The following is a 49,634-nucleotide window of genomic DNA, read 5'->3' as shown; positions in this document are numbered from 1 at the left end:
CCGAATCAGGTGGCCGATCTGTTCCGCACCGGATCGCTCGATATCGGCGGCATCTATTCCCCGGCCTTTTTCCCCGACCAGATCCGCAAGCCCGAGTACAAGATGGGCGTGACCTACGGCATGAAGGAAGGCTTCGCCACGCAACTGATGTTCACGGTGATCCCGAAGTCGCACCCCGCCGACAGCGATCTGATCCACGCGTTCATCAACCATTCGCTCGACGCCGGCGTGCAAGGCCGCATGGCTGCCGACGTGCTGAACGGCCCGGTCAATTCGAAGGCGGTGATCCCGGCTGAGAGCCGTGCGTTCGTGCCAAGCCCGAAGCAGATCGCCGAGAAAGCGATCCTGCATGACGACAAGGCGCTCGCCGTCGTGCAGCCGGCGTGGATCAAGCGCTACACCGAGATCTTCGCGGCATGAACGCGATGTTCGCGCGCTTTTCGCGGCGTGCCTCGTCTACGTCAGGCGCGGCGTCGGACGCTACGTCGGGTGATGCGTCGGGCGCGGCTTCCGGTTCGCCCGGTACCGCGTCCGGCGCACCGGACGAGCAGGCGTCCACGGCGCTCGCGAAAGCGCGCCCCTGGCTTCTGCTCACGCCCATCCTGCTATTTCTCGCCATACTCTGCGCGGCAGCGCTCGTCGTGCTGCGCATGAGCTTCGGCACCCAGGGCAACGAATGGCACGGCTTCACGCTGCAGAACTACGCCGATCTTCTCGACGGCTATTTCCTGAAGTCCTTGTGGCTCACGTTGAAGCTGGCGTTCCAAAGCATGATCTGCGCAGTGCTACTGGCCATTCCCGTCGCGTTGGCGATGGCGCGCACCAAGTCGCGGCTCGCGCGGCGGCTGTTGCTGGCAGGCGTGCTGCTGCCCTTGCTCGTCAATCTGCTGCTGCAAGGTTATGGCTGGTTGATCATTCTCGGTCCGGCCGGACTGCTCAATCATGCGTTGCTCGGCAGCGGCCTCGTCGACCGCCCGGTGATGTGGCTGTATCGCGAACACGGCGTGTTGCTCGGTTTGATTCAGACGGCGTTTCCTCTGGCCGTGCTGCCGTTGTCGAGCGCGATGCGCGCGGTCTCCAGCTCGTATGAAGAAGCCGCGGCCACGCTCGGCGCAACGCGTTGGCAAACGCTGCGTCATGTGTTGCTGCCGCTCGCCATGCCGGGTCTCGTGTCCGGCGCCCTGCTCGTGTTCGCGTACAACGCCAGCGCCTTCGCGGTGCCGTTGCTGCTCGGCGGACGCCGCGTGCCGATGCTCGCCGTGCTGGTCCACGACCAGGTCGCGCCCTTGTTGAACTGGCCCGCCGCTTCCGCATCGGGCGTCGTGTTGATGATCGCGACGCTCACCGTGATGGCGCTGTCGCAGCGCCTCGTGCGCCGTACACAACGTCTCGCCGAGGAGCCTCACGCATGAGCACGCCGATCCAAACCCCACGTCTGCCGGGTTCGCCCCGTCTGCCCCGTCTGCCCCGTTTGCCGATGACCATGCCGGGCCAGCTCGGCAAGGCTACCGCGCTGCTCGCCGCCGTCGTGCTGTTTCTCGCCGCGCTGCCGATCCTGACGATGATCACGATGTCGTTCAGCGCGGCCGACACGCTTGAATTCCCGCCGCACGCCTACGGCCTGCATTGGTACCGCGCGGCGTGGCACAGCTTCGTCTCGCCGGATGCAAGCGACTCGCTCTCAATGGGCGCCGCGCTCAGCACGAGCCTGATCGTCGCGCTCTCGACGATGGTCATCGCCACGCTCGTCTCGGTGCCCGCCGCCTACGCACTGAGCCGCTACCGCTTTCGCGGCAAACCCGCGGTCGAACAACTGGTGGCGTTGCCGCTCGTCTATCCGCTGGTGATGCTCGGCCTGTCGCTGCTGCTGGTGTTCAACGTGCTGCCGATCGAACTTGGCGTGTTCCGCCTGATCATCGCGCATGTGATTCTGGCGCTGCCGTTCACCGTGAAAAATTGCGCGGCGTCGGTGGCCTCAATCGGCCCCGAGTTCGAGGAAGCCGCCTGCGTGATGGGCGCGAGCCCGACCCGCGCGCTGATCGACGTGATCCTGCCGCTGATGCGCCCCGGCATTCTCGCCGGCATGCTGTTCGCGTTCATCGTCTCGTTCAACGAATTCACGGTGACGTTCTTTCTGTACGGCATCGACACGATGACGCTGCCGGTGTGGCTCTACAGCCGCACGGTGTCGTCGCTCGATCCGACCGTGTTCTGTTTCGCCGTATTCATCGTCGCGATCGACTTCGCGCTGATCTGGCTGCTCGAAAAGCTGATCGGCGACGAAGGGGTGGCGCTTTGATCACCCTTTCGATTCACGCTGCCTTGACGCCTTCTTGCTGGAGCATTCGATGACCCATCTGACCTTGCAGGCCGTGACCAAACGCTTCAACGCGGCCTATGCCGTCGACAGCGTCGACCTGAGCGTGCCCGACGGCAAGCTGGTGTGCTTTCTCGGGCCGTCCGGCTGCGGCAAGACCACGCTGCTGCGGATGATCGCGGGGCTGGAAACGCCGAGCTCGGGCAGCATCAACTTTGCCGGCCGTAACATCACGCACCTGCCCGCCAACCAGCGCGACTTCGGCATGGTGTTTCAGTCGCTCGCGCTGTTTCCGCATATGACGGTCGCGCAGAACGTCGCGTACCCGCTCAAGCTACGCAAGACCGCGAAGGACGCGCAAGCACGCCGCGTCACTGAATTGCTGGAGCTGATCCAGTTGCCGCATATGGCGAACCGGCCGGTCACGCAACTCTCCGGCGGCCAGCGGCAACGCGTGGCGATCGCGCGCGCAATCGCATCGCAACCGAAACTGCTGCTGCTCGACGAACCGCTCTCCGCGCTCGACGCCAAGCTGCGCGAAGCGATGCAGGTCGAAATCCGGCTGCTGCAACAGCGTCTCGGCATCACCACGATCATGGTCACGCACGATCAGCGCGAAGCGATGACGATGGCCGACGAGATCGTGGTAATGGAGAAAGGCCGGATTGCGCAAGTCGGCAAACCGCTCGATATTTATCGCGATCCGGTCAGCGAATTCGTGGCTGACTTCATCGGGCTCGGCAATATTCTGCCGGTCACTTATGACGGCGCGGGCGGCGTCAGTCTGCCGGGCGGAAGGCGCATTGCCGTTGCCCAACCGGCGCGGGTGCCGGAGTCCAACAGCGATATCCGTCTGCTGATCCGGCCGGAAGACGTGTGCGTCAAATCGGCGTCCGACGCTGTGGGGCAAAACCGCCTCGCGGGCACGGTGACTTTTATCCGCGACGTGGGGGCGTCGCTCGAAGCGACGATCGATTGTGCAGGTTTCACCCTGACTGCCGCGACCACGCCGCGCGAAACGCCCGGGTTGACGCTCGGCATGCCGGTGCTCGCGGAATTGCCGCCGCACGCGTGCAAACTGATTGCTGCCCGCGCGGCTCGTTAAACCGCGTCAATAAAGAACGCCACTGAAGCGCTCACTGAATCCCATTCCAATACCAAGTTTTCGACAGAGGAAAGACCATGAACCACCCGCAAGTTGCCCGTAACAGCACCCGCCGCGTCTTCGCTACCCTCGCCGCGACGCTCGCCTTCACCGGCCTCGGCGCGCTATGCGCCTTTCCGTCGGCCGCGCATGCCGACGCGCTCGACAATATCGCCAAGTCTGGGACGGTACGCATCGGCGTATTCGAGGACTACCCGCCGTTCGGCTCGATCGGCCCGGACATGAAGCCGATGGGCTACGACATCGACGTCGCCAACCTGATCGGCAAGGCGCTCAACGCCAAGGTCGAACTCGTGCAGGTGACAGGCGACAACCGCATGGCCTACCTCGCCGACCACAAGGCTGACATGCTGCTTTCAGTCGGCCAGACACCGGAACGCGAAAAGGTGATCGACTTCTCGCAGCCGTACGCGCCGTACTACCTCGCCGTGTTCGGCCCGAAGACGCTGCCCGTGAAGAACGCCGCCGACCTCGCCGGCAAGTCGATTTCGGTTGCGCGCGGCACGCTGGAAGACCTGAGCGTGACCAAGATCGCACCTCCCACGGCGAACATCAAAAGGTTCGACGATCCTAACGGCGCAATTTCGGCGTTTCTTTCTGGTCAGGTACAGTTGATGGTAGTCGGCAACGACGTCGGCGCAACCATTCTCGCGCGTCATCCGGCGAACGATCCGGAGCAGAAGTTCTCGTTGTTCAGCTCGCCGGATCACGTCGGTTTGAACAAGAACGAGCCGCGTCTGAAGCAGAAAGTCGACGAAACGATTGCCAAGGCCCGCAAGGACGGCACCATGAATGCGATTTCGCAGAAATGGCTGCGCGCGCCGCTGCCGGCCGACCTCTGAACCTTTTTTGCGCGGACTGCCCAAGCCGGTCCCCCAAGGGGGACCTCCTTCGGGGCGTCTCCCCCAAGGGGACTTCCTTCGGGGCGCGCGCTGGAGTTTGACCTCACGATGAGCGCCATGCCATGACTTATGCGTTCGATTTCAGCGGCTTCGGCCTTTATGCGGGGCTGCTCGCGCGCGGCGTCGCCGTCACGCTGGGGCTGACCGCCGTGTCCACCTTGCTCGGCGGTCTCGTCGGCATTGGCGGCGCGAGCATCGCGGTGGCCGGCCCGAAGTGGGCGCGCTGGGTGGTTGCGACTTACGTCGAGTTGATCCGCAATACGCCCTTTATCGTGCAGTTGTTCTTCATCTTCTTCGGCTTGCCAAGCCTCGGCATTCATATCGACGAAGTGCAAGCCGCGATTCTGGCGATGACCGTCAATCTCGGCGCATACGCGATCGAGATCGTACGCGCCGGTATCGATTCGATTTCGCGCGGCCAGGTGCAGGCGGCGCAAGCGCTCGGCCTGCAGGGACGGCAAGTGTTTCGCTATGTCGTGCTGCCGCAGGCGCTCGCCAACGTGTTTCCCGCGTTGTTAAGCCAGGTGCTGATCGTGATGCTCGGCTCGGCGGTGGTCTCACAGATCTCGGTGCCCGATCTGACCTACGCGGCCAACTTCATCCAGTCGCGCAACTTCCGCTCGTTCGAGAGCTACGTGATCATTACCGCGACGTATCTGGTGTTGTCGATCGTGTTGCGGCAACTCATGAACCGGCTCGGCCGCGGCCTCTTCGCGGGCCGCGTGGCGCGCGGCGGCAGCAGCGACAGCGCGCCGCGTAACTGGCGCACCCGCCTGATGTGGCGCGGCGCCCGCACTCTGCCGACGGAGCGTTGATCATGGTCGAATTCACGCTGTGGGACATCGCCCGCAATCTGCTACTCGCCGCCCGCTGGACGGTGCTGTTGTCGCTGATCGCGTTTGTCGGCGGCGGCATTGTCGGGCTGATCCTGCTCGCGATGCGCGTGTCGCCGTTGCCGTGGCTGCGGCGGATCGTTGTGGTGTATGTGGAAGTGTTTCAAGGCACGCCGTTGCTGATGCAGCTGTTTCTGGCGTTCTTCGGCCTGCCGTTGCTGGGTGTCGATGTTTCGCCCTGGGTTGCGGCGGCCGTCACGCTGACGCTCTATACCAGCGCGTATCTGGTCGATGTCTGGCGCGGCTGCGTGGAAGCCGTGCCACGTGGTCAGTGGGCCGCGGGTGCGAGCCTGGGCATGACGTTCAGCCAGCAACTGCGCTATATCATCTGGCCGCAGGCGCTGAAGATCGCCGTGGCGCCGACGGTTGGTTTCCTCGTGCAGGTGGTGAAGAGCACGGCGCTCGCGTCGATCATCGGCTTCACGGAATTGACCAAGACCGGCACGATGATCACTAACGCCGCATTCCGCCCGTTCCCGATCTACGGCATGGTCGCGATGATTTACTTCGCGATGTGCTTCCCGTTGACGTGGTATGCGCGAGTGCTGGAGAAGCGGCAGAAGGTGGGGCAGCACCGGTGACCTGGCGTTGGCTGTTCTTTGCCGCAACGAACTCCTCCCAGAACGCTTAGTCGCCCTAACACGCATTCGTAAAAAAAACGGCAACCGTTTCACGCGGTTGCCGTTTTTTGTTGCCACAGCGATTTGACTACCTCGCCGCCTGGGTCGACTTCCGCAACTTCGCCACGTCACCCGCCGTGACCGCCGATCCACCGTTATTCCACCCGGCACGCACGAAGGTCAGTACATCGGCGATCTGCTGATCGTTGAGCACCGGCGCGTACTTCGGCATCGGATACGGCGCGGGAATGCCGCCGATCACCAGATCCTCCGTACCGTTGAGCGTCACGTTGATCAGCGAGGACGGATCCTTCTCCAGCACGTTCGGATTGCCGGCCAACGGCGCCAGCATCGGCGCAAAGCCACGTCCATCGACGCCGTGACAGTGCATGCAATACGCCGTGTAGACGCGCGCGCCGGCATCGTTCGCCGGGCGGTTCAACGACACCTTCGTCGCTTGCGGGTCATACGCATAAGGCGGCGCGCCACTGCCGCCCGCCGGCGGAAGCGACTTCAGGTACGTGGACATCGCGGCGATGTCGGTGTCGTTCATGCCCTGCGTGCTGTTGTTGATCACACTGGTCATCGAACCGAACGCCGACGCGTGGCGATTGGCGCCAGTCTTCAGAAACGCCTGCAGATCCTGATCGTTCCAGCGACCCAGGCCGACGTTATGCTCGCCGGTCAGGTTCGCGGCAAACCAGCCGTCGAGCAGGCCGCCGGTCAGGAACGCGCTGCCGCTTTCATCCAGCGCCTTCTCCTGGAACGCGATGCCACGCGGCGTATGACACGAGCCGCAGTGTCCCAGACCCTGAATGAGGTACGCGCCACGATTCCACGCCACCTCTTTGCCCGGTTTGTCCTGATAGACGCCCTTCTCCAAGAACACCATGTTCCAGAACTTCAACGGCCAGCGCATGTTCAACGGCCATTTGATGTCCGGTTCGCGGTTCGCCTGCTGCACCGGCGCCACGCCGCTCATGAAGTACGCGTACAGCGCTTGCATGTCGTCGTCGTTAACTTTTGCATACGACGGATACGGCATCGCCGGATACAGGTTGTGACCGTCTTTCGCGACGCCTTCGCGCATCGCTTTTGCAAAGTCCTCTTCCGTGTAATTGCCGATGCCGGTTTGCTGATCCGGCGTGATGTTAGTGGTGTAGATCTGGCCCATCGGCGTGGTCATCGGCAGGCCGCCCGCGAACGGTTTGCCCTTCGGCGCCGTATGACACGCGACGCAATCGCCAACCTTCGCCAGATAGGCGCCGCGCTGCACCAGCGCCTGATCCGCTGCTTGCGCCGGGGTTTGGGTCAGGAACGGCAATGCCACGCACAGCGCCGTACCGAAACCCTTGAGTGTGTTTTTCATGTTTGGCTCCTGTCGACCAGAGTTAGCGCTTGAGCTGTCGACCAGAGTTGGCGCTTTAGCGCTTACTCTGGTCCCATGCAAAGCACTTACTCTGGCCCCATGCAAAGCTGTCAGGTGGATTGCAGTTGGCTACCGACCGGCAATTGCCGCAGCCGCTTGCCGGTGGCCGCGTAAATCGCGTTGGTCAGAGCGGGCGCGAGCGCCGCCGTGCCCGGCTCGCCGATGCCGCCTGGCGCCTCGCTGCTCTTCACGATATGCACCTCGATCGGCGGCGTTTGATCGATCCGCAGCATCCGGTAGTCGGTGAAGTTGTTCTGCTCCACGCGACCGTCCTTGATCGTGATCTCGCTATAAAGCGCGGCCGTGATGCCGAAGATGATGCCGCCTTGCACCTGAGCTTCGATCGTGTTCGGATTCACGACCATTCCGCAATCGACCGCGCACACGACCCGCTTGACGGCCACCTCGCCCTGATCGACCGCCACGTCGACGACGATCGCGAAGAAGCTGCCGAACGCATGCATCACCGAAACACCGCGACCTTGGCCCTTCGGCACCGCACTGCCCCAGTTCGCCGCCTGCGTGGCGGTATTGAGCACGTTCAGCGCGCGTGGCGTTTTGCCCAGCAGATCCTGGCGATATTTGACCGGATCGACTTTCGCCTGCGCGGCGAGTTCGTCGATGAAACTCTCGACCACGAAGGTGCCGCGCGTCGGTCCCACGCCGCGCCAGAACGCGGTGGGAACGGCATGCGGTTCCTGGCGCACATAGTCGATCAGTTGATTCGGCAGGTCGTACGGCAGGTCCGAGGCGACCTCCACCGCGTCCGGGTCGAGACCGTTCTTGAACGCCGGCGGTGCGAAACGCGCCATCACTGACGAGCCGACAATCCGGTGCTGCCACGCGATCGGCTTGCCGTTCGCGTCGAGTCCGGCGGAGATCTTGTCGTAGTAGTACGGCCGGTACATGTCGTGCTGGATGTCTTCCTCGCGCGTCCACAGTACCTTCACCGGCGTCGACACCTGTTTGCCGATCTTGACCGCCTGCGTGACCATGTCGAACTCGAGCCGCCGGCCAAAGCCGCCACCGATCAGATGGTTGTGCACGACGATTTTGTCAGCGGACAAACCCGTGACGGCAACCGCGGCGTCCACCACCCGCGTCGGCACTTGCGAACCGAGCCAGACATCGCAGCCGTCGGGCCGCACGTGCACCGTGCAGTTGATCGGTTCCATGGTGGCGTGCGCGAGGAACGGTTGCTGATATACGGCGTCGACGCGTGTCTTCGCGTTTGAAAACGCGTTGCCGACGTCGCCATCTTTACGCGCCACCGCGCCATTGCGCTGCGATGCAGCGGCGAGATCGTCGACGATCTGCTTCATCCCTATCTGCGCGCCCGCGCCTTCGTTCCATTTGATATCCAGCGCTTGCAAACCGCGTTTGGCAGCCCACGTGTGATCGCCGATCACGGCGACCGCGTTATCCAGCTTGACGACCTGGCGCACGCCGGGAATCTTCTTCGCATTGGTATCGTCGACGCTGGCGAGCGTGCCGCCGAACACCGGGCAATTCGCGATGGCCGCGTAGACCATGTCGGGCACGCGCACGTCCAGTCCGAACATGGCCGTGCCGTCAACCTTCTCGGGTGAGTCGAGACGCTTCGCCGGCGTGCCGATCAGCTTGAAATCTTTCGGGTCTTTCAACGGCACGTTCTGCGGCGCGGGCAGCTTCGCCGCGGCGTCCACTAACTGCCCGTAACCGATGCTGCGATTACTCGCCGCATGAATCACCTGCCCGGCTTGCGCATGACAGCTTGCCGGATCGACTTGCCATTGCTGCGCGGCGGCGCTGATCAGCAACACGCGAGCGCTTGCGCCCGCCTTGCGCATCGGCTCCCAGGCATAGCGGATCGACGTCGAACCACCGGTGAGCTGGCCGCCGAGCAGCGGGTCCATGAAGAGCTTTTCGTTCGGTGGCGCATGGTCGAGCGTGACCGAGTCGAGCGGCACTTCGAGCTCCTCGGCGATCAGCATCGGGATCGACGTGTAGATGCCTTGCCCCATTTCGACCTTTGGAATCACCAGCGTGACTTTGCCCGCCGTGTCGATCTGGATGAAGGCGTTCGGCGCGAATACGCCGTTTTGCGGCGCTTCGTCCGCATCGCCGCCGATTACCGATTTGCCGGCCTTCTGGTCCTGACTGGCGGCCGGCATGCTGAAGCCGAGCAGCAAGCCGCCGCCCGTTGCCGCGCCTACCGTGACGCTGAACTTCAGGAACGTGCGGCGCGTGATGCCGCCCTTGCCGCCCTTCGACGGCTGCGCGCCGTTTTGAGCATCGAGCAATCCCTGGGACATGTCAGGCTCCCTTCGCGGCTTGCTTGATCGCCGCGCGGATGCGGTTGTACGTCCCACAGCGGCAGATGTTGCCGGCCATGGCGGCGTCGATATCCGCGTCGGTCGGATTGGGGTTGCTCGCAATCAGCGAGGCCGCCGACATCACCTGCCCCGACTGACAGTAGCCGCATTGCACGACGTCCAGCTGACGCCATGCCTGCTGCACCTTCTGGCCGGCCGGCGTGCTGCCGACCGCTTCGATGGTGGTAATTTTCTTATCGCCGACAGCCGCCGCCGGCAGCACGCACGAGCGCACCGCGACGCCATCGAGATGCACGGTGCATGCGCCGCATTGAGCGATGCCGCAACCGAACTTGGTGCCGGTCAACCCGACAAGGTCGCGCAAAACCCACAGCAGAGGCATGTCGGGCGGCGCGTCGACAGTATGGGTCTGGCCGTTGATGTTGAACGTTGTCATGGGCGGCTCCGGGTGGGATTTATTGTTTATCAGTCTGTTTAGACAGAGACGTCGAACCAAAACGCAAAGACTTGCCGTGTTTATTCGACAAGCCGCGCTAATACGCGATGCGGCTGCAGTTCAATGAGGACAGTAGATGATGCGCAGCGCGAGTGCGCTGGAAGAGACCTGGAAATTGTAGCCGCGGAGAAAGAAGTTCGCAGACTGAGTGCACATGTCCGCAGCATGCCCACGCGACGAGAAAGACGCGGCCGCCGCCCCCGCTGGAAGTGAAACGAGAGTCAAATCAATGCGTTACCATTGTCGCATTGGCTTGATCTGACGCGCTTTGCGTACGCGCATCATTCTTATTGATGCATCCTCGAGCGATTTTGTTAGCATGGATCTGGCTTGACCCGATCGCCCGGCTTGATCCGGCATGACTATCCGAAGGAGCGACAAGATGAACGACCAGCAATGCATTCAATTCCTCTCGGAGATTCGCAGACCGCTGTTGGCGCTGCATAAGTCGATTCTCGATCACGAGCGCGCGTCGTACGAAAAGGAATTCGGCCCCGTGACGCCGGCGGCCTTCCTGCAGGTGCTCATCAACGGCTCCGCGTTCCGCTGGCTCACGCCGCTCTCCACGGTGATCGCGAACGTCGACGAGATTCTCGACGATAAAGAAGCGGACGCCACCGACCGTCTCGCCGCAGTCGAAGCCGTCACCGGCCTCTTTTCTCCCGACCAGCCCAACAACGCGTTCCTGCCGCGCTACTTGCCGCTCCTGCATGCCGACCCGGCGATCCTGCATCACCACGGCCAGGTCTCGCAACTGCTGCGCGGCACTGAAGCGAAGTAGGCGGCGGCGCATTACTTCGCCTGGGCTTCGTTGGCGTTAGCTGGACGTCCTCGCTGTGGTTGAAGGCGGCAGCACGGCGTCCCGTGATGGCTGCGCCTTCGGCTCCCGAATTCGCTCACCATTGCGAGGCGCGCATTTCGGTCGATCACGCGCCGTCTGGTTGATGTCTCGTCGAATACAGAATCGACGCGTCCTCGACGATTACCAGGCTTTCCGAATTCAGCCAAACACAACGACACCTTATTTCAAGGTGATTTATGCTCGTTTCGTAACAGTGCGCGGTGTCCGCAGTGCTCTGCCGATCAATCCGGCGACGCTGTGAGTCACACTCTTTTGAATTTGCCTGGCTTTGCTGAATAAAACAAAGGTGAGCTTTTGCGGGAGGCCTTTTGCGCGGGGTCTTCAGAGGATGCTACGACAAACCGGTCAGCGCGCTTTGGCGGGCCCTGCTAAGGTAAGCAGACCTTCTCGCGACGCTCCCCGCTATGCAAAACTGGCCGCTTCCCGAAAGCTATACGTTCCGCGATCAAACCGTGCGCTTTCGCGTGACCGGCAACGGTCCGCCTCTGGTGCTGGTTCATGGCACACCGTTTTCTTCGTATGTGTGGCATCGCATCGCCCCGCACCTCGCACAAATTCGCACCGTGTATTACTACGATCTGCTTGGCTACGGCCAATCCGAGCAATGCGACGCTCAGGACGTCTCGCTCGGCGTGCAGAACGTGTTGCTAGCGGAATTGCTCGCGCATTGGCAACTGAAGAGTCCGGACGTCGTCGCGCACGATTTCGGCGGCGCGACTTCCTTGCGCGCGCATCTCATTGACGGGTGTGACTATCGCAGCCTCACGCTGATCGATCCGGTCGCCGTCGCACCTTGGGGTTCGCCGTTCGTGCGGCACGTGCGCGAACACGGCGCGGCCTTCGCCGGGCTGCCGCCATCCATCCACGAAGCGGTGGTGAAGGCATATGTGCGTGGCGCCATCGCTCGCGACATTCTGGACGAGGAACTCGCGCCTTATGTGACGCCGTGGCTCGGAACAACGGGCCAAGCCGCGTTCTACCGACAGATCGCCCAAATGGATCAGCGCTACACCGACGAGGTCGAAGCACGTTATTCGCAGATGCGTTGCCCGACACAAATCCTGTGGGGCGAAGAAGACCAGTGGATTCCGCTCGAACGCGGCCGGCAGTTGGCGGCGGTCATACCCGAGGCGCGCTTTCAACCCGTGCCTAAGGCCGGTCATCTGATGCAGGAAGATGCACCCGAAGCGATCGTCGCGGCAGCGTTGCGGTGGTTCGATTGAGATTGAGGGCGCGCAGGCGTTAGCCGATCTGTCCAGTACTGGAGCCAGACACATGGATGTGACAAAGCAGCGAACCCGGCAAATGATTGGCCGGGTTCGCTGCTTGTCCAGAGGTGGCGAACAATCGCCGGCTGGTGCCTAGCCGCGGCCTTGCGGCAAATACGGCATCGGATCAATCGGCTTGCCGTCGCGGCGCAACTCGAAGCCTACGGAGACGCGCGAGTTATTCTCGTCGCCCATCTCGGCGATCTGCTGCCCCTGCCGCACGATGTCGCCGATTTTCACCAGCAGCTTGCGGTTGTGCGAGTAGGCGGTCAGAAAGTCCTTGTTGTGCTGGACGATGATCAGACTGCCGTAGCCATTCAGACCCGTGCCGGCGTACATCACCTTGCCGTCGGCCGCGGCCCGCACCGGATCGCCGGCCTTGCCGCCAATTTCGATGCCGCGCGTTTCGCCCGGCTGGAACGCCTCGACTACGCGGCCACCCGCAGGCCACGCCAGCAACACGCCGTTCGCATGCCGGGAAGTCTCCTGCGCGACTTCGCGCGCCTCGGCGGCGCTGGGTGCGGGTGATTGCGTGGCCGACTGCGCCGTTGCCTGCGCGGCGGTTGCCGCCGATGCCTGCTGCGCCGCGAGCGGAAAAGCGGGCGCGGACGCCGCAGCAGCTTTCGCAGCGGCCGCCGCCGCGTTTGCCGCTGCGTTTGCCACATTAACCGCCCGCACCGTTTCCGGCGAGGCGACATGCAGCACCTGCCCCTTCTTCAACCGCGAAGAAGGCTTGAGGCCATTCCACGCCTGCAACTGCCTGACACTGCAATGATGATGCTGCGCGATGCGCGCCAAGGTGTCACCACGCTTGACGCGATACACCAAAGGCGGCGCCTTTTTAAGCGGCGTGCCGTCGTCAGCGGCTAGCTTGACCGACGTGCCTGCGAGCGCATCGGAAGCCGGCGCTGCAGCCGCCGCCGGCACACCGGACGCAGCCGATGCACCCGATGCCGCACCGGTTTGCGCGCCCTGCTGTCCCACATTCGCACAACCACTGACCGCCAGCGCGACCCACGCGCCAGCCAGACTGGCCATCATTGTTCTGTCGAAACGCTTTCCCAACATGTTCGACTCCTGCTTTTTTATTGGCGGACCGAGTGCTGCCCTGTCGCGTGGGATGCGCGCGTTCTGACGAAGCGCTGCTTTCTTTCGCGACACAGCGAGGCCGCCTCGTGCGGCCCCACCCGTGCCCTGCCGTCCAACCCAATCCCTCTCGCGTTGCCGGATGCTCGGACGCTCAGGCTCTCGAAGCCCGATGCCGGAAGCTCGGATACCCCGATACCCCGATACCCGAATGCCCGGACGCCCAATATCAGGCGATCTTCCGCGAAAAGGGCCAGATTGCCGATTAAAATTCACGCGGAATTGTAAAGTGCGTTTTGCAAAAAGCGTCCTGCCCCACACATTCTGATACAAACCTTACGCACGGTATTGCAGATATGGTTGCGTGTGCAACCAATCCGGCGCCGCAAGCCCTTGAGCAGCCGCTGCCCGGTGCAGGTCCGGTCGCCGCGGCCCTGGCCGCCTAACCCGGCGCACAAGGTCGGTCCGCGCCTTATGCGTGGTGTCGGCCTGACGCCTCTACGCGCACGATCGCAAAGACATGTGAACGGCTGCGCCGCCGGACGACCTGACGGCAACGTTTGCTTTAACGGCAAAGCGCCGCCAAAACTTGAATTGCCGGTCGGCGCGAGCGTGAACGTGGAGCGGAAAATGCGTGGGCGAGCGGACGGGCGCAATGCCCGTCCGGCTCGATAAGACCAGGTCGACTAGCTGTAGGTCTGGCCTTGATACTTCACGTAGCCGACCGGGTGGTGCGTGAAGTGCAGTACCGGTAGAACGGGGTTGTTGTTATCGGCGGTTGGATAGGCGCTGGCTTCGGCAATGTATTCGCCTTGCACCTCGATCGGTTGCCCGACCTGCAAGCCGGGGATTTCCTGCGCAAGCCCTTCGCTATCACCGAAGCGCACGGCAACGAATACTTCAGTGCCGACGAGGTTCTGCGTGCCGCCGTCGAACTTCACGACCGTGTCGATCGTGATGACAAATTGCTGATGATTGGCGGCATGGTGAAACTCCGGGGCGAGGAACACCTTGCTGATCGTGCCTTGCACACAGGCCAGCGGCGCACCCAGCGAGTTAGCGTAGCTATGGTGGGGAAGCGTCTGCGGCGCGCTATTAGTCATGAAGTCTCCGTGAAGGGAATCAGATTGGCCTGCGGCGAAACGTAGGGCGCGCCGCCGGGCGGCAACCGCGCGATACCATTTGAGCAAACCATGACGCGTGAGTTCATTGCACGCCATTCACAGATGCATAACACGCATAAAAAAAGCCGGTACCTTTAACGGCACCGGCTCTTCCTTACATAACGCCTGACGCCAGACTTGCAGCGCCCTGACGCATGGCATGTTTCATCGCAACGCTTTCACCGCATCGGCGGTGACGTCGGCGGGTTGGCCGCCATACGTCGCGCGCAGATAATTCGCGAGTTGCGCGAGTTCCGTGTCGCTGAGTTGCGTGGCGAAGCCCGGCATCTCCTGCATCCGTTCGAGGCCCGGGAAATCCTGCGCGCCAATGCCGTCGAGCATCGCCACGATCAGGTTATGCGCATCGCCTTGACGCACTGTCGAGTTGCCGTGCATCGGCACCGCGACGTGCGGTTTGCCCTCGCCGCCAAGGCCGTGACAGCCGGCACACACCGCGAGATACACATTGCGCCCCGCCTCGAGTTGCGCGGCATCGGCGGAGACCGATTGCAACGGTTGCGGCGCTGGCGCCTGGTCGCCGAGCAGATAGGTCGACATCGCGCGCAGATCGTCATGCGTCATGTACTGGCTGCTCAGATGCACAACCGGATACATCTCGCCGAAGGCCGAACCTTGCGGCGCAATGCCGGTGGCGAAGAACGTCTGCAGATCCGCAGCCGTCCAGCCACGCGCCGCCAAACCGTGCGGCGTGATGTCCGGTGCGGCGATCCGGCCGAGCGCCGCGCCCGTCAGCGGCTTCGCACCGTCGAGCTGGCCGAACTTGCCGCGCGGCGTATGGCATTCGGCGCAATGACCAAGCGCGCTTGCCAGATAGCGTCCACGATTCCAGTCCGCCGACCCCGTGGGAGATTGTCCCTTCGATGCGTCCGGCAACGCGTCCTTCAGGAACACCCAGTTCCAGAAGCGCACGCCAAAACGCATGTTGAACGGGAACGACAACTCCGGTTCGTGGTTCGCCACGGCAGCCGGCTTCTGCGCCATCAGATACGCGTAGATCGCATCGCTATCCGCGCGCGACAACTGGCGGTAAGACGTGTACGGCATGGCCGGATACAACTGCTTGGTCGGCGTGACGCCGTCGTGCAGCGCCTTGTAGAGATCGTCCGCGCTCCAGTTGCCGATGCCGTGGTCCTTATCCGGCGTGATGTTGGTGCCGTAGAAGGTGCCGAACGGCGAAGCCAGTTTCACGCCGCCGGCGAACGGCGCGCCATCCGACGTGGTGTGGCAGGCGGCGCAATCGGCGGCTTTCACGAGGTAACGGCCGCGCGCAAGAGGATCGGCGGCGGTGGATTGCGGGCCCAATGCGGCGGCTGCCTGCATCGCAGCAGCGGAGTCGTCGTGTTTGCCGCAAGCACTGAGCAAAGCAGCCGTGCCGAGCAACAGCAACGCACGACGCAAATTCATCGAGGGGCTCATCATGCGGCGTCCTTTACGAGGCCGGGCGTCGTCATCACGACTTCCTTCACGGCTTCGTAGTAGCGCACGTAGCCCGTGCAACGGCAGATATGGTCGTTCAGCGCTTCGGTGATGGTTTGCTCGACCTGGTCTTTGACAATCGGCTGACGCTTCAGACGTTCGATCAGCACAGTCGCCGCATTGACGAAACCGGGCGTACAGTAGCCGCACTGAAAACTGAAGTGCTCGAGAAACTTCTGCTGGATCGGCGACAGTTCGACGACCTCGCCTGCTTCGTTGCGCTTTGCGTGGCCTTCGATCGTGCGGATGGTTTTGCCGTGGAAAAAATTCGCGCCCGTGATACAGGTGCGCACTTCTTCGCTGGTGCCGTCCGGCTTGTCGACGATCACGACGCACGCGTGGCAGATGCCCTGGCCGCAGCCGAGGCGCGAGCCGGTCAGATGCAGGTACTCGTGCAGGAAATCGATCATCATCAGACCGGCGGGCACGTCGGTCGGGCCGACGATCTCGCCGTTCACCTTGACCGACACCGGCAGCGTGCGGAAATGCGTCAGCGGACGCTCGACCACGGTTGCGGCCGGCGCGCTGGCCGGGACGCCTGCAGACGCCGCCGCACTGGAGGCAGCGAAAGCCGGGTTAGCGGCGGCAGCGCCCGAGGCGCCAGCAGCAGCGGAAGCCGCGGCAGCAGCGGATGCGTTAGAGACTTTGCCTGAGGCAACGGCGGCGCTCGCAGCATTAGCGGAAGTTTGAGTGGGGGCCGTCATGCGAGCACCTTCTGAATACGTTGCGGGGTGACCGGCAGGTCGGTAAAGCGATGTCCAATCGCGTGCGCGATGCCATTCACGATCGCGCCGACCACCGGAATCATCACCACTTCGGCAATGCCCTTCGGCGGGTCGGTCTCGGTCAGCGGCGGCAGCACTTCGCCGGTCTGGGTCCAGACAGCGACGTCCGTCGCGCGCGGCAAGTGGTAGCGATTGAAGTTCCACGTGCCGTTGCCCGGGCCGTCCTCGTAGAGCGGCAAATACTCGTGCAGCGCATGGCCGATACCCATTGCGAGACCGCCTTGCAACTGACCCGACACAAGTTGCGGTGAGAGCTGATTGCCGCATTCCATGATCGAGTGATGCGCGAGCAAGTCCACCTTGCCGCTCGCTTCATGCACCGACAGTTCGACCAGCGTGCCGACCGCGCTGTAGTAGGTGACCGCCGCGTTATTGCGCTGAACCGGCGGAATGAACACGCGCTGACGGTCGAGCACGCGGTAATGGTTCGGCGTCTTTTGCAGTTTCTTTTTATCGGCCGAAGCGTTATCGCCATAGCGCAGCGCGAGGCCGTCGAGCGGCAGACGCTCAACGCTGCCGTCGATCTCGAAGTCCGACTCGGTCCATTGCCAGCGATTGAACACGTGCACCGTCGCACCGGTAACCAGACCCAACTCGTGCGCTTTCTTCGCGAGCTGTTCGAACGAAAGCGCTTCGAGCCCCGCCGCGGACAGCTTGCCGTCGACCCAACGCGCGTCCTCCATGCGCACCACGAGCGGCGCGGCTTGACCACCGCCGCCGCCCTGGCTCCAGATCGCCATCGCCGCCGGCCACAAGCCGTGCGCGAAGACGACGCGCGCCGCTTCGCGCGTGCTGTGCGTGAAGTAAAACGCAGAGTTCGTCGCGCTCGACGGCGACGCATAACCCGGCGACCAGCGCGGATTCGCAGCGAGCTTGTCCTGGTCCGCTTGCGACATCATGTACGGATCGCCGCTCGTGACGACCGGCAGATCCGGCCAATCGGTGACCGCGACATGCACGTCGGTAGCCGGCTTGCCGAGCCACTTCGCCACTGCGATTGCCTGCGAGGTCGACATGCCGGTGCCGATTTCGGCCGCCGTGTGTTGCAGGCCGATCTTGCCGTCGGCGCTGAACTCAACCTTCGCGAACGAGGTTTCCGCGCCCGTGCCGAAGTCCTTCTGCACGCAGGCAAAGCCAACCCCATAACGCTTGCCCGGGTGCGCGGCTTCGAACTCGGCTTTACGCTTCGCGCGATTCACCCACAGCGGATGAACCTTCGCCTTCTGCAACACATCGTCGACGCGAATCGCGCCGGCGGGCACGGCGCCCTGCGTGTTTTTCATGCCCGAACGCAGCGCGTTTTTCAGGCGGAAGTCGATCGGATCGAGATTCAGTTGCGCGGCGATTTCGTCGACCATCATCTCGGTCGCGGCCATGCTTTGCAGCGTGCCGTAGCCGCGCGCCGAACCGGCGTCGATCGCACGCGAGGCGATGGCAACCGCCGAGAGATCGTTCTTCGGAAAGTAGTAGATCGATTGCGCAGCCGTCGCGCCGACCATCGCCACCGACGGCGAGAAGTTGCAACGACCGCCGCCGTCCGCTTCCATCGCGGCCTTGAACGATTGCAGCAGACCGGTGTTCTTATCGACGGCGATCCGGTAGTTCATCTTGAACGCATGGCGTTTCAAGGACGTCTGGAACTGCTCGTAGCGATCGTTGGCAAGACGCACCGGGCGTCCGTCCGCATACATCGCGCAGACGAGGCCGTAGAACGGCACGTTGAAGTGGTCCTTCGAACCGTAGCCGACCGTATAGCACGGGTGCATGAACAGATTCTTCACCGGGAACGCACATTTCGCGACCATGCCTGCCGCGCTTTCCACGACTTCCTGCGGCGCCTGGGTCGGCACGACCATGTGCAGCGATTGCGTCGCCGCGTCATACCAGCAGTTCGCGTTGTCGGGTTCGAGCGCGGCCGTGTCGATCGACTGCGTGTTGTACTCGCGCTCCAGCACGAGCCAGTCCGCCGACGGATGATCCAGTTCCTGCTGGATCTCTCCGGCATGGAACATGCCCTGCTCGTCGAGCTTGCCGTGTTCGACGCCGTCCGGCCACACCGGCTGGTGCTTGCGCATCATGCTCGGGAACACCGGTGCGTCTTTCAGACTGGAGAAGATGTCGTCGTCATACGGCGTCTTGCCGCCGACGCGCACGAAGCGGAACGTGCCCCACGGATCACGTTCGAGCGGTCCGGTTTCTGCGCCGTAACGGATGATCTGATCCTGGAACTTCAGTTTGTCTTTCGCGAAGCGGAAGCGCGCGAAGTCGTGATAGATCAGGATCGCAACCGCCTGGCCGAGATACGCGGGCGTCTTGCCCGGCGGCAGCAACATGTCGTCGCCGTAGAAGGCCGGGAAGATCAGGCCGTCGCGCGTCAAGTCGGCCGCTGTGACCACGCGGTCAGGCTTCAGTTCGTCGCCGAGCAGCGCCAGGTCGAAGCCTTCATAGCTGCGGTCGGCTTGCGTCGTGCGCAGGATGAAGGCGTGCGACTGCTGCTGCGGCCAGTGCGGCATGTCGGCGGCGCGGATGTCGCGCGCGAACACTTTCGAGCCGGTCACTTTGGCGATCCCGTCGATGCGGAATTTCGCCTGGCCGTTGGCGGCGTCCCACTGAACCGGCGTCAGAATTTTTTCTTCGAACAACGCAGCGAATGCGCGGCTGCCCATCGGCGCGATATACACCGACACACCCGCCAACACGCTGGCCTTCAGAAAACTACGACGCGAAAGGTCGAGTTTCCCCATGGACTTCTCCTTTAGTGAACACAGCGGCAACCCGATAGCAGGACGAACGCGGAACACAGGCCGTCGCGGCGTGGCCGCGTACAAGCTTACACGCGGCGGAGCTGCACTGAACGGCTGTAAACCACGAGGGAGGTGTTCGAATCACGGGCGCTTGCGCGCGCCCGGGCGTACCGGCGACGTGCAGCGGCCATCACTTCGGCTATGCCGCAGTCGATCTGATCTACCTTGAACTACCGTAAGTTGCCTTTTTCCCTGCCCTACAGAGGGCAAGGGCCGGGATTATCGCGCCGTTTAGACACCCGGTGCGTCATTTTTTGTCAGCTATCTCGTAAATAACGGATTGGGTATGAGGCGTTATGGCGGCGGATTTACAGCGCGTTTTAATCTATCTCACGAGTTGATTACGGCCGCTATTTTTTCGAGAAGCGCATTGAATCCTTTCGTCGCGATCGCTGCTTTTGAATCGCGAGCAGATTCAATCAAGCACGCAAAATCGTGATGCCCATTGCTTCGAACGGCGCAGTAAGCGCCTCTGCCGTGTTCCGCTCAACGACGATCGTGCTGGCCGCCGACACGTCCGCAATCTTGTAGGCCGACGCCGCATTGAGTTTTTCCGCCGACGCCAGCACCACCGTTTCCGCCGCATGTTCCGCGAGCGCGCGCTTGACGTACGCTTCCTCCATATCGCCGGTGCTTAGGCCCGCTTGCGGATGCACGCCGGTCACGCCCATGAAATAGAGGTCGGCGCGAACGTGGCTGAGGGCTTCAATCGCTGCGGCGCCCACGTTGACCATCGAATGCCGGAACAGGCGCCCGCCGATCATGATGACCTCGAGCTCCATGTGCTCCGCCAGTTCGACGGCGACGCTCGGGCTGTGCGTGACGATCGTCGCCCGCAAGTCGCGCGGCAGATGACGCGCCAGTTGCACGGCAGTCGTGCCGCCGTCGATGAACGCAATCTGGCCGCGCCCGATCAGGCTCGCCGCCGCCCGGCCAATCGCCGCTTTCGACGCCGATTCGATGTGCTCTCGCCCGGCAAAATCCACCGCCGCCGGCGACGCCGGCAACGCGCCGCCATGCACGCGCTGAAGCTGCCCCTCGGCGGCAAGTTCGCGCAGATCGCGCCGGATGGTGTCCTCCGAGACGTCGAACGCCGCACTCAAGGTCTTGGCAATCACCTGGCCGTCACGCTCGAGCGCTTCAAGAATCAACTGTTTTCTTTGCGATGTGAGCACGGCGATGATCCTGTTAGCATTTTTGCGGATTGCACGAAATTTCTTGTTTTTGCACGATACTGCACGATACCATGAAATGCATGCGGTGCAGACCGCGTTTCCCAACAGGACAGGATGCGAGCCATGAACGAGATCGCCGAGCGGGTGCGGATTGTCGACGTGAAAGTGCTATCGGACGACTGGTACGTGCTGAAGAAAACCACCTTCGACTACCAGCGTGCGGACGGCAGCTGGCAACGCCAGAGCCGCGAAACCTACGATCGCGGCAACGGCGCGACGCTGCTGCTGTATGACGCGCGCCGCCGCACGGTGGTGCTGACGCGGCAATTCCGCCTGCCGGCGTTCGTCAACGGTCATCACGGCATGCTGATCGAGGCGCCGGCGGGCCTGCTGGAGGCGGCCTCGCCTGAGGAACGCATCCGTGCCGAAGTCGAAGAGGAAACCGGCTACCGCGTGCACGAAGTGCGCAAGGTATTCGAAGCCTTCATGAGCCCGGGTTCGGTCACGGAAAAGCTGCACTTTTTCGTCGCCGAATACGATGCAGTGGCCAAGGTCGGCGCGGGTGGCGGAATTGCCGACGAAGGCGAAGACATCGAGGTGCTGGAACTGCCGGTGGACGAAGCGCTGGCGATGGTCGAGCGCGGCGAGATCGTCGACGGGAAGACCATCATGTTGTTGCAGTACGCAAAGTTGAATCTGTTCGGCGCGTAGGCGTCGGCTCGCAGGTCGCAGGTCGCTCGACAAGACCGAAGTGACGGGCATGGTCGCATACGCCGCGTGTGACGAGCGCCCTGCTGCCGCTACCGCTGTTCTGTCAGCGGCCTGGCCACGAGCCAGGCATTTCGGATTGATCCCACGTGATGTTGGGAAAGGGACGATATGTTGAAGAACGTCAAAAAAATATCCTTACGGGTCCTTTTGAAGCCTGGTTGCCTCGCAGTCAAAGCGAGGCCGGTCTTTAAACAGGAAAGCCATTTCCGTCAGTATATTTTTTTACTTCGCCAGCTCGATAAAGCCGGCGGATGATTTGAGGTTTAAGTGGATTCTCTTAATTCAGCGAACAGATTCATGGGTGGTTTCTTTTTCGGCGCCCTGGTCGCTGCAATCGTGATGGTGTTGCTGTGCAATGCCGGTGAATTTTCGCCGTTTATGGCGAAGCTGCATGCTTTGGAGCAGGTCATCGTGACCGCGCTCATTTCCCTCGTTATTGTCGACGCAAAGCCATTGGCCTATAAAACCGTCTGGCGTGAACGCCGCTGCAGCTTCGTACTCGACGAAGATCTGAGCGCGACCATTCGCGGCAGGACCTTCGGCATTCCCGCCGGCGTGGTCATCGGGATTCTGGTTCAGAACTATGTGATGAACTGAATCGACCGTGCCCCTGCCAGAAGTAGACGGCCGTCTCGCCCTCCCGTCGTCCCTAGAACTTATGCCGTATCGCCGCGCGCACCACGACCTGTTTCGACGTCGATGACGGCGACTGGGTGCCGGGCGTGAAGGCATCGTCCAGAATCGAATAGGTGGAGTCGCCGGTCACCTGCTGATATTCGCCCTGAACATACACGTCGGTGCGTTTGGACAGGTTGTAGTCCGCCATCAAGCCGAACGAATGAATTTTCGGCTTCACGCCGCCGCTCGAGGCGTCGTAGGTTTCCATCGTGTACACGTACTGCGCGCCGACGAACAGCATCGGCGAAATCTGATACTTGCCGTTCACCTCGAAGTTCTGATACTTCAGCGAGTTCAACAACACGCCCGGCGCCACAAGCGGCGTCACGCCGAGATAGCCGTTACCGGTGGGGTCCAGATAGTTCGAGTTGGTGTACACGAAGCCGGCGGTGGCCGGGCCGAAGGTATACGTGATGCCGCCGCCGAACACGCGCATGCGGGCGGCGATAAAGCTGGCGTCGTTCGCGGTGATCGCGCCGTTTGAGCCGTTGCTGGGATTGTCGGCCTGCAGATACGCCGCGGCCACCAGCAGTCCGCCGTAGGTGTACTGGCCACCGAAACTGTACGCGCGATTGTTGGCAAAGTTGGTGTCGTTGCTGAAACTGTAGACGCCGCCGAACTGGAAGCCCGAGAGCGACGGGCTGGTGTACTTGACGCTGTTGTCGAGACGGAATGAGTTGTCGGTGTTGTCGTTATCGTACGGATGCGAGAACAGTGAACCGGCCCAGTTGCCGTTGGCTGTAGCCTGCGCCAGATAGTCGACCACCGAATCGTACTGGCGGCCGAACGTCAAGGTGCCGTATGGCTCCGAGCTCAAGCCGACGAATGCCTGGCGGCCGAACATCCGGCCGCCCTGATTGAGCCGTCCGGAGCTGACGTCGAAGCCGTTTTCCAGCTGGAAGATTGCCTTCAGGCCGCCGCCCAGTTCCTCGGCGCCTTTCAGGCCCCAGCGGCTGCCTTGCGCATCGCCGCTCGCGAGTTCATAGACATGGCCGCGGCCGACATTGTTCGTGTAGTTGATGCCTTCATCGAGTACGCCGTACAGCGTCACACTCGTCTGGGCACAAGCAGGCAGGGAGAAAATTGCTAACGAGATGGCGGACAAAGTGGTGGAGACAGCCAGCGCGAACACTTGCTTGTTCATGAAGATCTCCCTGAGCTCGAGCAATGGGACAACTCGATCCGACCGCTTTCTTTTTGACGCTTCTCGAGGCGTTTATCGACCCCGACGCGCTTTGAGGAAATCCTCACACGCCGTTACGTCGCCGTCCATCGGGTGTCACGCCCATATCTCAAAACGTTGCGAAATCTCCACTGCGTCGGGCAGCCCCTTTTTTCGCAGCGCTTATTCAGGTAAACGGCGCCGCGCCACCCGGACTTAAGCCGACTGTCGCATGGGCCCTGCCGTCCCTGCGCGTTCCGTAGCGGCTTGTCATGGAAGGAAATATAATCGAAAGCTTTTGCGGCGCCGCAGCGGAACTCCGCGCCGTCAAACGGGTCATTTTTAAAGGCCTCTGCAACCGAGCCTCGCATGCCCGGTTCAAGCGGCGACGCGGATGGCCGCCCCGCGCGGTGGACCTCCGCGGGGCGGCCATCCGCGGGGCGGCCGTCCGCCGCAACACCCATTCCAATTTCAAAAAGCTTTGTGAGACGCTTGCCGCGCTGGACTACCTGGCGCGCCGTCGCACGGGGCTGCTTTTGGCGCCACACAATGCAAAAGTCGCAATCGCGTTTGCTTGAGCTCGATTTTTTTCGCGGGCTGGTCCTCCTGATCATCGTCGTCGATCACATCGGCGGCAGCATTCTGTCGCGCGTCACGCTGCATGCGTATGCGCTGTGCGACGCGGCTGAAGTCTTCGTGTTCCTCGGCGGCTTCGCCACGGCGACGGCCTACGCCGCGCTCGCCGAACGGCGTAACGAGGCGACCGCGCGCAGCCGCTTCCTGCGGCGCTCGCTCGAAATCTATCGTGCGTTCCTCATCACTGCCGGCTTGATGCTGCTGGTCAGTGCAGTGCTGAGCGCGTTCAGTATCGACGGCCCGAATCTCGCCACCACCGATCTCGACGATTTGATGGACACCCCCGTAGCCGCCCTGCGCGACATCCTGCTATTTCGGCGTCAGCCGTATCTCGCTTCCGTGCTGCCGATGTACGCGTTCTTCGCGCTGCTGGTGCCCATGATCCTGCCGCTCGCGCGCAGCAAGCCGTGGCTACTGCTGGCCGGCAGCATCGCGCTGTGGGCGGGCGCACCGGCTATCGACGCCTACCTGCCCGCCGCGCCGGACATGCACTGGGATTTCAACCCGTTTGCCTGGCAGTTGCTGTTCGTGCTCGGCGTGCTGGCACGTTGCCAGCCGGTTTATCAGCGGATCAGCGCGCACCGTCTCGGCTGGCTGGTCAGCGTGCTGGCGTTCGCCGTGGTCGCCGCCGCGGCCTACTACAAGCTTTTTATCGAACGAGAACCGCTCGATGGCAGCCTTAAGCAAAACCTCTCCTACCTGCGCGCGGTCAATTTTCTCGCGATTGCCTGGCTCGTCGCGAACCTGATCCAGCTCGGCTGGGCAAGAAAGCTCGCTCAATGGATGCCGTGGGTCGGCATGATCGGCCGCAAAGGGCTGCTGTGCTTTATCGCGGGCGCCGTGATTTCGCTGGTCGTCGATTCGGTGCTGTATGCCGCGACCGACGGCTATCTGAACTATCCCCTCGGGCTGGTGGCGGATGCATGTGCGGTCGGCGCACTGTTCGCCGTCGCCAAGGCGTCGGAGCCGCTCAAGCGCTTAACGACGCGCCTCTGGAGCTTGCGTCTCAGAACGTCGCCCTGAGTAAGCAGCGTGCGCGTGCACGCGCGAGCTTTGGGTGTGTTGCCGCTTGCTGTGTTGGCGTCTGTCGCTTACCGCTTGCTGTTTTCCGTTTGCCGCTTGCCGCTTGCGTGCCCAACGAGAAACCACGTTGTCGCTTCTCCCGCTTGCCGCTTGCCAATTTCCACTGCCGATACTGATAGCATGACGGCCGCGCGCAACCTGCGCGGCGGCCTCTTACTCTGACATGCGTCTATTCCTACATTCCGCACTCCTCGCGCTGTGCGCTGCTGTCGGCACACCGGCGAGCGCCAGCACCGTCATCAGCCGAAGCTTCCATTCCGAAGCGCTCGGCCGCGACTGGGCCTACACGATCTATCTGCCCACCGGCTATCGCCACGACGCCGCACGCATTCCCGTGCTCTACCTCCTGCACGGCAACAACGGCGACGCTAACGACTGGCTCACACAGGGCCACCTGCAAGCGACCGCCGACGCACTGATCGAGCACAAGGAGATGCCGCCGGTCGCGATCGTGATGCCGCAAGGCGGCACGGACTGGTATGTCGATCGCAAGGAGAAGATGGAGACCGCGTTCTTCGGCGACCTGCTGCCCGAGATCGAGACGCGCTACGCGGTCGCGACGCAACGCGGCGGGCGGATGATCGGCGGCGTGTCGATGGGCGGTTTCGGCGCACTGCGCTACGCCATGACGCAACCCCAGCTCTTTTGCGGCGCGCTCCTGTTAAGTCCCGCGATCTATGCCAATGAGCCGCCGCTCGCATCGGCGGCGCGCCGTGTCGGCGTGTTCGGCGACCGGCAGTTCGATCCGCACGTCTGGCATGCGCTCAACTATCCGGCGCAATGGGAACGGTACATGAGCCAGTCGTATCGCCTGCCGATGTTCATCGCCGCTGGCGACGATGACCTCGCGATCCAGGCCGATGCGTCATCGCTGTATACGCATCTTCGGCTGGCGGGGAATCCGGCGGCGCTGCGCATCATCGACGGCGGCCACACCTGGGATGTCTGGAGCGCGCTGCTGCCCGCCGCACTAAAATATACGTTGGGCTGCGTCAAACAGTCGGCGCGCGATCAGGAGAAGTAGGCCGGCGCATCAGCCGGCGCGATCAGGAAAAGTAGGCCGGCGAATCAGCACTCCTGATTGCGCCGGCAAATTGCCGTGCAACTATTGCACGAGGTCGCTCCACAGCACCACGAGCACGGTCATAAGCGCGGGCCCGATGAAGAGGCCGAGCAAACCGAACGTCTCCGCCCCGCCGAGAATGCCGAATAGCACCAGCAGGAAAGGCAATCGCGTCGAATTGCCGATCAGCACCGGCCGTACGAAATGTTCAGCGACGAACACCACGACTGAACCGAACACCGCCAGCCCAATGGCCCCGGCAACCGAGCCTTGCGAGAACAGCCACAAGGCCGCGAGGCCGAACGTGACCGGTGCGCAGAACGGCAGCATCGCGGCGATCGCCGTAACGAACGCGAGCAACGCAACGTGCGGCAAGCCGGTCACGCAATAGGCGACACCCATCAACACGCCCTCCCCGAGCCCGACCACCACCAGCCCCGACACCGTGCCGCGCACGGCCGCAGCCATGCGCTCGAGCAACTGCGCGCCGTCGTCACCGAAGCCACGCCGCACACCTTTCATCAGCGAGCCGGACAGACGCGGCCCCGCCTGAAAGATCACGAACAGCGTGACCAGCATGAAGGCAAACACCATCACGTCGTGCGCCGCACGCGCGCCGAAGTGGCGGCCGAGCGTCATCACCGTGGTGCTGTGCAGCCCCTTCATTGCCGCCGAGTCGCGCAGCGGCTGAGCGAGATTGGTCTGCCACCAGGCTGAAATCTGTTGCACGCCGAACGGCAGCCGCTCGATGATGCCCGGCAGCGGAATACCGTTTTCCTCCGCAGCCTTGAACCAGTCCGCCATGTCATGCGCTTCGCGCAGCGCCTGGGCAATGCCGATACCGACCGGCAGCACTACCAGCAGCGCGATCGCGAGCGTCAGCACCACGGCGATCAGCGTCGTGCGGCCGGTGAACCAGCGGCTGCCTTCCACCTTTTTCAAAAGCGGCCAGAGCGCGATCGCAATGACGCTGGCCCAGGCCACCACCGCGATGAAATCGCGCACGACCCACAACGCCAGCAACATGAGTGCGATGTAGAGAACGAGTAATGCCGTCTTCTGCTTTTTCAGGCGATCAGGCGGTGACGGCGATTCGGGCGGCGCTACGGGAGGGCGTGAAATCATGAAAGCTCTTAGGGTCTTGTGGATATGCGCGCGAGCCGTCCGGGAAAATGCAAACCCGCTACACTTGCGCGGCACGGTCGCTCATCAATAACCACATCTTAAAGGAAGCACCGGCGCCCTTTACAGGCGACATTCTCGTCGCACTCCGTACAACACTCCGTTGCAAAAATCCACGCTATCGTAAATTCACAGCGCATAAAGCCCGCAAAGCCCCGTCCTTTCGGCTAAGCGTGGATGTCAAGTTTCATTGTTGCTGTTTAGAGAACAGTGTTTCAACCGCGGCACAATGGCTATCCGGCGCGCACGGGACTACATTCGGCACACCACAATACGGAGCCGACGATGATGACCTTAGAGTCCATCCCCCTTGACGGTACCAATGGCGTACGCATCGAAATTCTCGAGCGCTCCGACACCACGCTGGTGATTCGCTGGGTCGAACCGGGGCGCTGTCATTATGGCGAGCAGCGCTGGCGGCGACGCTCGGCGCATACATCGGGAACGTGCGCGGTAACGCGGCGCAAGATTCGCCGCGGCGATGCGGTGTTTAAACCGGCTGAACGGCCGGCGCCCTCGAATGCTTCTGCGATGATCTGTGCCGAGGTTTTTTGCGAGCTTGCTGAGGCCTAAGGTTTTCGCCTCGACGGCACTTTGCTGGCGTGCGCTTAGGACACTTGCCGTCGTTGGCCCCCTCGTGATTTATTTGCACTGACTCTCTCTCGGGCCTCCTCCTTTCCCGGCGGCACTCATACACGCTCGGCGCCGTTCGTCAACTTTCTGCCTGCTAAAGGCCACCACAAAAGGCTACTGCGGCGGGTGGACAGTCAATCTGCCACCGAGCCCCAAAAGCCTGATTGCGGCCCTTCGCCACGTGCGCTAAGGTGATCCTCGTTGCGCCAGGTCACCACACCTGCCAGACGCGCACTGTTGAATGAATGTCCTCCATCCCATTCGAACGCGCCGCAGCCCGTCTGGCGGCAAACGAGAGGCGACACCATGGCAGAAGACACCCCGGAAACCCGCGCCGCCGCGATTCCCCCCCGCCAATTAGTTGCACCGCAACAATTCTCTCTGGACGTTCTGCTCGAGAAATACGCGAAAGGCGACGAGCAATCGGCCGACGACGTGTTCAAACGCGTCGCCCGCGGCGTTGCTCAGGCGGAGCCGGAGGCGCTGCGCGAGTCGGCGGAAGCGCTCTTTGTCGACAATCTGCGGCACGGCGCGCTCGGCGCCGGGCGCATCATGAGCGCGGCAGGCACGGGCATCGCCGCCACGCTCATCAATTGCTTCGTGCAGCCGGTCGGCGACGCGATTCAAGGGGTCGACGAACACGGCCTGCCCGGCATCTATGTGGCGCTGCTGCAAGCGGCAGAAACGATGCGCCGCGGCGGTGGCGTCGGCTACAACTTCTCGGCGATCCGGCCCAAGGGGGCCCGCGTTCATACCACCAGTTCGTCGGCGTCCGGGCCGTGCAGTTATATGGACGTGTTCGACGCCTCCTGCCGCACCGTAGAAAGCGCCGGCTCGCGACGCGGCGCGCAAATGGCCGTGCTCGACTGCAATCACCCCGATCTGATCGAGTTCATCGAGGCGAAACATTCGAAAGGCCGCTGGAACAACTTCAACGTGTCGGTGGGCGTCACCGACGAATTCATGCGTGCAGTCGAAGAAGATCAGCCCTGGCAGCTCGTACATGGCGCCGAGCCGTCGCCGGCGTTGCGCGCGGCCGGTGATGTGCGGCAACGCGAAGACGGCCTGTGGGTCTACAGCGAAAGGCCCGCACGCGAGATCTGGGACCGCATCATGCGCTCCACCTACGATGTCGCCGAGCCCGGCATCGTGTTTATTTCGCGCATGAACGAGGACAACAATCTACGCGCCGTCGAAACCATCCGCGCCACCAATCCGTGCGGCGAACAACCGCTGCCGGCCTATGGCTGCTGCAACCTCGGACCGTTGAACCTCACGCGTTTCGTGCTCGATCCGTTCGCGCAAATGAAAGGCCGCAAGCCTTCGTTCGACTGGGACGGTCTCGCCAAACGCACCCGCACCCAGGTGCGTTTTCTCGACGACGTGCTCGACGTCACACTATGGCCGCTGCAGCAGCAATATGACGAGTCGCGCGCCAAGCGGCGCATCGGCGTCGGCTTCACCGGCCTCGGCGATACGCTGGTGATGCTCGGCCTGCGCTACAACTCGCAGGAAGGCCGCGACTTCGCGGTGCGCATTGCCCGGCTGATGCGTGACGAAGCCTATCGGGCGTCGGTGGAACTGGCGCGCGAGCGCGGCGCGTTTGAGTTGTTCGACGCCGGGCGCTATCTGGAAGCGGGTACGTTCGCCTCGCGTCTGCCCGACGACATCAAGGATGCGATACGCCAGGACGGCATCCGCAACAGTCATTTACTGTCGATCGCGCCGACGGGCACCGTCAGCCTCGCGTTCGCCGACAACGCCTCGAACGGCATCGAGCCGGCCTTCTCGTGGACCTACACGCGCATGAAGGTGATGGCCGACGGCGGTCGCGAATCGTTCGATGTCGAAGACTACGCGTATCGCCTTTATCGCGAGCTCGGCGGCGATGTGAACAAGCTGCCGGACTACTTCGTCAGCGCACTCGAAATGTCGGCGCGCGAGCACCTCGACATGATGGCCGCCGTACAGCCGTACGTGGACACGTCGATCTCGAAGACGGTGAACGTGCCGGCGGACTATCCGTTCGAAGCGTTCGAAAGCCTTTACTTCGACGCTTGGAAAAACGGTCTCAAGGGTCTCGCCACGTATCGCCCAAATGAAACGCTCGGCGCGGTGCTGAGCGTGAGCCCGCCGCAAGCGGACGACACGCTGGCCGAGACCGATCAGGATCCGCTGCGGATCGCGATCGATCATCGGCCCAAGGGCGAGTTGCCGGCGATCATCGAAAAGGTCGAGTACCTGACGCAAGCTGGCAAGAAGTCGCTTTACGTGGCGGTGTCGTTCATCGAAGTGACGGGGCGGCTCGGCGGCGAAGACGTCAGCATCGAGCGCCCCATCGAGTTCTTCATTCCGACCGGTCAGCGCGACGAATCGCAGCAATGGATCACGGCGACAATGCGTTCGCTGTCGCTCGCGGCACGCGGCGGCTTTGTCGCGCGCAACTTGCAGGATATGCGCAAGGTCTCGTGGGATCGCGGGCAGGTGCGGCTCGGCGAGGTGCAACGTCTCGACGGTCACCGCACGCCGCGCTGGCATGATTCCGAAGTGGCGGCGCTCGCCTTTGCGATCCAGCAGATTCTGCATCGGCGCGGCTTTCTCGACGCCGAAGGCAACCAGGTGCCGTCGCGCATGCTGGCGCGTTTGCCGCGCGGGCAGATGAGAGCGGAGACGGCCTTGCCGGCGGATTTCGGCATCCGGCCGCATCCTGGCGACGCGGACGACGAGTCGACCCTGACGCAGCCCGGCGGTGTGCAAGGGCTGCACACCATGCTCGGGCGCAAATGCGGCTCTTGCGGTGCGAACGCGGTGATCCGCAAGGACGGGTGCGACTTCTGTACGGCGTGTGGTGAGGTCGGCGCGTGCGGGTGAGTGGCAACTGAGAGCAGCCCTATGCTGCCGCGCACGGGCGAGCGCCTATGCTCGCCCGGCTCTACATCAAGTTGGCTCGCGGGCGGCAACGTGCCGCCGCACCAACGCCTGCCAATCAAGTTGATCGTGCGCGGCACGATCGCACGGCCTCGCGAACCCGTGCAGCTGCCGTCTCATCAGCCGACTCGGGCGTAATACAGATTCTGCGGATGCTTGGCTTCGGCGAAGAAGAACCAGCGTTCTGCCACGAGGCCGGCGTACTGCACCAGACAGGCGGCGGCCAGCAAGCCGAGCGAAACGCCGATCGAGTGCAGGCCTGCGCCTACTGCCATCAGCACGACAGGCACGGCAAACGCGGCCACGAGAAAAGCCCATTTGACTCCGCGCAGCGTCCCCGCCGATTTGCCGTGAAAGAACTCGCGCAGATTGAACGCGCCGGCGGTAAAGCCGCGTGAGACCTGTACGAGCTTCGGGTTTTTGATGCCCGTCGCGCTCTGCACGGTGGACTTCGGCCGCAATCGCGCGTTACGCACGAGCGATGCCGAGCGGCTCGCGCAGCCGGCGAGCGTCAGCACGCAGGCACAGACTGCCAGACCCGCTGTCAGCCCCGGCGCGAACCACGCGGTCATCGCCGTCGCCAGCGTGAAGCCGGACGCGCAACCGAGCAACACGAAGTTGACCAGCGTGAGCGGCGTGGCCCACTCCTGTAAAAAACGCAGGCATGCGTAGATCATCGCCGAACAGACAAACAGTGCGGCGCTCGCCAGTACGCCGAGCCAACCTATCGCGAGTGACCACGGCGAGCCGAACCCGTGCGCGACACCATAGAAAAACGCGCAGGCGAGAAACGCCGGCAGGCACAAACATTCACGCGACAACCACGACGTACGCCACATCGCGACCGCGCGCCACGCGCGCTCCGGATGCCCAAGATGGAAGAATGAGGCGATCAGCCCGAGGCCGCCCAATACGACTGACAAGCCCGCACCGGTGACATAGAACGCATCCGCGGGCGCAACGAGAAAGCCCCGATGCGCGGCCGTCTCCACGCCGACGAGCGCGATCAGCAGGCCCTGCGCCGCGCCGCTCAACGTCGTGAGAAAAACTACCGAAAAAGCCGGATTCATCGCTGGGTCCTTTAGATACGCGTCGCCATCGACGCAAGATGCAGTTCGCCGCGCTCGAGCCGCGCATCGAGCGATGCGGGCGCATCCAGGGCCGTCCCCGTGTCTTTGCACGAGCAGGCGCCGCTGCCACACCCCGAGGCGGACGTCGTGATGCGCGGCAAATAGTGGTTCGCCGGTTTGGTGTTCCACTCAGGCATCAACTGATAACCGCCGCGCTCCTCGATTGCCTTCGATACCACCGACTCCGGATCGTGGATGTCGCCGAACAGTCGCGCGGAGGTCGGGCATGCGAGCACGCATGCCGGTTGGCGGTCGCGTTCTGAGAGGTTTTCATCGTGAATGCGATCGACGCATAACGTGCACTTGGTCATCTCCTTGCGCGCTTCGTCGAGTTCGCGCGCGCCGTAAGGACACGCCCATGCGCAGTATTTGCAGCCGATGCATTTGTCGAAATCGACCAGCACGAGGCCGTCTTCCTTGCGCTTGTAGCTGGCGCCGGTCGGACACACCGGCACGCACGGTGGGTCCTCACAGTGCAGGCACGACTTCGGGAAATGGATCGTCTCGGCGTTCGGGTAGCTACCGGCTTCGAAGCTCTGCACGCGGTTGAAGAATGTGCCGGACGGGTCCGCGTCGTAGGGATTCAGGTCGGCGAGACTGCCCGATTCACCCGACGTGTTCCACTCCTTGCAACTCGTCACGCAAGCCTGGCACCCCACGCATACGTTCAGGTCGATCACCAATGCCATCTGAGTCATCAATCGCTCCTTTTCCCATGCGTAACTTGCGCGCCACTTATCTGCCGCTCATGCGCTGCATGTTCGCTACTCGCCCGCTACGTGCGCGCTACGTGTGCTTCGCTCGCGCGCTGCTGCCTGCTCACTGGTCACTTGCCAACCGTGTGCTATTTACGTCCAACCGCGCCGCGCAGCCGCGCCGCGAACTCTCCGCGTCCTGCGAAATAGGTCTGCACGATCCGCGAGATCACCCCGTTCGAGCCCGGCAACGCGGGCATCGCGTCGAACTGCGGCAGCGTATGACGCGCGTCCGCTTCCGCCGGATAGATGCGCACGCGCACGTCGTACCACGCGGCCTGGCCGGTCACCGGGTCCGAGTTCGAGAGGCGCGCGGCCGCTTCGTCGCGGCCGGGCAACTCGTCGGTGATGAGGTGATTGAGCAGGAAGCCGCGCTGCGATTCGTTCGCGCCGGCGCCGAGATTCCACGCGCCCGAGGCCTTGCCAATCGCATTCCACGTCCATACCGTGCCCGGCTCAACGGTCTCGCTAAAGCGTGCCATGCAGCGCACGCGGCCCCATTGCGATTCGGCATAAATCCAGCTGCCGTCGGCAATACCGTTTTCGGCCGCCATCAGCGGATTCATGTAGAGATAGTTCTCGCCATGAATCTGCCGCAGCCAGGCGTTCTGCGAATCCCACGAGTGATACATGGCCATCGGCCGTTGCGTCACGGCGGCGAGCGGAAAACGCGCGAGGTCGGTGGAATCGCTTTCGAGCGGCGCATACCAGAACGGCAGCGGATCGAAATACTTTTCGACCCGTGCCCGCAAGTGCTCCGGCGGTTGCCTCCCACTCGTGCGGCCTTGCGCGGCGAGCCTGAACTTCTGCATGACGTCGGAGTACAGCTGGATCAGGATCGGCTCGTTGAATTTACGGAAGCCTTTTTCCACCGCCCAGTCGAGATACGGCCCATTGCAGTTGCGCATGTATTGGAGCGTCTCCGGCAAGCGGTAATGGAACACGCAGTTGTTCTTTGCATACTGTTCCCACTGCCGCGGATTCGGCTCGCCCACCAGCGCCTTGTCGCCGTCCTTGCCGCGCCAGCCGATCAGAAAGCCGACGCCGGAACCCGGCGCCGTCGTGTGATTGACGATGAAGTCGGGATAGTCGCGAAAGCGGCGCGTGCCTTCGGCTGTCGTGAAGGCAGGAAACTTGAGGCGCGAAGCGAGTTCGATCAGCACTTCCTGGAACGGCTTGCACTCGCCGGTCGGGGGCACCACCGGCACGCGCACGGAATCCACCGGACCGTCGAATTCGGAAATCGGCCGGTCGAGCATCGACATCGCGTCGTGCCGCTCGAGATAGGTCGTGTCCGGCAGGATCAGATCGGCGAACGCCGTCATCTCCGACTGGAACGCATCGCACACCACGAGAAACGGAATCTTGTACTCGCCGTTCGCATGCTTGTCGGCGAGCATCTCGCGCACCTTCACCGTATTCATCGACGAATTCCAGGCCATGTTGGCCATGAAAATCAGCAAGGTATCGATGGGATACGGATCGCCGCGCCATGCGTTGGTGATCACGCTATGCATCAAGCCGTGCACCGCGAGCGGATATTCCCAGGAGAAGGCCTTGTCGATGCGAACCGGGCCGCCGTGTTCGTCGATGAACAGATCTTCGGGCGCGGCGGGCCAGCCGAGCGGCCCGGTTGCGAGCGGTGTGTTCGGCTTGACGGCGTCAGGGCTGTTCGGCGGTTTCGCCGACGGCGGCACCGCGCGGGGAAACGGCGACTTATGACGAAAGCCGCCAGGGCGGTCGATGGTGCCGAGCAGCGACATCAGCACCGCAAGCGCGCGGATCGACTGGAAGCCGTTGGAATGCGCGGCCAACCCACGCATCGCGTGAAAAGCGATCGGGTTGCCGGTGACGGTCTCGTGCGTCACGCCCCAAGCGTCGGTCCATTGGATTGGCAGCGTGATCCGGTGGTCGCGGCTGGTCTGGATCATTTCACCCGCGAGGCGGCGAATCGTGTCCGCTGCGATGCCGGTAATGCCTGCGGCCCACTCGGGCGTGCAGTCGGCCACGCGTTCGCGTAGCAACGCGAATGACGGCGTGACCGGCGTGCCGTCTGCAAGCGTGTAGCGGCCGTCCAGCGCGGGCGTCACGCCCGGTGCATGATGCGGCACAGCGCGCGCGGCGGCGGCGTCCCACCAGAGATGATTCTGCGGAAACAGCGGATTGCCGACCGGTCTATCCGGGTCGCGCACGAACAGGCCGAAGTTTTCGCTGGCTTCATCGAGATCGACGAGCTCGGCCGCGTTCGTATAGCGCTGCACGAATTCGTGATCCCAGGCGTCAGCGGCGATCAGTTCGTGCAGAAACGCCATGAACAGCGCGCCATCGGTGCCGGGTTTGATGGGCACCCATTCGTCGGCAATCGCGGCGTAGCCGGTGCGAATCGGATTGATCGCGATGAAGCGTCCCCCCGCGCGCTTGAACTTCGAAATAGCGATCTTGAGCGGATTCGAATGATGATCTTCCGCCGTGCCGATCATGAAAAAGAGTTTGGCGCTGTCGAGATCGGGGCCGCCGAATTCCCAGAACGAGCCGCCGATCGTATAGATCATGCCGGCCGCCATGTTGGCCGAACAGAAGCCGCCATGCGCCGCGTAATTGGGCGTGCCGAACTGTTTGGCGAAGAGGCCGGTGAGCGCCTGCATCTGGTCGCGGCCCGTGAACAGGGCGAATTTCTTTGGATCCGTGGCGCGAATCGCCGCAAGGCGCTTTTCGAGCACGTCGAACGCGACCTCCCACGACACCGGCTCGAACTGCGCACTGCCCCGCTCCGCGCCCGCCTTACGCATCAATGGCTGGGTCAGGCGCGCGGGCGAGTACTGCTTCATGATGCCCGAGGCACCCTTGGCGCAGATCACCCCCTGGTTCAGCGGATGCTCGGGGTTGCCGTCGATGTAGCGCACCTCGCCTTCACGCAGATGCACGCGAATGCCGCAGCGGCAGGCGCACATGTAGCAGGTCGTCGTCTTGATCTCGAGCCGTTCGTCCTGCGTGCGGGCGTGGTGTTCCATGCGGATCTCCGTCGCTGCTCCGGCTGTGTCGAAGCGGTTGGTTCAATACCGACCATCCTATTCGCCGCGGGCCTACAAGGGAAATCACGATTTTTGAGAGAAACTATCCGCTGGGCTGATAGTTTCAGTTTGGCTTCAGATGTCAGATCGGCGTGAGCACCGCCTCACCAGCGAAATGCCGCGTCGCGTTGGCCAGGAAATTGTCGACCGATGCCGTGATCGCCTCCGGCGAGCGGCCGCCCACATGCGGTGTCAGGACCACGTTGCGCAGCGTCAGCAAGGCTTCGGGCGGATGCGGCTCGCCCTCGTAGACGTCGAGGCCCGCGCCGGCGATCGCGCCAGTGGTAAGCGCATTCGCTAGAGCAGCGGTATCCACCACACTGCCGCGAGAGACGTTGACCACGAAACCGTCCGACCCGAGTGCGTCCAGTACCGCTTTGTCGATCAGATGACGCGTACCGGCGCCGCCGGGCGTCGCCACCACCAGAAAATCGCACCACTGTGCGAGGCCCTGCACGCTGTCGAAATAGCGCAGCGACGAGCCCTCACGTGGTTTGCGGTTGTGATAACCGATTTCCATATCGAAGCCGCTGCCACGCCGCGCGATCTTCTCGCCGATATGGCCAAGCCCGACGATGCCGAGCCGCTTGCCGGACACGTTCGGGCGCATCGGCAACGTGTCGCGCCAAGCGCCCTTGCGGGTGGCCTGATCGAGTTGCGGCACGTCGCGCACCACCGCAAGCAGTAGAGCGAACGCGTGATCGGCCACGCAATGATCGTTGGTGCCCGCGCCGTTGACGAGCACGATGCCACGCGAGCGAGCGTGGTCGATGGCGAGGTTTTCATAGCCGGCGCCGAGCGCGCTGACAAACTCGAGCTGCGGCATCTGGTCGATTTCAGCAGCCGTCAGCCCGGTCGTGCCGTTGGTCAGCACGGCGCGGATCGTCTGGCCATGTGCTGCGATCGCGGCGGCTCGCTGGGTGGCGTCGGGTGCATAGACGACGTCGAAAGCGGCCTCGACACTGGCGCGGCTTGCGTCTTTCAAGGGAATCAGAACCAGCAGGGATGGCTTCATGTCGGTGCTTTTTCTTAAGGCGGTGACGGACGGGAGACACGACGAGCGAGTGTAACAAGCCTCCCGCCGCCCCGCTGGGAAGTGGTCACAAGCGGTCACCAGCGGTCACCAGCGATCACAAGCGGTCGAAAGCAGGCGCGAGCAATAGGCCCTGTTGCGAACCCGCTGCCGCGCAGCCTAAAGTCCATCCGAACCACGCCGTAATCTTTGTGAATGGACCGGCGCGAGCAATATGCGTTATGCGTCTTTCTTTTGAGCCGAACCCAAGCCGCTTTAAAATAGCCGGAACTCCGACCACGGGAATCTCATGCTGGACATCCTCCCGCGCGGCTCAGCGCCCGCCAATGACGCCCCGAAGGCAGTTCCCTTGGGGGACGATTCCGAAATGTTCGAACTCGCGCCGGTCTCGCTCTGGCTAGAAGACTTCAGCGGCGTGCGCACACTATTCGACACATGGCGGGCACAAGGCGTAACCGACCTGCGCGCCCATTTCGCCGAATATCCGGCCCTTGTCGCCGAATGCGCACACAGCATCCGCGTCATCAAGGTCAACCAGAAAACGCTGACGCAATTCGAGGCCGCCGATTTCGAAGCGCTCACCAGCAATCTCGCCTCGGTGTTCCGCGACGACATGCTCAAGACCCACCTTGAAGAGCTATGCCAATTGTGGGCGGGCCAGGCGCAGTTCACGAGCCAGACGGTCAACTACACGCTCGGCGGCCGGCGCCTGGACGTGCTGCTCAAGGGCGCCGTGCTACCCGGCCACGAAGATCGCTGGGATCGCGTGCTCGTATCGGTCGAAGACATTACCGAACTCGAAGGCGCGCGGCATCGCGTGACGCTTGCCGAACAGTATGTGCGCGGCCTGTTCGAACATTCGCCGGTATCGTTGTGGGTGGAAGATTTCAGCGCGGTCAAGCGTCTGCTCGACGACGCGCGCTCGGCCGGCATCCGCGATTTTCGGGTGTTCACCGACGTGCATCCCGAGTTTGTCGAGCGCTGCATGCAGGAAATTCACGTGCTCGACGTGAACCAGCACACCCTCGACATGTTCGTGGCGAAAGACAAAAAAACGTTGCTGGCGCGCCTGCCGGACGTTTTCCGCGACGACATGCGGCCGCATTTCCGCGAGCAGCTGATCGATCTGTGGGATGGCAAGCTGTTTCAGCAGCGCGAAGTGCTCAACTATTCGCTCGACGGCAACGAGGTGCACGTGCACCTGCAGTTTTCCGTACTGCCGGGCCATGAAAGCAATTGGGACCTGGTGCTGGTGGCCCTCACCGACATCACCGCGCGCAAGAAGGCCGAAGCGTACCTGGAGTTCCTCGGCAAGCATGACGTGCTGACCAAGCTGCGCAACCGCTCGTTCTACGTGGACGAACTGAACCGGCTGGAGCGCAAGGGTCCGTGGCCCGTGACGATCATCATGGCCGATCTGAACGGTCTCAAACGCGTGAACGACCAGCTCGGCCACGCGGCCGGTGACGCATTGTTACGGCGCGCCGGCGAAGTCCTTGCCAAGGCGACAGATGCGCCTTTTCACGCGGCACGCATCGGCGGAGACGAGTTCGCGATCCTGTTGCCGGACACCGATGAGCGCGGCGGCGCCGCGATGGTCGATGCGATCCGCCAACTGGTCGATCTGAACAACCAGTTTTATCCGGGTTCGCTGCTGAGTTTTTCGATGGGAGCGGCGACGTGCCAGCGCGGCGACCGGCTCGAAGCCGGCGTGCAACGCGCCGATCTGCTGATGTATGAGGAAAAGCGCACGCACTACGCGAACCGTCCGGTTGCGGGCGCGCCCGGCGACTGACGCCGGGGCATCTCGCGGGTTGGCGATCTGGCGCCGTGCAGCCGGGCGGACAGGCGTCTCAGCGCTTGTCGGTCCGCAGCGCCTCGCCGTACGTGCTGACGATCCGCCGATCCTGCTCGTCCACCGAAAACAGCTCCCATTCGATGCCGTTCACGTCCTTGCTGCTCGAATATCCTTCTACTGAATCGTCCTCGAAGCCGACGTGCCGAAGCTGTCCGCTCTTATCCGGCATCTCGTTGATCGAAAAATTCAGCAGATCGGTGCGCCACATCGCGTAACGGCCCGGCACGACGGCCGTGGGCGGCTGGCCGAGACGGGCGCTGTAATCGTCGATGGAGGCCTCGAGGCTGGCAACGGCCAAAGCAATGTGGAAGCGTTTCATAGCGGTTTTTCCGGCGGTCAGGATGAGGTGTTTCATCGTATCCGTCGCGCGCGGCCGCAACCAGTTGCCCGATCATCCCGGTATCGGTATTACCGGTTTGCCTCGTGACGGCCAGCAGCCTGCCAGACAGCGGGCGCCTCTCATCGCGCCGGCAGATCCTGGTAACGAGCGCGAAGCTTCGTGGCGCAGTACGCCGCCATGCATACCAGGGCGCCCGCGCCCAGCGCCACGCGCAGCCCCCAAAGCGGTGCACACGCGCCGAGCCACAACGCGCTGAGCGCCGGTCCGCCACGATAGATCACGCCGTATAACGCAAGCACACGTCCGCGCATTGCCTGCGGAACCGATTGGTGAATCAGCGTCTGTGCGCCAATGCCGGTCACGACCACGGAGAAACCCAGCGCAAAAAACAGGACCAGCGCCGCCGGGAAATACTGCGTGAACGCCAATCCGAGCCCGCACAGCGAAGCGGCCAACACATGCCGTTCGATCAATCTCGCTAGCGGCCCCGTCGCGTCGCGGCCGCTGAACCAGATGCCCCCTGCAAGCGCACCGGCCCCCGCAGCGGCGACGAGCGACGCGAAACCCTGTGCGCCCCGCTGCACCATAGCGTCTGCAATGGCCGGCGCCATGTCAGGGATACCGCGAAGGCAGACGGCGCACGCAATCAGAATCAGGAAAGTTGCCCGCAACGGGGCGTCTGACGCGAGGTAGCGAAATCCGTCCGTGGCATCGCGTCGCCAATGCGAGGGCGGCATATCGGCAAGCAAACGCGGGCTCGCCGGAATGCGAACAATGGCGGCAATGAAGACGGCATAGCCCAGCGCACTGAGGAAGAACAATGCCGAAGGATCGAGCTTCAGCAATAGCGCGCCCGCCACAGCCGGCCCCGCAAAGCGAGCCAGACTGAAGCACAGTGAGGTGAGCGCAACGGCCGAGCCAAGCTGCTGTTGCGGCACCAGCGTCGACGTCCACGAGAGGCGCGTGGGCTGACACAGTGCACCGGCGATACCCGTCACCAGGGTCACCACGAGCAGCCATTCCATGGAACTGGCGTCACCGAGAATCAGACAGGCCTGCAAAACGGCCATCGCCATCGCGACACACTGACAATAGAGCATGACGCGGCGCGGGTCGCAACGATCCGCCATCAGGCCGGCAATCGGTGCGAGGAACACCGTCGGGAAAAGATCGGCGAGGGCAAGCAAGCCAAGCCATAGGCTCGAGTGACTGATCTCCCACACAAGCCAGCCGGCACCGACCCGCTGCACCCACATACCAATCAACGACAGGCTGTTACCGAATGCGAACAGCCTGAAGTCCCGGCACGCGAGTGCGCCGAAGCCCCTGCTCTTGAGTACGATCCACCGCTGAAGGAAGCCCGCCATCAGCGTTCTCCTCAAGGGCGCCAGGACGGCGCGGCAGGTTCGCCGGATAGCGTGATCCAATCTCGTTGCGGATCAAAAGCGGGAAGATCGAAAGTGTTCGGGCAGGAATCAATCATCTGAATCTCACAATGGGCGGGTTTAGAGAGATGCATAAGAAATGAATACATCCGAATCACGAATTTATTCTCATGCTCAAATCAATCTGATAACCCGGACAATCACACAATCGGCACCGCGCAATAACCCCATGGATTGGTAGTCAATTTGAAAATACCAATACTGCGTCGTTACGCCACAACCCAAAATTGGTAGTAAACGCCCTCGCCGAGCCACATACATTCCATATCTGATTTACGATAGAAATCCACCAAACAATCCGCATCGGAACAATGATTTGATCGCTACCAGGACGTACCCATCACGCGAACGCGAACACCAGCCCGACTGAAAGAAGTCTGTACACAACTGCATAGCGGAGCCTGCGATGCCACGAGTCCTCTCCGAATGGTGGAACAATCTGTTTTTCGAACTACAAAGCTGCGAGCAGATTGAGAGTGCATTTTCCACGCTGTCGCGCGCCTCACAGGATCTTGGCTTTGCGTATTACGCATTCGGCTATGTCAGCCGTACGCCATTCTGTTCGAGGAATATTTTTATCAAAAGCTCTTATCCCGAACTTTGGATATCGCGATATCGGGAGAAAAAATATCTCGAAATCGATCCGGTCGCCAAACTCGACTCCGGCGATCTGACGCCGGCGATATGGAGCGAGGATTTCTTTGCCGGCGCGAAACACGTCTGGGACGAAGCGAAATCAGCGGGATTGGCAATCGGCATTTCACAGCCTTGCTGGGATACACGCGGTCAGTTCGGCGTGCTTTCCCTGGCGAGAAACGACCTCGCATTGAGCTCCGACGAAATCAAGGCGCTGCGGCCGTTTCTCGCGGCACTCGGTCACCTGTCGATGTCGTGCATCAGTACGATCTGCGAACGGCAGAAACACACCACCACCGACATCAGCCTGACCCGCCGCGAAATCGAGATCCTGCGTTGGACCGCGGACGGCAAGTCCGCCAAAGGTATCTCAAACGCCCTGGAGATTTCCGTCGATACGGTGAATTTCCACCTTAAAAATTGCATGAGGAAATTCAACGCCTCGTCGAAGACCAGTGCGACCGCCTATGCGATCGCCTACGGACTACTGTAGCTACGGAGAGGGTGATGGAAGAGATCGTGGTCAGCACCATGGAAAACCTGAGTCCCGCTGCGAGACGGCAACTCGGCCGGTACCGGTATGCAGTATTCGTCGAGCAGATGAAATGGGACCTGCCCGCCGTCAATATCGACCTCCGGGAGGAATGGGACGAATTCGACCGGAGAGACACCGTTAATGTCATCGCCTATTCAGCGGACCGTAGCATTTGCGGCTATGCACGCTTGTTGCGCACCACCCAGCCCTATCTGCTCAGCGAAGTGTTCACAGACTTGTGCTCCGTACCATTGATTAGCGATTCCTCAACGTGGGAATTGTCACGTTTCACGACTTGCCATGCGGGCGCCGAACTCAACGCGCAACGCATGCGCAGGCTGCTTCGCCAGATTTTTCTTCATGCTGAACACTTAGGATTCCGTCAATTGATCGGCGTCGCGCCATGTAGCATGGAACGGCTCTATCGGCGGCTGGGACTCGTGCTGCGGCCTCTCGGCCCGGCGCGAACAGCCGGTGACGGCCTCGCGGCGTTTTCCCTGAATATCAATGCGGCGGGCTTGAGAGCCTTAAGAGATTGATAGCGATTGATTGCGATTGATAACGTGAGTCTCGGACACGACCGCAGCCACGCAGGCAACCCGCTAAGCGCCCGGAAAGCGCAATTCGAAGCGCACCACACCCGGCACCGGACACACCACGCGCGCCGTGCCGCCGTGCAGATGCATGATCGCCCTGACGATCGCGAGACCCAGCCCGCTCGATTCGGTGAACGCGCTGCGCGCCGCATCCGCGCGGTAGAAGCGATCGAACAGGCGGTCCAGTTGCTCGTCGGGAATCGGCGCACCGTCGTTTTCCACCACCACCGTCGCGCCCCGTTCGTCCTGTATACCGCTCAAACGCACAACCGTATCGTTTGCGCCGTATCGCACCGCATTGACGACGAGATTGTTGATCGCCCGCCGGCACAGCATCGGATTGACCGACGCCACGCCCTGAGCCTCGACGGCAAAACGCATACCCCGTTCGTCGGCGGGGCCTTCAAAATAGTCTGCGATCCTGACGAGTTCGTCGCGCAGATCGACTGGCTCACGGTCGATGGACAGCGCAGCATGGTCCGCGTGCGCGAGAAACAGGATGTTCTCCGCAATGTGGCTCAAACGGCTCAACTCTTCGAGATTCGATTCGAGCAATTGCTGATATTCATCGGCGTCGCGCGGTTTGGCGAGCGTCACCTGGGTCTGGCCGATCAAGGCGCCCACTGGCGTGCGAATTTCATGCGCCAGATCGGCGGAGAACTGCGAGAGGCGCTGATAGCCATCGGCAAGACGGTCGAGCATCGCGTTGAAGGCGTGCGTGAGCTGGCGTAATTCGACCGGCGCGGCCTCGCTGTCGAGCCGCACCGACAAACTCGCCGGACTGATCTGCGCCGCCCGCGTAGCGATCTCGCGCACCGGCCGAAACGTGCGGCGCAGCACGTAGTAGGCGAGCAGCGTCGCGGCCAGCATGCCGGTCAGTGTGGCCAGTACGATGCGATTGCGATACGCCGCCAGCATCCGCACTTCCTGAGTCATCGGATGCGCGGCGATCACTTCGACCTCGCTGCCGTCCTCGCGTGCTTTGACGGTGGCGATCGCCCAATGAACCGGCACGCCGTCCGGCAACATCGTCTGGCGGATATCCGGGAGCGTCGGCAACCGGTTCTCCGCACCGGCCTGCAGGGCCGGCACCGCAATGTTTGCAGGATTCACGTCGATGAACGGCGCCTCGCCCGGACGGCGAAACAGCAGCACGTCCGCCTCCGCGCCGAGCATGCTCTCGAACAGCAAAGGCCGGTCCTTCAATTCGCTGACCGAATAGAGATCGCGCACGATGCGGCTGAAATGCTCGACACGGCCGGTGAGCACCACGTCCGCGCGGCGCTGCAACGACAGCTCGGCGGAGTGATAGAAATACGCGCCGAGCGTGCCGATCACCACGCACGCGATCGCGGCAAACAGCACCGTGGTGCGAGCCGTCAACGAACGTTTGGTCCACAGCTTCATGAACCGTCGCCAAAGGTATAGCCGATGCTGCGCACCGTATGAATCAGCTTCTTTTCAAACGGATGATCGACCTTGGCGCGCAACCGTTTGATGGCGACGTCGACCACATTAGTGTCGCTGTCGAAGTTCATATCCCACACTTCCGAGGCGATCTGCGTACGCGATAGCGCTTCGCCTTGCCGGCGCACCAGTAGATGCAGCAGCATGAATTCCTTGTTGGTCAGCGGAATCTCGACGCCTTCGCGCGTTACCTTGCGGCGCAGGACGTCCAGCTTGAGATCGGCGATCTCGAACACATCGCTCTCGCGGATCACGCCACGACGCAGCAGCGTGCGGATGCGCAACACCAGCTCGGTGAACGAGAACGGTTTGACGAGGTAATCGTCGGCGCCGAGTTCGAGGCCACGGATGCGGTCGCTGACGTGATCTCGCGCGGTCAGGAAAATGACCGGCAGATCGCGCCGCGCCCGCAACGCACGCATGATTTCCCAACCGTCGATGCCGGGCAGCATCACGTCCAGCACCACCAGGTCATACGCGTGTTCCAGCGCCATGTGCAGCCCATCCGTGCCGGTGCGCGCGAGGTCGACCGCGTAGCCGCTTTCGCGCAGCCCCTTCTTCAGGTAGTCGCCGGTTTTCGGGTCGTCTTCGATGACGAGGATGCTCATGGTGCCTGGTTTCCGACCCTGAGCGCCGCCGTGGGCGCAGGTCATGGATGTGGACGTGAATATGGTGGCCATTCTACGTGGCCGCCGCGCGCCGTTCATGACGTTTTTGTCATCCGTCTGTCACTCGCCGGAGCCGCTCGCGCGCCTAACCTGCTCTTATCCTTCACCCACCCAGAGCAGACTCATGAAGATTGTTTCCGCTAATGCGATGCGCGCCATCGTCGCCCCCGCGCTCGTCGCTGCCTCGCTGTTCGCCGCAGTATCCGCCGCGCAAGCCCAGACCGCCGCCCCCACTGGCGTACGCGGCACCGTGACCGCGCTCTCGGGCGACGTGCTCAAGGTCCACACGCGCGATGGCAAGGACGTCGACGTGAAGCTCTCCAAGGACACGCCGATTCGCGGCGTTGCGATCGCCAATGTGAACGACATCAAGCCGGACAGCTATGTCGGCACGGCCGCGATCCCCCAACCCGACGGCACGCTGAAGGCGCTCGAAGTGCACGTGTTCCCCGCCAGTATGCGCGGCTCCGGCGAAGGCCATCGCCCGTGGGATCTCGGCTCGAACAGCACGATGACCAACGGCACGGTCGGCTCCCTTGTGGTCAGCAACGGCCGCACGATCACCGTCAAGTACAAGGACGGCGAAAAGAAGATCGTGATTCCGCAAGACGTGCCTATCGTCGCCCTCGAACCGGGTGACCGCTCGCTGCTGGTGCCGGGCGCAAAGGTCGTGCTGTTCGCCCACAAGGAAGCCGATGGCTCGATGACGGCGAATTTCATCTCGGCCGGCGAACATGGTGTCACGCCGCCGATGTAATACGGCGCTTTTCAACCGTTCGAACAGCCGCGTGCCTCAATCACGCGGCTTGCCGATTTTTCTTTGTTTCATCACCGCTCACCATGCCCGAACCGCAAGCGCGCTTTATCGTCCACCCACTTGTCGTACGAATCACGCACTGGATCAACGCATTTGCGATGGTCTGCATGGTGATGAGCGGCTGGGCGATCTATAACGCGTCGCCCTTCTTTCCGTTCAGATTTCCGGTATGGGCGACCGTCGGCGGCTGGCTGGGCGGCTCGATTGCATGGCATTTCGCGGCGATGTGGCTGCTGTGCGCGAACGGCCTGCTGTATCTGGCGTATGGCATCGGACGTGGGCATTTTCGTCGCAAGTTACTGCCCGTCTATCCGCGCGATGTCGTACACGATGCCGCATTAGCAATGCAGTTCAAGCTTCCGCACGATACCGGCAAATATAACGCGGTGCAGCGCGCGCTCTATCTCTTCGTATTGTTCCTTGGCGTGCTGCTGGTCGCGTCGGGGCTCTCGATCTGGAAGCCGGTGCAATTCTCCTGGCTTACCACGCTATTCGGCGGCTTCGATTTCGCGCGTCGCGTGCATTTTGTCGCGATGGCGGGTGTGGTCGGCTTTGTCGTCGTGCATCTGGCGCTGGTGCTGCTGGTGCCGCGTACGTTGCTGCCAATGCTGACGGGCCGCGCCAAACATTCCGCGCATGAAGGAACTCAGGCATGAGCGAATCAAAACGCCGGGACTCGCGCAGCTCGCGCATTGTCCTTGCCGACCACAAACCGCAAATCGAACGGTTGCAACGGCGGTTGTTCCTGCGCTCGTCGCTCTCGATCGGCGCGCTGGCGATGCTCTCGGGCTGCAACATGCAGGACGGCGATTCGGTCGACAAGGTGTTGTGGGCCATGTCGCGCTGGAACGATCGCGTGCAGGGATGGCTGTTCGATCGAAACAAACTCGCGCCCACTTATTCGGCGCGCGAGATCACCGACCCGTTCCCGTTCAACGCGTTCTATCCGGAGTTCGACGCGCCGGATATCGACGGTTCGACGTATCAACTGGAAGTGTCGGGGTTGGTGTCGGACAAGCGCACGTGGACGCTCGATCAACTGCGCGCCTTGCCGCAGGCTTCACAGATTACGCGGCACATCTGCATTGAAGGATGGAGCGCGATCGGGCAATGGCGAGGCGTGCCGTTTCGCACGTTCCTCGAACGCATCGGCGCCGATCTGAGCGCACGCTATGTCGGCTTCAAATGCGCGGACCGTTATTACTCGAGCCTCGATATGGCGACGGCCTTGCATCCGCAAACCCAACTGACGCTCGATTTCCGCGACGCGCCGCTGCCGGCCAAATACGGCTACCCGCTGAAGCTGCGCGTACCGACCAAACTGGGCTTCAAGAATCCGAAGCACATTGCGGCGATTTTCGTGACCAACACGAACCCCGGCGGCTATTGGGAAGACCAGGGGTACAACTGGTTTAGCGGGCTATAACGCTTCCCGCGAACGCGCGCCTATACCGCGGTCACATACCGCGCGACCGGCTTGACCACGCGCGGCGGCGGCGCATCGTACACGGTGCGCATGCGCTTGACTTCATCGACCGGGCTCAGGCCGAACAGGCGCTTGAACTCGCGGCTGAATTGCGACGCGCTTTCGTACCCGACGCGCGCCGCGGCGGCGCCGGCATTCAAACCATCCTGCACCATCAGCAAACGCGCGTGATGCAACCGCGTGGTCTTCACGTATTGCATCGGCGAGGTCGCCGTCACGGCCTTGAATTGCGCATGAAAAACGGCGAGGCTCATGCCCGCTTCAGAGGCGAGCGTGTCGACATCGAGTTGCCCGTGGTAGTCGGCATGGATTCGCCGTAGCGCCTTGGCGATTCGGCCGAAATGATTCTGATGCGTGAGCGCCGCGCGAATCGCGTCGCCCTGCTCGCCCGTCAACACCCGATAGCAGATTTCGCGGACCACGCCAGGCGCAAGAATGCGCGCGTCGAGCGGCGAGGCTAACGCGTCCATCAAACGCTGCACGGCATTGTTCAGGGCCGGATCGAGCGGCGTCGAATAGATGCCGAGCGGCTCGTTCTGCGTGGCGCCTTGCGTTTCGTTCAGCGCCATCAACAACTCGGCCACCATGGTCAGATCGACTCGTACCGAGATGGCGAGGAACGGCTCTTCCGGGCTTGCCTCGGTTTCACATTCAAACGGCAACGGCACCGACAGCACCAGATATTGCTGCGCGTCGTACTGGAACACCTGATCGCCGAGAAAACCGCGCTTGCGCCCCTGGCAGACGATCACGATGCTCGGCTCGTACATCACGGGCATACGCGGCATCGGCTTATTGGCCCGCATCAGATTGACCCCTTCCAGGCTCGAGCGCGTAATGCCCGGATTGGGCGCGAGTGTGTCGAACAATTCGACCAGACGCTGCTGGGATGGATCGGCGGGCCCGCCGGCGGCCGGGGCACGAGTGACCGGGCCGCGCTCGGCGGGGTCGCCATCGACCGATGTGGGTTCTACGGAATGGGTTGACATGACGGTATAGTGACGCGCAAGAGAATAGTGCTTGAAATTTAACATCAAACTACCTACAACGCTCGTCGCCAGGAGTTTTAGGCAAACCTTCAAGATATTCAGGTATTCCCTGGTTCGCTCCCGGCTCCTACTATGGGAGCCCTGCCGGATCATCTTTTCCCGCGCTGCGCTGGGCTCGGTCGCCCATTCACCGTTTCGGTGAGTACGTCGGCCACCGCCTGCGCCGTGATCCCGGTTCACAACAAGGTTTGGCCGCATCGGCGACGCGCGTCGCCCATCGTTGGCGCCTTGCGACATTACCCTCTTTGCTGGAGCTACCCATGAGCACGACTTATGCCTATGCAGCGACCGACGCTTCCGCGCCGCTCGCCCCGTTCGAAATCCAGCGCCGCGAACTGCGCGCCCATGACGTGCAGATGGAAGTCCTGTTTTGCGGCGTGTGCCATTCCGACTTGCATCAGGCACGCAACGAATGGAAGAACACGGTTTTCCCGGTGGTGCCGGGCCATGAAATTGTCGGCCGCGTAACTGCGGTGGGTCCGGACGTGACGAAGTACAAGGCAGGCGATCTGGTGGGCGTGGGATGCCTGGTCGACTCGTGCCGTACGTGTGCGAGTTGCGAGGAAGGTCTCGAGCAGTATTGCGAAAACGGTTTTGTCGGTACGTACAACGGTGTGGATCGGGTTGACGGTCAGATCACCTACGGCGGCTATTCGACGCAACTGGTGGTGGATGAGGCATTCACGCTGCGCGTGCCGGAGAATCTCGACCCGGCGGGTGTGGCGCCGTTGCTGTGCGCGGGGATCACGACGTATTCGCCGCTGCGCACGTGGGGCGCCGGTCCTGGCAAGAAGGTCGGGATTGTTGGTCTTGGCGGCCTGGGTCACATGGGCGTGAAGTTGGCCCGTGCAATGGGTGCGCATGTGGTGTTGTTTACGACGTCGCCGTCGAAGATTGAAGATGCCAAGCGGCTTGGTGCGCATGAGGTTGTCATCTCGAAGAATGCTGAAGAGATGGGCGCGCATGCCAATAGCTTCGATTTCATTCTGAATACCGTTGCTGCGCAGCATGATTTGAATCCGTTTTTGAATCTGCTCAAGCGCGATGGGACGATGACGCTGGTTGGTGCTCCGGAGCACGATCATCCGTCGCCGCAGGTGTTCAATCTGATTCTCAAGCGTCGCCGTCTGGCTGGTTCGCTGATTGGCGGGATTGCCGAGACGCAGGAGATGCTCGACTTTTGCGGCGAGCATGGGATTACTTCGGATATTGAAGTGATTTCTATGCAGGGGATTAATGAGGCTTATGAACGGATGCTTAAGAGTGATGTTAAGTATCGGTTTGTGGTTGATCTGGATTCCTTACGGAAGTGATTGGTTTTTTTGCCTGTGAGGTGCTGATTGGTTTTGGTGCCTTGCGGGCAGGGGCTTTTATTGGGGTGGTTGCCTGTGCGGCGCTTTTTGTTTGTTCGCGTACGGCGTTGGCCTTTCCTTGAATTGTTAGTGGTCTATTAGCGTTCGCCCCTGTGCGGGGCAGGCACCTACTTTTCTTTGCCGCCGCGTAACTATTCAGCAGTTGTAAACTGGAACCAGGCGATGCATAGTGAAGGACATGACGAAGATGCCTGATTTCAAAGACCTCACACACGAACAGAAGGACGCGCTCATCGTTGATCTCGTGAAGCGTCTGAACGCGCTCGAAGCGAAACTCGAGAAGAACAGTCGTAACTCCAGCAAGCCGCCCTCAAGCGATGGGCCCGGGCGCAAGCCGAAGTCGTTGCGCGGCACGAGCGGGGCAAAGCCTGGCGCGCAGCCGGGGCATAAGGGCAAGACGCTCAAGCGGGTGGTGCAACCCGATTGCATCGAGATTCATCCGGTGGCGCCGGTGTGCGATGC

42 protein-coding genes and 1 pseudogene are annotated in these 49,634 nt (G+C 62.3%); 23 read left to right on the top strand and 20 right to left on the bottom strand.

Annotated features, from left to right (window positions below):
• From HHL24_RS38465 to HHL24_RS38435, 7 genes and pseudogenes are all read left to right on the top strand, one after another.
• Positions 1–420, top strand: a pseudogene (locus HHL24_RS38465) (ABC transporter substrate-binding protein); the annotation flags it as partial.
• Positions 417–1,412 (top strand): ABC transporter permease, encoded by a 996-nt coding sequence (locus tag HHL24_RS38460; protein ID WP_169490532.1) that lies wholly within the window; start codon positions 417–419, stop codon positions 1,410–1,412. The pseudogene HHL24_RS38465 and the gene HHL24_RS38460, both read left to right, overlap by 4 nt.
• A complete protein-coding gene (locus HHL24_RS38455; RefSeq protein WP_169490531.1) occupies positions 1,409–2,299 on the top strand; it encodes an ABC transporter permease in 891 nt (296 codons plus the stop codon). The genes HHL24_RS38460 and HHL24_RS38455 overlap by 4 nt, the downstream gene beginning before the upstream one ends.
• A gap of 49 nt (positions 2,300–2,348) precedes the next feature.
• On the top strand, positions 2,349–3,422 hold the full coding sequence (locus HHL24_RS38450; RefSeq protein ID WP_169490530.1) for an ABC transporter ATP-binding protein: 1,074 nt from the start codon (positions 2,349–2,351) through the stop codon (positions 3,420–3,422).
• A gap of 77 nt (positions 3,423–3,499) precedes the next feature.
• Positions 3,500–4,324 (top strand): transporter substrate-binding domain-containing protein, encoded by an 825-nt coding sequence (locus tag HHL24_RS38445; RefSeq protein WP_169490529.1) that lies wholly within the window; start codon positions 3,500–3,502, stop codon positions 4,322–4,324.
• A gap of 122 nt (positions 4,325–4,446) precedes the next feature.
• Positions 4,447–5,199 (top strand): amino acid ABC transporter permease, encoded by a 753-nt coding sequence (locus HHL24_RS38440; RefSeq protein WP_169490528.1) that lies wholly within the window; start codon positions 4,447–4,449, stop codon positions 5,197–5,199.
• 2 nt (positions 5,200–5,201) lie between these two features.
• Positions 5,202–5,858 (top strand): amino acid ABC transporter permease, encoded by a 657-nt coding sequence (locus HHL24_RS38435; protein ID WP_169490527.1) that lies wholly within the window; start codon positions 5,202–5,204, stop codon positions 5,856–5,858.
• Between the two features lie 127 nt (positions 5,859–5,985).
• On the opposite strand, the gene HHL24_RS38430 is transcribed toward HHL24_RS38435, so the two are convergent.
• The 3 genes from HHL24_RS38430 to HHL24_RS38420 all read right to left on the bottom strand — a co-directional run bounded on the left by HHL24_RS38430 (position 5,986) and on the right by HHL24_RS38420 (position 10,077).
• Complete coding sequence (locus tag HHL24_RS38430; protein ID WP_169490526.1) at positions 5,986–7,266, bottom strand: c-type cytochrome; 1,281 nt, start codon at positions 7,264–7,266, stop codon at positions 5,986–5,988.
• A gap of 110 nt (positions 7,267–7,376) precedes the next feature.
• A complete protein-coding gene (locus HHL24_RS38425; protein WP_169490525.1) occupies positions 7,377–9,620 on the bottom strand; it encodes a xanthine dehydrogenase family protein molybdopterin-binding subunit in 2,244 nt (747 codons plus the stop codon).
• Between the two features lies 1 nt (position 9,621).
• Positions 9,622–10,077, bottom strand: coding sequence for a (2Fe-2S)-binding protein (locus HHL24_RS38420; RefSeq protein ID WP_054036421.1), 456 nt, complete (start codon positions 10,075–10,077; stop codon positions 9,622–9,624).
• A 442-nt stretch (positions 10,078–10,519) separates the two neighbouring features.
• Here HHL24_RS38420 and HHL24_RS38415 point away from each other — a divergent pair, with 442 nt between their 5' ends.
• Positions 10,520–10,918 carry a hypothetical protein gene (locus HHL24_RS38415; protein WP_169490524.1) on the top strand — a complete coding sequence of 133 codons (399 nt, stop codon included), beginning with the start codon at positions 10,520–10,522 and terminating at the stop codon, positions 10,916–10,918.
• 485 nt (positions 10,919–11,403) lie between these two features.
• Entirely contained in the window at positions 11,404–12,222 is an 819-nt protein-coding gene (locus HHL24_RS38410; RefSeq protein ID WP_169490523.1) for an alpha/beta fold hydrolase, read from the top strand.
• Between the two features lie 138 nt (positions 12,223–12,360).
• Here HHL24_RS38410 and HHL24_RS38405 read toward each other — a convergent pair whose 3' ends face one another.
• The 6 genes from HHL24_RS38405 to HHL24_RS38380 form a co-directional block, all read right to left on the bottom strand.
• The gene (locus HHL24_RS38405) at positions 12,361–13,335 is read right to left on the bottom strand and encodes a peptidoglycan DD-metalloendopeptidase family protein (RefSeq protein ID WP_206003200.1); all 975 of its coding nucleotides are present in this window, start codon (positions 13,333–13,335) and stop codon (positions 12,361–12,363) included.
• A gap of 704 nt (positions 13,336–14,039) precedes the next feature.
• The gene (locus HHL24_RS38400; RefSeq protein WP_169490522.1) at positions 14,040–14,456 is read right to left on the bottom strand and encodes a hypothetical protein; all 417 of its coding nucleotides are present in this window, start codon (positions 14,454–14,456) and stop codon (positions 14,040–14,042) included.
• 225 nt (positions 14,457–14,681) lie between these two features.
• Positions 14,682–15,956, bottom strand: a complete 1,275-nt coding sequence (locus HHL24_RS38395) for a cytochrome c (RefSeq protein ID WP_230417751.1) — start codon at positions 15,954–15,956, stop codon at positions 14,682–14,684.
• Positions 15,953–16,717 carry a (2Fe-2S)-binding protein gene (locus HHL24_RS38390; RefSeq protein ID WP_169490521.1) on the bottom strand — a complete coding sequence of 255 codons (765 nt, stop codon included), beginning with the start codon at positions 16,715–16,717 and terminating at the stop codon, positions 15,953–15,955. The genes HHL24_RS38395 and HHL24_RS38390 overlap by 4 nt, the downstream gene beginning before the upstream one ends.
• On the bottom strand, positions 16,714–19,542 hold the full coding sequence (locus tag HHL24_RS38385) for a xanthine dehydrogenase family protein molybdopterin-binding subunit (RefSeq protein WP_169490520.1): 2,829 nt from the start codon (positions 19,540–19,542) through the stop codon (positions 16,714–16,716). Before HHL24_RS38385 ends, HHL24_RS38390 begins: the two co-directional genes overlap by 4 nt.
• Positions 19,543–20,021: 479 nt before the next feature.
• Positions 20,022–20,777 (bottom strand): DeoR/GlpR family DNA-binding transcription regulator, encoded by a 756-nt coding sequence (locus HHL24_RS38380; protein ID WP_169490519.1) that lies wholly within the window; start codon positions 20,775–20,777, stop codon positions 20,022–20,024.
• A gap of 123 nt (positions 20,778–20,900) precedes the next feature.
• Here HHL24_RS38380 and HHL24_RS38375 point away from each other — a divergent pair, with 123 nt between their 5' ends.
• Both HHL24_RS38375 and HHL24_RS38370 read left to right on the top strand, forming a co-directional pair.
• Positions 20,901–21,488 carry an NUDIX domain-containing protein gene (locus HHL24_RS38375; RefSeq protein WP_169490518.1) on the top strand — a complete coding sequence of 196 codons (588 nt, stop codon included), beginning with the start codon at positions 20,901–20,903 and terminating at the stop codon, positions 21,486–21,488.
• A 357-nt stretch (positions 21,489–21,845) separates the two neighbouring features.
• The gene (locus HHL24_RS38370; protein WP_206003199.1) at positions 21,846–22,145 is read left to right on the top strand and encodes a hypothetical protein; all 300 of its coding nucleotides are present in this window, start codon (positions 21,846–21,848) and stop codon (positions 22,143–22,145) included.
• A gap of 52 nt (positions 22,146–22,197) precedes the next feature.
• Here the strand turns inward: HHL24_RS38370 and HHL24_RS38365 are convergent, their stop codons facing one another.
• The gene (locus tag HHL24_RS38365) at positions 22,198–23,370 is read right to left on the bottom strand and encodes a porin (RefSeq protein ID WP_169490516.1); all 1,173 of its coding nucleotides are present in this window, start codon (positions 23,368–23,370) and stop codon (positions 22,198–22,200) included.
• Between the two features lie 567 nt (positions 23,371–23,937).
• On the opposite strand from HHL24_RS38365, the gene HHL24_RS38360 reads away from it, so the two are divergent.
• Both HHL24_RS38360 and HHL24_RS38355 read left to right on the top strand, forming a co-directional pair.
• Positions 23,938–25,047, top strand: coding sequence for an OpgC domain-containing protein (locus HHL24_RS38360; protein WP_169490515.1), 1,110 nt, complete (start codon positions 23,938–23,940; stop codon positions 25,045–25,047).
• A 223-nt stretch (positions 25,048–25,270) separates the two neighbouring features.
• Complete coding sequence (locus tag HHL24_RS38355; RefSeq protein ID WP_169490514.1) at positions 25,271–26,131, top strand: alpha/beta hydrolase; 861 nt, start codon at positions 25,271–25,273, stop codon at positions 26,129–26,131.
• Positions 26,132–26,212: 81 nt separating this feature from the next.
• Here HHL24_RS38355 and HHL24_RS38350 read toward each other — a convergent pair whose 3' ends face one another.
• Entirely contained in the window at positions 26,213–27,295 is a 1,083-nt protein-coding gene (locus tag HHL24_RS38350; RefSeq protein WP_169490513.1) for an AI-2E family transporter, read from the bottom strand.
• Between the two features lie 345 nt (positions 27,296–27,640).
• Here HHL24_RS38350 and HHL24_RS38345 point away from each other — a divergent pair, with 345 nt between their 5' ends.
• A complete protein-coding gene (locus HHL24_RS38345; protein WP_169490533.1) occupies positions 27,641–27,925 on the top strand; it encodes a DUF3331 domain-containing protein in 285 nt (94 codons plus the stop codon).
• Between the two features lie 366 nt (positions 27,926–28,291).
• Positions 28,292–30,856, top strand: coding sequence for an adenosylcobalamin-dependent ribonucleoside-diphosphate reductase (locus HHL24_RS38340; protein ID WP_169490512.1), 2,565 nt, complete (start codon positions 28,292–28,294; stop codon positions 30,854–30,856).
• Between the two features lie 176 nt (positions 30,857–31,032).
• Here the strand turns inward: HHL24_RS38340 and HHL24_RS38335 are convergent, their stop codons facing one another.
• The 4 genes from HHL24_RS38335 to HHL24_RS38320 form a co-directional block, all read right to left on the bottom strand.
• The gene (locus HHL24_RS38335) at positions 31,033–31,983 is read right to left on the bottom strand and encodes a dimethyl sulfoxide reductase anchor subunit family protein (RefSeq protein ID WP_169490511.1); all 951 of its coding nucleotides are present in this window, start codon (positions 31,981–31,983) and stop codon (positions 31,033–31,035) included.
• Between the two features lie 11 nt (positions 31,984–31,994).
• The gene (locus HHL24_RS38330; protein ID WP_169490510.1) at positions 31,995–32,741 is read right to left on the bottom strand and encodes a 4Fe-4S dicluster domain-containing protein; all 747 of its coding nucleotides are present in this window, start codon (positions 32,739–32,741) and stop codon (positions 31,995–31,997) included.
• A 146-nt stretch (positions 32,742–32,887) separates the two neighbouring features.
• The gene (locus HHL24_RS38325) at positions 32,888–35,809 is read right to left on the bottom strand and encodes a molybdopterin-dependent oxidoreductase (protein WP_169490509.1); all 2,922 of its coding nucleotides are present in this window, start codon (positions 35,807–35,809) and stop codon (positions 32,888–32,890) included.
• 142 nt (positions 35,810–35,951) lie between these two features.
• Positions 35,952–36,884 carry a 2-hydroxyacid dehydrogenase gene (locus HHL24_RS38320; RefSeq protein WP_169490508.1) on the bottom strand — a complete coding sequence of 311 codons (933 nt, stop codon included), beginning with the start codon at positions 36,882–36,884 and terminating at the stop codon, positions 35,952–35,954.
• Between the two features lie 307 nt (positions 36,885–37,191).
• Between HHL24_RS38320 and HHL24_RS38315 the strand changes: the two genes are divergently transcribed.
• Positions 37,192–38,697 carry a sensor domain-containing diguanylate cyclase gene (locus HHL24_RS38315; protein ID WP_169490507.1) on the top strand — a complete coding sequence of 502 codons (1,506 nt, stop codon included), beginning with the start codon at positions 37,192–37,194 and terminating at the stop codon, positions 38,695–38,697.
• 58 nt (positions 38,698–38,755) lie between these two features.
• Here HHL24_RS38315 and HHL24_RS38310 read toward each other — a convergent pair whose 3' ends face one another.
• Together HHL24_RS38310 and HHL24_RS38305 are read right to left on the bottom strand one after the other, a co-directional pair.
• Positions 38,756–39,079 carry a VOC family protein gene (locus tag HHL24_RS38310; protein ID WP_169490506.1) on the bottom strand — a complete coding sequence of 108 codons (324 nt, stop codon included), beginning with the start codon at positions 39,077–39,079 and terminating at the stop codon, positions 38,756–38,758.
• Positions 39,080–39,219: 140 nt separating this feature from the next.
• A complete protein-coding gene (locus HHL24_RS38305; protein ID WP_169490505.1) occupies positions 39,220–40,467 on the bottom strand; it encodes an MFS transporter in 1,248 nt (415 codons plus the stop codon).
• 484 nt (positions 40,468–40,951) lie between these two features.
• Here HHL24_RS38305 and HHL24_RS38300 point away from each other — a divergent pair, with 484 nt between their 5' ends.
• Both HHL24_RS38300 and HHL24_RS38295 read left to right on the top strand, forming a co-directional pair.
• The gene (locus HHL24_RS38300; RefSeq protein ID WP_169490504.1) at positions 40,952–41,674 is read left to right on the top strand and encodes an autoinducer binding domain-containing protein; all 723 of its coding nucleotides are present in this window, start codon (positions 40,952–40,954) and stop codon (positions 41,672–41,674) included.
• Positions 41,675–41,688: 14 nt separating this feature from the next.
• Positions 41,689–42,255 (top strand): acyl-homoserine-lactone synthase, encoded by a 567-nt coding sequence (locus HHL24_RS38295; RefSeq protein ID WP_169490503.1) that lies wholly within the window; start codon positions 41,689–41,691, stop codon positions 42,253–42,255.
• Between the two features lie 63 nt (positions 42,256–42,318).
• Here the strand turns inward: HHL24_RS38295 and HHL24_RS38290 are convergent, their stop codons facing one another.
• Entirely contained in the window at positions 42,319–43,719 is a 1,401-nt protein-coding gene (locus tag HHL24_RS38290) for a heavy metal sensor histidine kinase (protein ID WP_169490502.1), read from the bottom strand.
• Complete coding sequence (locus HHL24_RS38285; protein WP_169490501.1) at positions 43,716–44,387, bottom strand: heavy metal response regulator transcription factor; 672 nt, start codon at positions 44,385–44,387, stop codon at positions 43,716–43,718. The genes HHL24_RS38290 and HHL24_RS38285 overlap by 4 nt, the downstream gene beginning before the upstream one ends.
• A gap of 184 nt (positions 44,388–44,571) precedes the next feature.
• Here HHL24_RS38285 and HHL24_RS38280 point away from each other — a divergent pair, with 184 nt between their 5' ends.
• The 3 genes from HHL24_RS38280 (at position 44,572) to HHL24_RS38270 (ending at position 46,690) form a co-directional block, all read left to right on the top strand.
• A complete protein-coding gene (locus tag HHL24_RS38280) occupies positions 44,572–45,204 on the top strand; it encodes a hypothetical protein (protein ID WP_169490500.1) in 633 nt (210 codons plus the stop codon).
• Positions 45,205–45,287: 83 nt separating this feature from the next.
• Complete coding sequence (locus HHL24_RS38275) at positions 45,288–45,920, top strand: cytochrome b/b6 domain-containing protein (RefSeq protein WP_169490499.1); 633 nt, start codon at positions 45,288–45,290, stop codon at positions 45,918–45,920.
• Complete coding sequence (locus HHL24_RS38270) at positions 45,917–46,690, top strand: molybdopterin-dependent oxidoreductase (RefSeq protein WP_169490498.1); 774 nt, start codon at positions 45,917–45,919, stop codon at positions 46,688–46,690. Before HHL24_RS38275 ends, HHL24_RS38270 begins: the two co-directional genes overlap by 4 nt.
• A 20-nt stretch (positions 46,691–46,710) precedes the next feature.
• On the opposite strand, the gene HHL24_RS38265 is transcribed toward HHL24_RS38270, so the two are convergent.
• A complete protein-coding gene (locus HHL24_RS38265; protein ID WP_169490497.1) occupies positions 46,711–47,739 on the bottom strand; it encodes an AraC family transcriptional regulator in 1,029 nt (342 codons plus the stop codon).
• 320 nt (positions 47,740–48,059) lie between these two features.
• Here HHL24_RS38265 and HHL24_RS38260 point away from each other — a divergent pair, with 320 nt between their 5' ends.
• Together HHL24_RS38260 and HHL24_RS38255 are read left to right on the top strand one after the other, a co-directional pair.
• On the top strand, positions 48,060–49,112 hold the full coding sequence (locus HHL24_RS38260; protein ID WP_169490496.1) for an NAD(P)-dependent alcohol dehydrogenase: 1,053 nt from the start codon (positions 48,060–48,062) through the stop codon (positions 49,110–49,112).
• A gap of 247 nt (positions 49,113–49,359) precedes the next feature.
• On the top strand, positions 49,360–49,634 hold a 275-nt coding region (locus HHL24_RS38255; RefSeq protein ID WP_230417750.1), incomplete at its 3' end, for a DUF6444 domain-containing protein.

Source organism: Paraburkholderia polaris (assembly GCF_012927345.1).
Lineage (GTDB): Bacteria > Pseudomonadota > Gammaproteobacteria > Burkholderiales > Burkholderiaceae > Paraburkholderia > Paraburkholderia polaris.
The sequence above is the reverse complement of the archived record's forward strand: the minus strand, read 5'-3'. Positions and strand labels throughout refer to the sequence as shown.

Coding starts and splice junctions, on each gene's coding strand:
- HHL24_RS38460 (WP_169490532.1), top strand. CDS start 417: ATGAACGCGATGTTCGCGCGCTTTTCGCGGCGTGCCTCGTCTACGTCA.
- HHL24_RS38455 (WP_169490531.1), top strand. CDS start 1,409: ATGAGCACGCCGATCCAAACCCCACGTCTGCCGGGTTCGCCCCGTCTG.
- HHL24_RS38450 (WP_169490530.1), top strand. CDS start 2,349: ATGACCCATCTGACCTTGCAGGCCGTGACCAAACGCTTCAACGCGGCC.
- HHL24_RS38445 (WP_169490529.1), top strand. CDS start 3,500: ATGAACCACCCGCAAGTTGCCCGTAACAGCACCCGCCGCGTCTTCGCT.
- HHL24_RS38440 (WP_169490528.1), top strand. CDS start 4,447: ATGACTTATGCGTTCGATTTCAGCGGCTTCGGCCTTTATGCGGGGCTG.
- HHL24_RS38435 (WP_169490527.1), top strand. CDS start 5,202: ATGGTCGAATTCACGCTGTGGGACATCGCCCGCAATCTGCTACTCGCC.
- HHL24_RS38430 (WP_169490526.1), bottom strand. CDS start 7,266: ATGAAAAACACACTCAAGGGTTTCGGTACGGCGCTGTGCGTGGCATTG.
- HHL24_RS38425 (WP_169490525.1), bottom strand. CDS start 9,620: ATGTCCCAGGGATTGCTCGATGCTCAAAACGGCGCGCAGCCGTCGAAG.
- HHL24_RS38420 (WP_054036421.1), bottom strand. CDS start 10,077: ATGACAACGTTCAACATCAACGGCCAGACCCATACTGTCGACGCGCCG.
- HHL24_RS38415 (WP_169490524.1), top strand. CDS start 10,520: ATGAACGACCAGCAATGCATTCAATTCCTCTCGGAGATTCGCAGACCG.
- HHL24_RS38410 (WP_169490523.1), top strand. CDS start 11,404: ATGCAAAACTGGCCGCTTCCCGAAAGCTATACGTTCCGCGATCAAACC.
- HHL24_RS38405 (WP_206003200.1), bottom strand. CDS start 13,335: ATGTTGGGAAAGCGTTTCGACAGAACAATGATGGCCAGTCTGGCTGGC.
- HHL24_RS38400 (WP_169490522.1), bottom strand. CDS start 14,456: ATGACTAATAGCGCGCCGCAGACGCTTCCCCACCATAGCTACGCTAAC.
- HHL24_RS38395 (WP_230417751.1), bottom strand. CDS start 15,956: ATGATGAGCCCCTCGATGAATTTGCGTCGTGCGTTGCTGTTGCTCGGC.
- HHL24_RS38390 (WP_169490521.1), bottom strand. CDS start 16,717: ATGACGGCCCCCACTCAAACTTCCGCTAATGCTGCGAGCGCCGCCGTT.
- HHL24_RS38385 (WP_169490520.1), bottom strand. CDS start 19,542: ATGGGGAAACTCGACCTTTCGCGTCGTAGTTTTCTGAAGGCCAGCGTG.
- HHL24_RS38375 (WP_169490518.1), top strand. CDS start 20,901: ATGAACGAGATCGCCGAGCGGGTGCGGATTGTCGACGTGAAAGTGCTA.
- HHL24_RS38370 (WP_206003199.1), top strand. CDS start 21,846: ATGGGTGGTTTCTTTTTCGGCGCCCTGGTCGCTGCAATCGTGATGGTG.
- HHL24_RS38365 (WP_169490516.1), bottom strand. CDS start 23,370: ATGAACAAGCAAGTGTTCGCGCTGGCTGTCTCCACCACTTTGTCCGCC.
- HHL24_RS38360 (WP_169490515.1), top strand. CDS start 23,938: ATGCAAAAGTCGCAATCGCGTTTGCTTGAGCTCGATTTTTTTCGCGGG.
- HHL24_RS38355 (WP_169490514.1), top strand. CDS start 25,271: ATGCGTCTATTCCTACATTCCGCACTCCTCGCGCTGTGCGCTGCTGTC.
- HHL24_RS38350 (WP_169490513.1), bottom strand. CDS start 27,295: ATGATTTCACGCCCTCCCGTAGCGCCGCCCGAATCGCCGTCACCGCCT.
- HHL24_RS38345 (WP_169490533.1), top strand. CDS start 27,641: ATGACCTTAGAGTCCATCCCCCTTGACGGTACCAATGGCGTACGCATC.
- HHL24_RS38340 (WP_169490512.1), top strand. CDS start 28,292: ATGGCAGAAGACACCCCGGAAACCCGCGCCGCCGCGATTCCCCCCCGC.
- HHL24_RS38335 (WP_169490511.1), bottom strand. CDS start 31,983: ATGAATCCGGCTTTTTCGGTAGTTTTTCTCACGACGTTGAGCGGCGCG.
- HHL24_RS38330 (WP_169490510.1), bottom strand. CDS start 32,741: ATGACTCAGATGGCATTGGTGATCGACCTGAACGTATGCGTGGGGTGC.
- HHL24_RS38325 (WP_169490509.1), bottom strand. CDS start 35,809: ATGGAACACCACGCCCGCACGCAGGACGAACGGCTCGAGATCAAGACG.
- HHL24_RS38320 (WP_169490508.1), bottom strand. CDS start 36,884: ATGAAGCCATCCCTGCTGGTTCTGATTCCCTTGAAAGACGCAAGCCGC.
- HHL24_RS38315 (WP_169490507.1), top strand. CDS start 37,192: ATGCTGGACATCCTCCCGCGCGGCTCAGCGCCCGCCAATGACGCCCCG.
- HHL24_RS38310 (WP_169490506.1), bottom strand. CDS start 39,079: ATGAAACGCTTCCACATTGCTTTGGCCGTTGCCAGCCTCGAGGCCTCC.
- HHL24_RS38305 (WP_169490505.1), bottom strand. CDS start 40,467: ATGGCGGGCTTCCTTCAGCGGTGGATCGTACTCAAGAGCAGGGGCTTC.
- HHL24_RS38300 (WP_169490504.1), top strand. CDS start 40,952: ATGCCACGAGTCCTCTCCGAATGGTGGAACAATCTGTTTTTCGAACTA.
- HHL24_RS38295 (WP_169490503.1), top strand. CDS start 41,689: ATGGAAGAGATCGTGGTCAGCACCATGGAAAACCTGAGTCCCGCTGCG.
- HHL24_RS38290 (WP_169490502.1), bottom strand. CDS start 43,719: ATGAAGCTGTGGACCAAACGTTCGTTGACGGCTCGCACCACGGTGCTG.
- HHL24_RS38285 (WP_169490501.1), bottom strand. CDS start 44,387: ATGAGCATCCTCGTCATCGAAGACGACCCGAAAACCGGCGACTACCTG.
- HHL24_RS38280 (WP_169490500.1), top strand. CDS start 44,572: ATGAAGATTGTTTCCGCTAATGCGATGCGCGCCATCGTCGCCCCCGCG.
- HHL24_RS38275 (WP_169490499.1), top strand. CDS start 45,288: ATGCCCGAACCGCAAGCGCGCTTTATCGTCCACCCACTTGTCGTACGA.
- HHL24_RS38270 (WP_169490498.1), top strand. CDS start 45,917: ATGAGCGAATCAAAACGCCGGGACTCGCGCAGCTCGCGCATTGTCCTT.
- HHL24_RS38265 (WP_169490497.1), bottom strand. CDS start 47,739: ATGTCAACCCATTCCGTAGAACCCACATCGGTCGATGGCGACCCCGCC.
- HHL24_RS38260 (WP_169490496.1), top strand. CDS start 48,060: ATGAGCACGACTTATGCCTATGCAGCGACCGACGCTTCCGCGCCGCTC.